Genomic DNA, 56,315 nt, shown 5'->3' with positions numbered 1-56,315 from the left:
TACCGACACCCAGCAGATTCAGGAAACGATCTTCGATCCGGAATCGCGCGTCGAACGCTCGGTGCGCACCACCAAGGAGGCGCAGAAATCGCAGCAGCGCCAGGCCGACACCGCCGCCACCGTCGAGCAGAACATTCCCCAGGCGGCCCCCCAGGCTGGCGGCGCCGGCCCGGAATCCTCCGACCAGTCGGACAAGAAGGAAGAGCAGACCAACTACGAGATCAACCAGAAGACGGTCGCCACGACACGCAACAGCTACAAGCTGGAAAAGCTCTCCGTCGCCGTCGTCGTCAACAGGGCGCGTGTCGCCAAGATGGTCGGCGAGCCGGCCGATCAGGCCAAGGTCGACGCCTATCTCGCCGAAATGCAGAAGATCGTCAGCTCGGCCGCCGGCCTGGATACGGCGCGCGGCGATGTCGTGACCGTCACCGCCATGGATTTCATGGAAAACCAGCTTCTCGAGGAAGCCGCGAGCGGCCCCGGCGTGATCGATATCCTCAGCCGCAACATGCCGGGCATCATCAATTCGCTCGCCTTCCTCGGTGTCGCCTTCGTCATCGTCTGGCTCGGCGTGCGTCCGCTGCTGCGCACCGTCAATGCCGATGCGACCGCCACCCAGCTTGCCGCCCAGGAAGAAGCAGCGCTCGAATTGCCGGATTTCGCCCCTGCCGCCGGCGGCACCGGCCTCATGGAAGGCTTCGGTTCCGACTTCGGCTTCGACAGCGCCGACGACATGCTGGGCATGGGCGACGACGAATCCGGCTTCAACCGCCGGGTGCGCGAAGGGCCGGAACGCCGCCTCACGCGGATGGTGGAGATCAGCGAAGAGCGCGCCGCCAAGATCCTCCGCAAATGGGCCGTCGAACAGGCAGCCTGAGACAGAAGCGCAAGACCCAGCGAAACCGGCCGCCATGGCCGGTTTTTTGCGCGCGCGGATCGCCGGTTCGCGCAGACGGCGATTCATCGTAACCGCCAGCCGGACGGCTTTGAAAACGCGCACGATTCTCGATTGAATTTGACATATATCAGGTAGGCTCGCGCGCCTGTGCCTTAGATGGAGCATGGTTTCGGCTCGGGACCGTTCCTGCGGCGATCGATGCCAGGCTGCTTTTAAAGCCGACGCCCTCCTGGTTTGCGGACCCGGATCCGCAGGGGAGGCGGCGGGCCGCGAAGGGCCTTCTCTTTGAAACGCGTTGCCGATTCGGGGGATTTGAACTACTGTCGATTCGGGGAAATGATTGTGTATTCGAGGGTTTTGATGGTTCCAACCATATAGGCGGGGTTGTGTTGGTCCCCGGTTTGTATGGGCGTTTCGGCTCAATGGATTATTGTGGTCTGGCTCGACCCGGCATGATCGCCGGGCTTGCCGCGAAAGGCATTTCCTGCGTGGCGCGCCATGGCGGAACACGGCTTTCCGGCCCGGACGAGTGGTTTCAGTGCGACTGGAGAGTGCAGCATGAAGGCGGAAATGTTGCAATCCGGCGCAGGCGTTAAGAGGCAATCTCTTGTGGCTGCGACCCCGGCTTACAAGACTCTCGGCAGAGAGCAACTGATCTCGCGGCTGGCCATGATGGCCGGGGCGAACCATCTGCCGGCGGGCATGGCGGCGTTGGCCGACTATGTCGGCGCCTCGCATTACCTGCTGGCGCGCTACGACCTGATCCAGGAGCAGGGCCTCGATTTCGTCGTCTCGTCGAACTGGCCGTTCGACCTGGTGCGACGCCTCAGCAGCGACCTCGCCAACCAGCACGCCCGTTCCACCGAACTCGAAAAATGCCTTGCCGTCCTGCAGCCCAATTTCGCGCTGCTGCCCGACGATATCGACCTGCCGCCCGGCACGAGCCGGCAATATTGCTCGCTGATGTTCAATGTCGGGCGCTCGCGGCTTTCGCTCCTCTTCCTCTTCGATGACGGCATCATCCTGTCGCAGGATCGCCTGCGCGACGTCGGGCTGCTCGCCGGCTACTATTCCAGCTTCACCCGCGCCCGCGACCAGAGGGCCGAGCGCGACTTCGAGTTGACCGAGCGCGAACTCGAATGCCTTTTCTGGATTGCCGAGGGCAAGACCAGCGACGAGATCGCCATGATCCTTGGCATCTCGCGCAACACCATCAACAACTACATCACCAGCGTCATGCGCAAGACGGCGACCAAGACCCGGTCGGAAGCCATTGCCTACGCGGTGCGCAACAATCTGGTGTGACGATGGCCTATTCGCAGGATCGAGTACGGGAGACAGCGGCGGACAGCAGGTCGGCGCTGCGCATGCAGCGGGCAACGAGCCGCTCGGATCTGTTTCCGCGACTGGTCACCATGCAGAAGGCGATCAATGCCCGCCATTTCGGCGTGCTCCGCGTCTCCGGCTCCGGGCTGCCGAGCAAGCGCAAGCTGCAATGCGAGCTGGAGAATTTCGGCACCGGCAACGGCGAGGCGGCGCTGTCGATCATCGACGCCTATGGCGAGGCGATGATCGAGCATATCGAGAAATCCATGCTGCCGCTGATGTGGAACGGTCGCGAGGAAAGCCATCTCGCCGAAGCGCCGGATTTCAGCCTGTTCACGGTGCGGCTGAAGGGTCGCGTCCTGCCGTTTTCGGGCGTCGCCTTTCCGGTGCGTCTCGGCGCCATCGGCAACGGCTACATCCTGTTCACCGCCAACTATATCGATCTGTCGAGCGATGCCGTCGTCGACCTGCACGGCAAGAGCTGCGCGGTCATGATGGACCTGCTGGCGCTCGACGAGCGCAAGAGCGGCCCGGCCGAAACCTTGAGCGAACGCGAGATCGCCTGCCTGCAACTGGCCGGCGACGGTCGCATCAGCGAAGAGATCGCCGACAAGCTCGGCCTGTCGGTGCATACCGTCAACGCCTATCTCGGCTCGGCCACCATCAAGCTGGATTCGGTCAACCGCATCCAGGCGATCGCCAAGGCGATCCGGCTCGGCTATATTAGTTAGAGCATAGTCCGACCGGAGTGAAACGAGGATCGACAAGATTATGCTTCAAGCAGATCGAACAGCGCTCTAAGCCCGCATTCGATTTTCATGGGAAACCTCCCGCGCGCCATCGACGCGGAAGGCTGCCTGTCGTGGTCTTGGAGTCAGGCGCTCTCGCCCTGCTTGACGAAGCGGGCGGTTTCCAGGCTTTTCGCCAGGAAAGCGGTGTTCTCGTCGGGATCGCCCGAAGGATCGACGAAGGCGATGTGGTTGATCTCGATGCCGGCATGGATGTCGCTCAGCACGAGCTGGGCATAGACGGTGACGCCGTGCGGCTTGATTTCGAGATCGAGCGTCACTTCCGGCGTGCCGCCCCATTCAAGCTTGTAGGAGCCCCCGGCGCCGAAATTGACCGTGCCGGGATGGAAGAACATTTCGGCGGCGGACGCCACCAGGTCGGCAATATTGGCGTAATATTCGAAACGCAATAGGGAAATCAGGTCCGCGGCATCCAGCAGCCGCAGTTCCGTCGCGACCGGACTGATGGCATCCGCAACGATCTTTTCACGCTGGGTGGAGTAGGGGCATTTTTTCATCAGTCTTATTGGACCCGTCTGTTTTGTGGCTGGGACGCGTAAACCCGATGGATGAGTTCGGCCACTGCCTTGTAAAATACTGACGGGATGACACTATCCACCGAGACTTGCGCAAACATGGTGCGTGCGAGCGGCGGATCCTCGAAAACCGGAATTCCGTTGCTCTCGGCGATCTCGCGGATTTTCAGTGCGATCAGATCCTGGCCCTTGGCGACCACCACCGGCGCGTCGTTTTCCTCGCGCACGTAACGCAGCGCCACGGCGAAGTGGGTCGGGTTGGCGATGACCAGCGTGGCGCGCGGCACGTTGCCCATCATGCGCCGGCGGGCGCGGTCGCGGGCGATGGAGCGCTGGCGCGACTTGATGATCGGGTCGCCCTGCGACTGCTTGAATTCGTCCTTGACCTCCTGCTTGGTCATCCTCAACTCGGTGAACCAGTGATGTCGGGTCCAGAAAAAGTCGGCAATGGCGACGAATGCCGTCGACAGGAGAATCACCATCATGATTCGCTTCATGATCGCCGCCAGCTTGACGAAAATCACCTGCGGATCGGAAAACATCGCGTCGATGGCGCCGTAGAATTCCTTCTTCAGCGTGAAATACATGATGGCCGACACGATGACGATCTTGAACAGCGACTTGCCGAATTCGACCGCGCCGGTGGCGCTGAACATGCGGTTCCAGCCCTTGGCGGGCGAAATGCGCGAGGCCTGCGGTCTGATTCGCTCCAGCACGAAGGAGGGCAGGTTCTGGGCGACCGACGAGCCGATGCCGAAGGCGAAGAACAGCGCGAAGGCAGGCAGCAGCAGCGTCCCCATTTCCCAGCCGAGATGGGTGATCAGCGAAAACACGTCCGGCCCGGTCTCGATCTGCCACTGGTCGGGTTGCTCGAACAGATCCTTCAGCGTCTCAGTGATTCGGGCAATGCCGGAGGGCACGAAGAAGACGAGATAGATGTAGAAGGCGACCGAGGAGGCGAAGACGGTGACTTCGCGTGAAAAGGGGATATTGCCCTTCTCGGCCGCGTCGCGAATCTTTTTCTCTGACGGGTCTTCTGTTTTACTTTCCTTGTCCTCGCCTTCGGCCATGGACGTCGCCCTTCAGGGTTTGCCGGGGACAAGCGGAAACCGCCTTTCCCGAAAGGGCAAACGAATTCAAAGAAAAAGCCCGCGACGAATCGCGGGGCCATCGTTTTCCTGAAAATATCGGGCGGGAAGGGGCGTGGCAACCGTCGTGCCACGCCGTTAAGGCCGCGGTCGCGGCGGACCGCAGCTTATGCCGCGGCCGCGGGGTCGGCGTCTTCTTTTTCCTTGAGTTCGATCTGGCCGGCATTGGCCAGGCGAATCGCTTCCTGGGCCACCGCGCGGCGCGCGATGGCGATTTCGCGCGGATTGATGCCGGCGGTGCCGGTCTGCAGATCCGATTCGATCATGCGGCGCTGGCGCGGGCTGATGCAGGCCAGCACGCCGTCGCGGATTTCCGCCGAGGCGCCGCGCAGCGCCATGGTGAGGATGTCGCCGGCGATGTCGTTGAGCAGCACGACGCGGCTGCGCTGCGGCATGTAGAGCAGGTCTTCGAAGAGGAAGATCTTCGGGCGGACCTTGCCGGCGGAGTCCCTGTTGATCGACTCCAGCGAGTTGAGCAGGGTATCGACGGCAGGCTTGTCCAGCTCGTTCATGAGGTCGGCGACCTTGGTCGTGCCGACCGAGTTGCGTTCCGCATCGATTTCCATGACCAGTTCCTGGACACGGTTCTCGATGATCTGCGCCGCTTTCGGGCTGACGTCGCGCAGGTTGACGGTGCGGTTCATGATGTCGGCGCGCCGTCCCTCCGGCAACTGCATCAAGACCTTGGCGCCGAAGGAGGCGGGGATCATCGACAGGATGTAGGCGATGGTCTGCGGATGTTCCCGCAGCAGGAACTGGGCGATGAAGAGCGGCTCGCCATCCTGCAGGCGATCCCAGATCGAGGCTTCGTAACCCTGGAAGGCGGCGCGGCGGCCGAGCAGGCCGTCGACCTCCTCCGGCGTCAGGCCGGCTTCGAGGATGTCCTCGATCGCCTTGGCATTATCCATGAGGCCGGCGCCCTCGGTGAAGAGATCCTCGAATTCCGATACGATCGAGGCCAGTTCGTCCGGCGGGATGGCGCGCAGGGTCTGCGCCGAGGCGATGATCACCTGGAGCTCATGCTGGGTGAAGTATTTCAGCAGCCTGCCGGCCACCTGCTTGCCCATGGCCAGCAGCACGGCTGCGGCCTTGTCGGGCTGCGACAGGGGCCTGCCGGGTAGCGATCCGCCGAAATCATCGAAATCCATCATGGTTTCCTACCTTCACATCCCGGCCGGGATTACGCTTTCTTCGTACTCATCACTTCGATCAGCTTGACGCCGAATCGCGTATCGTCACCTTCTAGCACGGTAATTTCACCGCGTGCGATCTTTCGCCCGTTGACGATGATGTCGACCGGCTCGCCGATCTTCTTGTCGAGCGCGATGGTCGCGCCTTCCTGGAGGTTCATCAGCCCCGAAACCTGCATGCGGCTGGTGCCGAGGATGATCTGGACCTCGATCGGGATATCCATGATCAGGTCGAGATTGGCGGTGAGCGCGCTGCCCGGCGCCTGTATCGGCGTGAAGCCGCGCTCGGCTGTGGGAGCCGCGCTGGCGCCGAAGTCGCCCCCGAAGCCGCCGCCGAAATCCGCGCCGGCCGCGCCGCCGAGATCATCGCCGAAACCGCCCGGCAGGGCGCCGTCGGCATCGTTCTTCAAGACGCCGCGCAGGTCGTCGATGGCCTGCTCCAGATCGGCGTCGTTGCCGGGAGCATCCATTGAAAAATCGGAATCCAAGGGTGTCTTATTGGTAGCCATGAAATCACTATTCCAGTTGAAACTTGCCTCAAACTGCCTTTGTCGCGCTTGAGTGGAAAAAGTCGTCAGCCGATCAGATGCTGCAGCAGCTCGTCATCCGTGCTGACATTGTCCTTGACGCGCACCATGTAGTTGGCGCCGGCCCGGCCGAACTCGCAGCTATACATGTCGCGGCCGTTGGCACTGACGTCGACCTTGACGTCGCCCTTGTCATGAAACGGAATGACGTCGCCGACCGCCAGGCGCGAGATGGTGCGCAGGGTCAGGGTGTCCAGGCGGATGCGGGCTTCCAGCGTCACATGGCTGCGGCGCACCTGCTCGTTGATCTGCTCGGTCCATTCCTTATGGGTCTTGCCGCCCTGGTTGCTGGACTTGGGGAAGGATACGGTGGTCTTCAAAAGCGCGGCCTGCGGCACCACCAGGGCGAATTCGGCCGTGACGGCGCCGATGCCGATGGTCATGCGGATGACGGCGGCATATTCGTCGTCCTCGCCGGCCGGGCGGTTGCGGTCTTCGGCGTTGCGCGGGCGCTCGATCGCCGGCTCGAAGCCGCCGGGCGCGTTGACGCCGGAGCGCAGCACGTTGCCGATCTTGTCGAAGACCATGACCGCCAGATCCAGCTCGATCTTGGACAGCGGCCGTTCGACCGGTTCGCCGACCGTGTCCGGCATGGCGCCGAGCAGGTTTTCCATCAGCGTGATGACGAAGCCGTTGCCGCAGGCGATGACGAAATGCGGGCACCAGTTGCGCAGCGAGACGTTGGAAATCGCCACGTCCTCGCCGAGACCGGCGATCAGGTCGCCCATCAGGCCCATTTCGCAGCCGACATAGCCGACCTTGACGTTGAGATTGGTCTCGCTGTGAAAGACGTCCGGCAGGAAGGCGGCATAGAGCTGGCCGAAGTCGTTGCAGAGGCGGGTGACGGTCTTCCTGTCGCCGAGATTGCCGGTCAGGCGGGCCAGCAGGGCGCGGTTCATGGCATTTCTTGTCTGTGCGGGTGCTACTGTCATAGGAGTCACGCTGCCTTGTTTTCGCCGCCAGGATTCATCATTTCCTGTTCAACGGCATCGATGGAGGGACGTTCGTAAGCGGAGATCGTCTTGCGGCCGTATTCGAGCGCGACCTGCGGGACCGAGCCGTTCATGTAGGCCAGCAGCGTCTGCTTGACGATGATGTAGAGGCGGTGCTGCTTGTTGCGCACGTTCTTGATCTGCGAGGTGATCGGATTGCACACCGAATAGGACAGCAGAATGCCGAGGAAGGTGCCGACGAGCGCGGCGCCGATCAGGTGACCGAGAACATCCGGCGGATCGTTGATATGCGCCATGGCCTTGATGACGCCGAGAACGGCGGCGACGATACCGATGGCCGGAAACGAATCGCCCATGGCGGTGATGGAGTGATACGGCTTCATCTTGTCGTGCAGCAGCGTGTTCAGCTCCTCGTCCATCAGCGCCTCGATTTCGTGGCTGCGGGCATTGCCGATGATGATGAGGCGCACATAGTCACAGATGAACGCCGTCAGTTCCTTGTTCTTCAGCACGGTGGGCGCGGTCTGGAAGATCGAGGATTCCTGCGGATTGTCGATATGCGCTTCGATTTCGTTGCGCGACTTGGTGCGCAGATCCCGCATCAGCGAATAGAGGACGCCGAGCGTATCGAGATACTGGCGTTCCTTCGGCACGGAATATTTGAACGCTTCGCCGAGCGCCTTGCCGGTATCCTTCAGCACCTTCATCGGATTGGCCATGATGAAGCCGCCCAGACCCGCGCCGCCGATGATGACGAATTCGAAGGGCTGGAAAAGCGTCTCGACATGGCCGCCCATGGCCATGAAGCTGCCGATGATGCAGCCGCAGGTGATCACGAATCCGATGATGATATTCATTTTGAGCCTGTGCCTGAACGTTGTCTTGTCCGGCAGGAATAGTTTTTCTGGCTTGCGTGAAGCTGGCCCGGAAGTCCCTGGAATCCGGGCAAACCCGACAGGTTCGCGCAAGGGTGCATCGGCTAGGGTGTCTGCATGAAGATGGCCCGCGAAGGGTCGAAACCACCCGGTGGACAAGACGTGACGACGACCTATACCAGCTACAGGCTCATCACCCAGGACCTGACCAAGTCGCTCGAACGCGTGTCGGCGAAGTCAGACGTCAAGCGCGAGACCGACTATTATCTTTCGAAGATCGGCTCGATCAAATCGGTCGACGATTTCATGGCCGACAGCCGGCTCTATACCTACGCGCTGAAGGCGCATGGCCTCGAAGACATGGCCTATGCGAAAGCCTTCATCCGCAAGGTGCTGACCGAAGGCATCGACAGCAAGGACGATTTCGCCAACAAGCTGTCGGACAGCCGCTATTCCGACCTCGTCAAGTCGCTGAATTTTGCTGCCCAAGGCAGCGCCGCGACCTCGTTCGACGCCGCTCAGAAGGGCGTCGTCGACAAATACAACCGGCAGACGCTCGAACAGGATGCCGGCGTGGAAAACACCGGCGTGCGCCTGGCGCTCTATTTCCAGCGGCAGGCGCCGGGCATCACCTCGCCGATGGCCATTCTCGCCGACGACGCGCTGTCGCAGGTGGTCCGTACCGTGCTGCAGATTCCCGACGAAGCCATGGGCGGCGACATCGACAAGCTCGCCGACCACATCGGCAAGAAGATCGACGTCAAGGATTTCCAGGATCCGGAAAAGGTCGGCAAGTTCCTGGAGCGCTTCACCGCGCTGTGGGAACTGTCCAATCCTTCGGAAAACTACGATCCCGTTTCGGTGCTCGGCAGCGGCAGCGGCTACGGAATTTCGACCGATCTCCTGCTCTCGATCAACAATCTCAAACTTGGAGGGCGCTGATGCAATCCGGACTGTACGTAGCCCTGTCGTCCCAGATGGCATTGGAGCGCCGCCTGACGACGCTCGCCGACAACATGGCGAACATCAACACGGTGGGTTTCCGCTCGACGGACGTGAAGTTCGACGAGGTGATGAGCTCGACCCAGAACGACCTCAACGCCAAGGTCGCCTTCGTCTCGCAGGGCAATGACTATCTCTCGACCCGCCTGGGACAGCTCGACAATACCGGCAACCCGCTGGATTTCGCCATCAAGGGCGACGCCTGGTTCGCCATCGACACGCCGGCCGGGCAGGTTCTGACCCGGGACGGCCGCTTCAGCATGACCGAGACCGGCGCGCTGGTCTCCACCCGCGGCTTTCCGGTGCTCGATCCGGGCGGCGCGCCCATCCAGCTCGACCGCACCGCCGGCCCGCCCGCGGTCGGCGCCGATGGCGTCATCCACCAGGACGGCCGTCAGGTCGGCACGATCGGGATTTTCTCCTCCGATATCAAGAAGGGCTTCGTCCGCTATGAAAACAGCGGCGTGATCGCTTCCGACCCGCCGCGCGCCGTGGTCGATGATCCGACCGTCGGCGTCGTCCAGGGCTATATCGAGCAGTCCAATGTCAATGGCATTCGCGAGATGACCCAGCTCATCCAGATCAACCGCGCCTTCGAGAGCGTCTCCTCGTTGATGCGCGACAGCGAATCCTCGCTGGACGAAGCCATCAAGACGCTCGGGGGAAGCCGGTAAACGTCGGCGATGGACATCATGCTGGAAGAATTGCCCGTCACTGTCCCGGCCTCGCCGATGCTGGCCCATCTCGCCGGCCTCGTCACGCGCTATGCCGATCCGGATTTTTCCGTCGCCCATGGCGGCCATGTGCAGGCGATCGCCGCCGGCCATTATACGGTCAGCGGCATGTCTCTGCAGGTGCGGCTCGGCGAATTCGTCGCCCATCGCAGCGCCACCGGCATCCATCTCGGCGAAGTCGTCCGTGTCGAGCCGGACCTGATCTATGTCTGCCCCATCGAACCCGGCGAACCGATCGGTATCCACGATGTCGTCATCCGCAAGGGCGCCTTTCGTGTCGCCCCCGACGACAGCTGGTGCGGCCGCACGATCAACTCTCTGGGCGATCCGATCGACGGCCTCGGCCCGATCTCGCCGGGCGCGGTGCGCCGGCCGATTTCCAACACCGCCCCGCCCTCGATGACGCGCCAGCGTGTCGAGACCGGCTTCAAGACCGGTGTGCGCGCCATCGATATCTTCTCGCCGCTCTGCCTCGGCCAGCGCCTCGGCATCTTCGCCGGCTCCGGCGTCGGCAAGTCCACGCTTCTGTCGATGCTGGCGCGGGCCGATGCCTTCGATCGCGTGGTGATCGCGCTCGTTGGCGAGCGCGGCCGCGAGGTGCGCGAATTCATCGAGGACACGCTCGGCGACAACATGTCGAAGACGGTCGTGGTCGTCGCCACCAGCGACGAAAGCCCGATGCTGCGCAAGATGGCGCCGCTGTCTGCCGTCACCATCGCCGAGCATTTTCGCGACCAGGGCGACAACGTGCTGCTGATCGTCGACAGCGTTACCCGTTTTGCCCATGCGATCCGCGAGGTGGCGACCGCTGCCGGCGAGCCGCCGATCGCCCGCGGCTATCCGGCCTCGGTCTTCACCGAGCTGCCGAAGCTGCTGGAGCGCACCGGCCCCGGCGTCGAGGGCACCGGCACGATCACCGCCATCATCTCGATCCTGGTGGACGGCGACAACCACAACGACCCGATCGCCGATTCGACGCGCGGCATTCTCGACGGCCATATCGTCATGGACCGCAGCCTTGCGGAGGAGGGGCGTTATCCTCCGGTCAATCCGCTGGCCTCTATCTCCCGTCTCGCCCGCAAGGCCTGGACGCCGGATCAGGAAAAACTGGTGGCGCGCCTCAAGGCGCTGATCCACCGCTACGAGGAAACCCGCGACCTGCGCCTGATCGGCGGCTACCGCCCCGGGGCCGATGCCGATCTCGACATGGCGATCAAGCAGGTGCCGATCATCTACGACGTTCTCAAGCAATCTCCGGCCGACCGTTCCTCGGCCGATGCCTTCGCCGATCTGGCGACCGGTCTGCGCACCGGCAACGGCAATGTCAACCAGCCGGCCATCAACCCGCGTCAGAGGGCTTAAACCATGCGTAAACCGAGGAAAATCAGGCCCGTTCCCGAACCGGTCGTCGCCAGCGACGACGCCAGGCCCGCGGTGGGCACCGATCGCGTGCTGGCGCTGTCGGGCCTAGTGCTGGCCGCTGCCGCCGCTTTCTTTCCATGGTACGTATTCTTCAACGCCGACAAGTTCGGCATCCGCTCGGCCAACTGGGACGGCACGCGCGATCTGCCGGACCTGCCGCCGCGCAACGTCTTCAGCGTCTCGCCGATGGCGATGACCGACAATTCCGCAAACACCGCCCAGCCGCTCGACAACCTGACGACCGCGACGGTGGGCAACGAGGGCAAGAAGAAGCACCGCGAGATGGAGGAGGCCCAGCCATTCCCCGGCCGCACCGACTTCCGTCTGCTGCATGTCGCCAACGGCCGGGCGCTGATCGAGGATTCCAGCGGCATGTACATGGTCAAGGTCGGCTCGATCCTTCCCGACGAAAGCCGCGTCGCGACGCTGGAACAGCGCAGCGGCAAATGGGTGATCGTCACCTCCAACGGCAAGGTCTACCAGGCCAACTGAGCCCTTCGTCGGCGAATGCCGAACGAACCGGGCGCCGCGTCCCGCGGCGCCCGGTTTTTCGTCGTGATTCGCCTGGGGGCGATCGGCTGGCGAGGCCGGGCGGAGGCCCGGAATTCAAGGCTTTTTCTCCGTAAGTCTGACGCAAGTTTACCGGCTTAGGGTCACCACAGTAAAAGTCGGAGTGACGCATATGCAGCCCATCCAATTGTTCGATCTCGCATCCCGCCAGGCGTCGTGGCTTTCCGTGCGCCAGGAAGTCGTCTCGACCAATATCGCCAATGCGAATACGCCGAAATACGTTGCCAAGGACGTCACCCCGTTCTCGGCGGTGCTGGACCAGTCCGCGCCGGTGCGCATGGCGCGCACCAATCCCGGCCACATGACCGATGCCTCGCAGGTGAGCGACGACGTCGATGTGGTCAAGGCCAAGCTGGACCAGGAAATCGGCGTGCAGGAATCCGGCAATACGGTCGGGCTCGCCGAGGAACTGTCGAAGTCCGGCGAAATCAAGCGCCAGTACGAGCTGAACGCGGCGCTGGTGAAGTCCTTCCACCGCATGATGTTGCTCACAGTCAGGAAGTAAGTTTGATGGATCCGCTTTCCGCGTCTATGAAAATCGCCGGCAGCGGCCTGGAAACCCAGGCGACGCGTCTGCGTATCGTCTCCGAAAACATTGCCAACGCCCGTTCCACCGGCGACACGCCCGGCGCCGATCCCTATCGCCGCAAGACGCTGACCTTCGGCAGCGAGCTGGACCGCGCCACCGGCGTGACGCTCGCCACCGTCAAGAAGCTCGGCGTCGACAAGTCGAAATTCACCGAGGAATACGAGCCGGGCAACCCGGCCGCCGACGAACGCGGCATCGTCAAGGTGCCCAACGTCAACGTGCTCATCGAAATGGCCGACATGCGCGAGGCCAATCGCTCCTACGACGCAAACCTTCAAACCATCAAGCAGACGCGCGACCTGATCTCCGCCACGCTCGATCTTCTCAAGGCATCGCAATGATCAATGCTATCAACCAGGTAAGCTCCATCGGCATGACGCGCGGCATCGGATCGCTGACGCTCGATGGCATCGCCGGCACCGAAAAATCCAAGGAAAGCACGACGCCGGGCGCCGCCACGGGACTGAGCTTCGGCGACGTTCTCGGCGACGTGGCCACCAAGGCCATGACCGATCTGAAAGGCGCGGAAGCCGCCTCCTTCGCCGGCATCAAGGGCACGATGAGCACCCGCGAAGTCGTCGACAAGGTGATGCAGGGCGAGCAGGCGCTGCAGACCGCGACGGCCCTGCGCGACAAGATCGTCAGCGCCTTCCTCGACATCACCCGCATGCAGATCTGACAAGACCTGGGCATTTCCCGAAAAGTGTGACGCGGTTTTCCGTCCGGAAATGCTGCAGAGGTTAAAGGACAATAGGCTATGAGAGCTCTTGCTATCGCTGCGACCGGCATGGATGCCCAGCAGACCAATCTCGAAGTGATCGCCAACAACATCGCCAACATCAACACGACCGGTTACAAGCGCGCCCGCGCCGAGTTTTCCGACCTGTTGTACCAGGCCGAGCGCGTCCAGGGCGTGCCCAACCGCGCCAACCAGTCGATCGTGCCGGAAGGCGCCAATATCGGCCTCGGCGTGCAGACGGCGGCCGTGCGCAACATCCACCTGCAAGGCAACCTGACGCAGACGGAAAATCCCCTCGACGTCGCCATCGTCGGCCGCGGCTGGTTCCAGATCCAGGCCGCCGACGGCACCACGCTCTACACCCGCGCCGGCTCCTTCAACACCAACGGCACCGGCCAGTTGGTCACCATCGACGGCAACCAGGTGGTGCCCAACATCACCATCCCGACTGACGCCAGCGAAGTCCAGATCAACCGCTCCGGCCAGGTCAATGTCCGTATCGGCAATTCCTCGGAATTCCAGACGGTCGGCCAGCTGACCGTCGCCAACTTCGCCAACGAGGCCGGACTGCAGCCGCTCGGCGACAACCTGTTCCAGCAGACCGCCGCGTCGGGCGATCCGATCGTCGCGACCCCCGACGATCCGGGCTTCGGCTACCTCAAGCAAAACTACCTGGAAAGCTCCAACGTCGATCCGGTCAAGGAAATCACCGAACTGATCTCGGCGCAGCGCGCCTATGAAATGAACTCCAAGGTGATCAACACCGCCGACGAAATGGCGTCGATCGTCAGCAAGAACCTGAAGTAAACCGAAAGGTGAGGCAAACATGATGTTTCGCCGCGAGAATTCGATCAAGGCGGCCGTCTTCGGTCTGGCGGCGGCCCTTGCCGCCGTCGCCGGCCCGGCATGCGCCGAGATGGGCTTCGCCGTCGTGCCGACCTCGATCATCTATCCGGGCGAGGAAATCGCCGCTTCCCGCGTGCAGGAAGTCGAGGTCACCAATCCCAACCTGGCCGGCGGCTACGCGCGCAGTGTAGCGGAGGTTCAGGGCATGGTGTCGAAACGCACCCTGCTGCCAGGTCGCACCATCCAGCTCTCGTCGCTGCGCGAACCCTATGCGGTGACGCGCGGCTCGAATGTGCGCCTCACCTTCCAGCTCGGCACGCTGGTGATCTCTGCGGCCGGCAGTCCGCTCGCGGATGCCGCCATCGGCGATGTCATCCGTGTGCGCAATCTCGATTCCGGCGTCATCGTCAACGGCACGGTAATGCAGGACGGGACAATCCACGTGGTGGCCAAATGAAGAAATTCGGTTTCCTTTTGACGATCCTGTCGGTGGCGGGGGGCCTGCTCGTCGCGGCTCCCGCCGGCGCGGTCTCCTCGCGCATCAAGGACATCGCCGCATTGCAGGCCGGCCGCGACAACCAGTTGATCGGCTATGGCCTGATCGTTGGCCTGCAGGGCACCGGCGACAGCCTGCGCTCCTCGCCGTTCACCGAACAGTCCATGCGCGCCATGCTGCAGAATCTCGGCATTTCCACGCAGGGCGGCCAGTCGAGCGCGAAGAACACCGCCGCCGTCATGGTCACCGCCACGTTGCCGCCCTTTGCCAGCCCCGGCAGCCGCATCGACATTTCCGTCAGCTCGCTCGGCGACGCCACCTCGCTGCGCGGCGGCACGCTGGTCATGACCTCGCTCTCGGGCGCCGACGGCCAGATCTATGCCGTGGCCCAAGGCTCGGTCGTCGTTTCCGGCTTCTCGGCGCAGGGACAGGCGGCCAGCGTCCAGGAAGGCGTCACCACCGCCGGCCGGGTTGCCAACGGCGCCATCATCGAGCGCGAGCTGCCCTCGAAATTCAAGGATTCGGTCAATCTGGTGCTGCAGCTGCGCAACCCGGATTTCACCACCGCCGTCACCATCGCCGATGCCGTCAACGCCTATGGCCGCCGTCATTTCGGCAATGCCATCGCGGAAGCACGCGATTCCCAGGTGGTCGCGGTGATGAAGCCGGCCTCGGCCGATCTCACCCGCCTGATGGCCGACATCGAGAACCTGGTCGTCGAGACCGACACGCCGGCCAAGGTCGTGGTCAACGAACGCACCGGCACCATCGTCATCGGCGCCGACGTGCGTGTCTCCAAGGTCGCCGTCAGCTACGGTACGCTGACCGTTCAGGTCACCGAGACGCCGCAGATCATCCAGCCCGAGCCCTTTTCGCGCGGCGTGACCGCGGTGCAGCCGCAGACCGACATCGTCACCCAGAAGACCGGCGACAAGGTCGCGGTGCTCAACGGTCCCGACCTGCGCACGCTGGTCAACGGCCTCAACAGCATCGGCGTCAAGCCGGACGGCATCATCTCCATTCTTCAAGGCATCAAACAGGCCGGCGCATTGCAGGCGGAGCTGGTGGTCCAATGACATCCGTAATTTCCAGGAAGAAGACCACGCTGCGCTTCCGGTTGCTGCTCAGCGCCTGCCTGCTCGCCGGCGCCGCCATTCCCGGCGCCTTCGCGCAGGAACATATCAAGCCGCTGACCGAGATGAGCTCGCAGGACGAGATCAAGCAATATTGCTCCAACATCGCCGATGCCGCCCGCGACCAGCGCTACCTGCTGCAGAAGCAGGATCTGGAGAAGCTGCAGGCGGATGTCGATGCCCGCATGGCCGAGCTCGACAAGCGCCGCGCCGAATACGAGGACTGGCTGAAGCGCCGCAACGACTTCATGAAGCGGGCCGAAGCCAGCCTCGTCGACGTCTTCAAGACGATGAAGGCCGATGCCGCCGCGCCGCAGCTCGCCGAAATGAATCCCATCCTCGCCGCCGCCATCGTCATGCGCCTGCCGGCGCGCCAGTCAGGCCTGATCCTGGCCGAGATGGAGCCGCAAAAGGCCGCCATGGTCGCCTCGATCATGTCGCAGGCGGCAGACCCGACCACTTCGAAGGATCCGTCATGAACAAGCCCATTTTCGCCCTGCTGGCCGCCGGCCTGCTCGCCGGCTGCCAGAGCCAGACGGTGAAGGAAATCGGCAACGCGCCTTCGATGAGCCCGATCGGCAGCGGCTTGCAATATGGCCAGACCGCGCAGATGGCGATGTATCCGAAGCAGCCGGCGGCCATGTCCAGCGGCTATTCGTTGTGGCACGATTCGCAGGCCGCCCTGTTCAAGGACGCGCGCGCCATCAATGTCGGCGACATCATGACGGTCAACATCCAGATCAACGACAAGGCCGATTTCGACAACGAGACCCAGCGCAACCGCCAGAACAAGAGCAATATCGGCTGGAAGGTGGGCGCGCAGATCTTCGGCTGGACGCCGGAAAGCGATTCCAAGATCGGCTACAATTCCGATACCGACAGCCAGGGCAAGGGCTCGACCAAGCGCTCGGAAAAGCTGACCCTGCTGGTCGCGGCGGTCGTTACCGGCGTTCTCGAAAACGGCAATCTGGTGATCAGCGGCTCCCAGGAAGTGCGCGTCAACCACGAGATCCGCATTCTCAACGTCGCCGGCATCGTCCGGCCGCAGGATGTCGATGCCAAGAACATCATCTCCTACGACAAGATCGCCGAGGCGCGCATCTCCTATGGCGGCCGTGGCCGCCTGACCGAAGTGCAGCAGCCGCCGGTCGGCCAGCAGGCGGTCGACCTGTTCTCGCCGATCTGATCCCCAAGAAGACGGCGCGCCCGGGGGCCGGGCGCGCTTCCCCGAAGACGACAGCAGGTGATCCATGGCGGACGCGGAAAAAAAGGACGAAGCCCCCAAGAAGAAGGGCGGCGCAATGCCCGCGATCCTGGCGATCGTCGTCGTGACGGCGCTCGGCGCCGGCGGCGGCTGGTTCATCGGCGGCATGCTCGCCAACAAGCTGCAGCCGACGATCGCGGCGGAAAAAGCGGCCGAGCAAGCCAAGGCCGCCGCCGAAGGCAAGAAGGGCGAGAAGAAGGAAGGGGAGGGGCTGCCGCATATCTCGACCGCCGAGAACGGCGTCGTGCAGCTCGAACCGATCACCACCAACCTCTCCTATCCTTCCGAAAACTGGGTCCGCCTCGAAGTCGCCTTGATGTTCAAGGACAAGCCGGACGTGAAGGTTTCGGAGGACGTGCATCAGGACATCCTCTCCTATCTGCGCACCGTGTCGCTGCAGCAGATCGAGGGGCCTCGCGGCTTCCAGTATCTTCGGGATGACATTCAGGAGCGTGTTGACCTGCGCTCCCAGGGACGGGTAACCAAGGTCATGTTCAGGACCTTTGTGATCGAATGATTCGATTTCTATCCCTCTTCGGCGTCATGATGGCGTTGCCGGGCATCGCGCTTGCCCAGCAATTGCCGACCGACCTGTTGAACATCCCGGTCGACGGCTCGGCGGCGGCGTGGATCATCCGCACCTTCGGCCTCCTGACCGTGCTGTCGATCGCGCCGGGCATCCTGGTGATGGTCACGAGTTTCCCGCGTTTCGTCATCGCCTTCTCGATCCTGCGCTCCGGCATGGGTCTGGCGACGACGCCGTCGAACATGATCCTGCTCAGCCTGTCTTTGTTCATGACCTTCTACGTCATGGCCCCGACGCTTGACCGCTCCTGGCAGGAGGGCGTGCAGCCGCTGCTGCAGAACCAGTTGACCGAGGCGCAGGCGGTGGAACGCATCGCCGAACCCTTCCGCGCCTTCATGACCGCCAACACCCGCGAAAAGGACATGGCGTTGTTCATGGATATCGCCCGCGAGCGCGGCCAGAGCGTGGTCACCAACGAGAAGGTGGATTACCGCGTCCTCGTGCCCGCCTTCATGATTTCGGAAATCCGCCGCGGTTTCGAGATCGGCTTCCTGATCATCCTGCCTTTCCTGGTCATCGACCTGATCGTGGCGACGATCACCATGGCCATGGGCATGATGATGCTGCCGCCGACCTCCATTTCCCTGCCGTTCAAGATCCTGTTCTTCGTGCTGATCGACGGCTGGAACCTTCTGGTCGGCAGTCTGGTCCGCTCTTTTTCCTGATTTATTTCAAAGACTTGTTCTAAAGCGTTACGCTGGATTCCCGGCGTATACGTGTTGTTAACCATAAATCGGGGTGATTTTTGCGAGGTTGCGAAGTTAATTGATTTGCAAGATGTGAGGGCTAGTTTGATCCTCACATGACGGGTTTGGTTTCACGTAAAAAACGAAACCGAGTGGCATGAAGCCGAGCCGTCATCACCGGTAAATATTCAGTCCGGTATGTCCCTCATCTTTGTTTTTGCGTACTCAAAGGGACAATCCCATGACCAGCATCATCACCAACGCTTCTGCAATCGCCGCTCTTGACACGCTGCGTGGCATCAACAACAGCATGCAGAAAACCCAGGCGACGATTTCGTCGGGCCTGAAGGTCGGCTCTGCGCAGGATAACGCTGCCTATTGGTCGATCGCGACGACCATGCGTTCGGACAACAAAGCGCTCGGCGCCGTTCAGGATGCCATCGGTCTTGGCGCAGCAAAGGCCGACACCGCCTATACCGGCATGAACGCCGCCATCGACGTCGTGACCGCGATCAAGTCCAAGCTCGTTGCCGCCAAGGAGCCGGGCGTCGACAAGGACAAGATCAACAAGGAACTGACCGAACTCAAGAACCAGCTCAGCTCGGTTGCGCAGTCTTCTTCGTTCAACGGTGAAAACTGGTTGTACAACACGTCCGGCACGCCCGGCACCAAGCAGATGGTCGGTTCCTTCGTTCGTTCGTCGACCGGCACGGTCTCGATCAAGACCATCGACTACGATACCTCTAAGTCGGTTCTGATCGACTCCGGTACCGCAGCGAACGGCCTGCTGACCAAGACCTACACCGGCGTTGTTCAGCCGAGCGGCACGACCACGACGACCAAGAGCTGGAACCTGCTCTATGTCGGCACCGGTACGGCTCCGACCACGACGATCGCTCTGACATCGGCCACCTCCGGCGACGACGTCGAAGGCATGATGAGCGCCGTCGATTCGATGCTGAAGGACATGACGGACGCGGCCGCGACCCTCGGCGCGACCAGCAGCCGCCTCAACATGCAGAACGACTTCGTCAAGGATCTGAGCGACACCATCACCAAGGGTGTCGGTCGCCTGGTCGATGCCGACATGAACGAAGAGTCGACCCGCCTGAAGGCGCTCCAGACTCAGCAGCAGCTCGGCATCCAGGCCCTGTCGATCGCCAACTCGAACGCCGACAACATCCTGTCGCTGTTCCGTTAAGACTTAATCGCCTCGCGGCACGTCCGCAGCGAACCGTCTCGGGAAAACCGCACCTTCGGGTGCGGTTTTCTGCGTTTTTGGTCTGTGTCGATATTCCTTCGACGTCAATTTTTCATTTAGCGTTTTATTAACCATAATCGTGTCATCTAGCGCCATACGAACGGTGAATTAATCAATAAACAAAGCGAATTAATTGGCATGATGTCGCTCACCGTTGCCGGTAACAAGTCCGGAATGTCCCTCCATTAGCCGATCCGAAAAAGGGGCAAATTCTATGTCGAGCATTCTGACCAATACAGCCGCAATGGCAGCGCTGAACACCTTACGCTCAATCAACAACAACATGGAAATGACGCAGGCGCGCGTTTCCTCCGGCCTGCGCGTCCAGACCGCATCCGACAACGCCGCCTACTGGTCGATCGCGACCACCATGCGTTCTGACAACAAGGCTCTCTCCGCCGTCCAGGACGCCATCGGACTCGGCGCGGCCAAGACCGATACCGCCTACACGGCACTGGAATCCTCGGTCGATGTCATGACCGAAATCAAGAAGAAGCTGGTCGCGGCACGCGAACCGGGCGTCGACAAAACCAAGATCGACAAGGAACTGACCGAACTGAAGTCGCAATTGAAGTCGATTTCCCAGTCGGCTTCTTTCTCCGGTGAAAACTGGCTCTACAACGATCAGTCGGCTGCGCTCGGCATCAAGAAGATGGTCGGCTCGTTCGTTCGCAGCGCCAACGGTACCGTTTCGATCCAGACGTTGAGCTTCGATACTTCCAAGTCAGTCCTGATCGACACCAATACGGCCTCGCGTGGCCTGCTGACGAAGGATTACTCGGTTTTGGACCAGCCGAGTGGCACGACGACCACGACCGGCACCTGGTCGTTGATCTATACCGGCACCGGTACGACCCCGACCACGGTCATCGCCCTGACATCCTCGACGTCTTCCGACTCGCTCGATGGCATGATCAAGGCCGTGGAAATGATGCTGCAGGATCTGACGGACGGAGCCGCGACGCTCGGCGCGACCAAGACGCGCCTGGACATGCAGGGAGAATTCGTCACCGATCTGATCGGCACCATCGACAAGGGTGTCGGTCGCCTGGTCGATGCCGACATGAACGAAGAGTCGACCCGCCTGAAAGCGCTCCAGACTCAGCAGCAGCTCGGCATCCAATCGCTTTCGATCGCCAACAGCAACTCCGAAAATATCCTGCAGTTGTTCCGCCAGTAAGCCGGACACGCATAAAGTATCGCATGCAAACATGCCTCGCCGGCTCCAGTCGGCGAGGCATTTTCAATTTATTCTTCGATTGAAATATGTATTAAAGAATTTTCTAATAAGTATAAATAATGTTAACGAAATTTTATTGAAAAATATCAACCCTTTTATGCTTCGTTAACCTTAATAAGATTAGATGTAGACATCGAAACGGTGGGCTGACCAATAAGTATTGCGGTGGTTGGTGTGCATGAAGCTGGTGCCGTTTGCCGGTAGTTCAAGTCCGGTATGCCCTTAAGTTTTATCTAGTCCAGAAGGGGCAGTATCAATGACGAGTATTATTACGAATTCCGCTGCAATCGCCGCTCTTGACACGCTGCGTGGCATCAACAGCAGCATGGAAAAGACCCAGAGCAACATCTCTTCCGGTCTCCGCATCCAGTCGGCACAGGACAATGCCGCTTACTGGTCCATCGCAACGACCATGCGTTCGGACAACAAGGCGCTCGCCGCCGTTCAGGACGCCATCGGTCTTGGCGCCGCAAAGGCCGATACCGCTTATACCGGCATGAACGCCGCCATCGACGTCGTGACCGAAATCAAGAAGAAGCTTGTTGCCGCCAAGGAGCCGGGCGTCGACAAGGACAAGATCAACAAGGAATTGACCGAACTCAAGAACCAACTCGGCTCAATCGCGCAGTCCTCCGCTTTCTCGGGTGAAAACTGGTTGTACAACACGTCCGGCACGCCCGGCACCAAGCAGATGGTCGGTTCCTTCGTTCGTTCGTCGACCGGCACGGTCTCGATCAAGACCATCGACTACGATACCTCTAAGTCGGTTCTGATCGACTCCGGTACCGCAGCGAACGGCCTGCTGACCAAGACCTACACCGGCGTTGTTCAGCCGAGCGGCACGACCACGACGACCAAGAGCTGGAACCTGCTCTATGTCGGCACCGGTACGGCTCCGACCACGACGATCGCTCTGACATCGGCCACCTCCGGCGACGACGTCGAAGGCATGATGAGCGCCGTCGATGCAATGCTGAAGGACATGACGGACGCGGCCGCGACCCTCGGCGCGACCAACAGCCGCCTCAACCTGCAGAACAACTTCATCAAGGATTTGAGCGACACCATCACCAAGGGTGTCGGTCGCCTGGTCGATGCCGATATGAACGAAGAGTCGACCCGCCTGAAGGCGCTCCAGACTCAGCAGCAGCTCGGCATCCAGGCCCTGTCGATCGCTAACACCAGCGCCGACAACATCCTGTCGCTGTTCCGCTAAGCGCGCCATGGCGGCATAAAACCGCCGCCATCCGCCGATCTCGAAGGCCGCGCCTCCCTCGTGGGGGCGCGGTTTTCCGCGTTATTTCCAAGTGCAATGCGCAAAACCATCTGACGTTAACCATTTGTTAACCAAATCTTCCTTAAGACTTCGTTAACAGCGTCGGGCTGGCCGCCAGGGCAAACACGCGGCCAGCAAGCATGAGGCACTCCGCCGTTACCGGTCCCACCTTGAAATCCGGTATGTCCCGAAATCCAGATGGGGCATAAGATGACCAGCATTCTGACGAACACGGCCGCAATGGCGGCCCTGCAGACCCTCCGCGCGATCAACAAGAACATGGACACGACGCAGAACCGGATTTCCTCCGGCTACCGGGTCGAGACCGCTGCCGACAACGCCGCCTACTGGTCGATCGCCACGACGATGCGCTCCGACAACAGCGCGCTCTCCACCGTCCAGGATGCCCTCGGTCTCGGTGCGGCCAAGACCGACGTCTCCTATACCGGCCTGAAGTCAGCCGTCGATGTCGTCACCGAAATCAAGTCGAAACTCGTCGCCGCCCGCGAGCCGGGTGTCGACAAGACCAAGATCGACAAGGAAATCTCCGAGCTCAAGAACCAGATTCTCTCGATTGCGCAATCGGCCTCCTTCTCCGGCGAAAACTGGCTCTATAACGAGGCCGCCACCGCGCCCGGCACCAAGGAAATCGTCGCCTCGTTCAACCGTTCTGCCGATGGCAGCGTCTCGGTGACCACGCTTGCCTATGACACCGCGACCTCGGTCCTGGTTGACAAGCAGGATGTCAGCCGCGGCCTGCTGACCAAGGCCTATTCTATCACCTCCGGCACCGGCACGGCGACTACGACGAAAACCTGGTATCTGATGTTGCCCGCCGGCTCCACGGCTACCACCGGCGCCAACGAAGTCAAGCTTACGACCTCGACGACCGATGCCGATATCGACAACATGATCTCGGCCGTCGACAAGATGCTGGCGCAGCTTACCGACAGTGCCTCGACGCTTGGCGCGATCACGAAGCGCGTCGATCTGCAAGAAGGTTTCGTTGCCACGCTGATGGATGTGATCGAGAAGGGCGTGGGCCGGCTGGTCGATGCCGACATGAACGAGGAGTCGACCCGCCTCAAGGCGCTCCAGACCCAGCAGCAACTCGGCATCCAGGCCTTGTCGATCGCCAATACCAATGCCGAAAACATCCTCCAGCTCTTCAAGTAGCACGAGCCGCGGCTGACCGGAGCCGTGCCGGGCGCCACACGTTAAACGGTACGTGCGAGGGCTCTGGCGGAAACAAAGGCTTCTCCCATGTCACCGGTCATCGGCATGGGTGGAAAAGTTGGACCGCGCACTGCCCTGGCGCGGTCCAACGCGTTTATCCTCGCACAAGTTTGGCTGCCTAAGGTCACAAGGACCATATGGGACAAGACCCGGGCGATGAAGCGAAGCCCGGGAACGAGACAGGCCGGATGAGCGGATGGGAATGATTGCTGAAATGGGGCGAGACGCCGCTCTCGTTGCGGGAGCGAAGCGCAGCGACGGCCAGAGCAGGGGTGGTGGGGAAAGATGACGGTTTCTCTCGCTCATTATCTCAAGGACTTCAGTGCGCCGCAGGTGGCGGACATCCCGTCCGGCTTCGACGGCGGCCTCGATGACGACCTGTCGCTGTCGTTTCCCGAGCCGGCGGCGCCCGACCCGGAGACCATCCGGCGCGAGGCCCATGCCGAAGGCTACGAGGCGGCGGTGCGCGATCTGGAAGCCCGGTTTGCGAGGGAGCGCGAAGAGCTTGCCGAGGCGCATCGCCTTGAAATCGAGGCGCTGCGCGAGGCGCACGGCGCCGAGACCGCCGAAGTGATCGTCGTCAAGGTGAACGAGATGGCGGCCGCGGTGTCCAAGACCATCGCAGAGCAGACCGGTCTGATTGTCGCGCCGCTGCTGTCGGACGCGATCGCCGCCAAGGCGGTCGCCGATATCGCCGACGCGATCCGCAAGGCCCTGCTTGACGACGAGGTGGCGCAGATCGTCGTGCGCGGCCCGAGCGGACTTTTTGACATGCTCACGGCGCGGATGGGCGAAAAGGCCGCTCTCCTGCGTCACATCGACAGCGCCGATCTCGACCTGACGGTGGAGATCGATGGCAGCGTTCTGGTGACGCGTATCTCGGCCTGGGCCGCCAGTTTGAAGAAGGTGCTTGAATGAGCGACGGCGAGAACCATCACCACGGCAAGAACGAGATCATCATCGTCAAGAAGCATGGTGGCGACCACGACGGCGCCCATGGCGGCGCGTGGAAGATCGCCTATGCCGACTTCATGACCGCCATGATGGCCTTCTTCCTCGTGATGTGGCTGGTCAATGCCGCCAACGAGGAGACCAAGGCCTCGGTCGCCACCTATTTCAACCCGATCAAGCTGGCCGATGAAAAGCCGGCCCAGAAGGGATTGAAGAAGCCGACGGAGCAGTCCGATGGCGAGGAGAGCAACGAGCGCTCGAAGGTCAAGGCCGACGGCACGACGATCGGCGCGGCCGCCGCCACCGGCGAGGACCAGACGGCCGCTTCCGGCGAGCAGAAGAATTATTCCGAAGCCGATTATTTCGAAAACCCTTACGCGGTGCTCGCGGAAATCGCCCAGGAAGTCGGGCAGCAGGCCAATGTCAGCGCCAAGGGCGAGGGCGGAGCGTCCGATTCAGGCCCGTCCACCGGCGCGCAAGGCGGCGACGCCTATCGCGATCCCTTCGATCCGGACTTCTGGTCGAAGCAGGTCGAGGCGACGGATGCCAAGCAGAGCGACGCCAGGGAGCAGCAGACGGCGATGGCGGAGGTCAAGCCGGCCGATGTGAAACCCGAGGTTGCGGTCAAGCCCGAGGATCAGACGAAGTCTGAGGATCAAAAAGCGCAGCAGGACCAGACCGCCCAGCCGGCCGACAAGGACAAGGATAAAGATAAAGACAAGGACGCCGCAGCGGAGGCGGCGCCGGCGGACAAGACCGAGAAAGCCGACGCCAGGAAGAGCAAGATCTCCGACGAGCGCAAGCAGCAGGCGGCCGACCTGCGCAAGGACATCGAGGATGCCGTCGGCGGCACCGGCGGCAAGTTGGCTGAGGGCCTGCTGGTCACGCCGACCGAAGGCGGCCTGCTCCTGACCATTTCCGACCAGCAGAACACGCCGATGTTCAACATCGGCTCGGCGGTGCCGCGCAAAGAAATGGTGGTCGCTATGGAAAAGATCGGCAAGCTGCTCAACGAGCGCAAGGGCGCGGTGCTGATCCGCGGCCATACCGATGCGCGTCCCTTCAAGGGTGGCGCCATGGACAACTGGCAATTGTCGAGCAGCCGTGCGCAGAGTGCTTACTACATGCTGGTGCGTGGCGGACTGGAGGAGAAGCGCGTTCAGCAGATTTCCGGCTTCGCCGACCGTCGCCCGCAGGTTCCGGCCGATCCGTTGGCGGATGCCAACCGCCGCATCGAGATCCTGTTGCAGGCACCCCAGGGATGATGAGGATGCGGCGAACCCACACGCTTCGTTTGCTGGCCGCCACGCTTTTCGGTCTTGCTGGCGCGACGATGGCGCAGGCTCAGGCGCCGGAGGATCTGGCGCCCTACAAGATGCTGCGCTCGTTGCAATTCGTGCAGGATTCCGTCGTCGGCGGCGATCATGCTGCTGCCGAGATGCAGAAATTCATGCTCGCCTCGCTCGACAGGCGCTTGCGCACCGCTGGCTCGGATGTCTTCGAGGACCCGCGCAATGTCGACGCGGCACTGATCTATGCAATGAGCGGCGGCAATCCGGCGACGCTGGAATTCCTCGTCGGCAAGGATGTCGAGGGTTATTTCGACAATCGCGTTGCCGATGCCCTGCGCAAATATCTGGGCGGCAAGGCGGCGCTGGTCGCCAAACCGCTGGCCGAGATGATGCCCGAATATCGCGATAGCAGGATCGGTCCCTATTTGGCGCTGGTCAGCGCCAGTGCGGCGCTGCCCGGCGACCCCAAGGCGGCGCTTGGCTTTTACGATTTCGCGCGGCTGGCGGCGCCCGGTACCAATGTCGAGGAAGCGGCGCTGCGCCGCTCTCTGGCGATCGCTGCCGGCAGCGGCATGGTCGAGGCGGGTCTGGGCTATGCCAACCGTTATGCCCGCCGCTTCCTGCACTCGCCCTATGCCAGCCAGTTCGCCGACCTGTTCGTGATGCTGGCGGTGGACAATTACGGCGAGGTCGCCGACGCCGATATCGAGGGCATCCTCGCTTCGATGGACAATGACCGCAAGCGCGAAACCTATCTGCGTATCGCCCGCAAGGCGGCGATTGTCGGCAAGTCCGAGCTCGCCAGGATGGCGTCTGCGCGCGCCGAGGAGATTCCCCTGGCGCCAGGACTGAAGAGCATCGGCGAAGTCGATCTCTATAGCGGGCTTGCCAATCTCGCCAGCCCGGAGGTCGGGCGCATCGTCAATGATCTCGTCGGCATTTCCGACGAAAAGCTGTCGCAGCGCGACCAGGCGCTGCGGGCAGCCGCGAAATTCGTCGGCGACGAGGTTCTGCGCAAACCGGATCCGAATAGCCTCGCTCAAGTCGATGCTGCGACAACGCCGGGGGAGGGGCCGGCAACCGCCGATTCGCAAACGGCGCATGCCGGGCAGCCGAAGGTTGACGAAAAGTCTGTGGCGCAGGCCGAGGATGCCAATGCCGGCATCGATGAATTCGTCAGCAAGGGCCGATCGAAGCTCGCCCAGATCGACAGTCTTTTGCAAGAGGGCAAATAATATGGCTGATACGGGAATAGGCGCCGGGTTACCGGCAGTGGATGCATCGGCTGCGGCCCGCAGGGGTGGGCCCGCGGACAGGCAGGATGCAGCCGGCGACAAGGCCAGCTTCGGCAGCGCGCTGGAGCGCGCCCGCGATGGCAATGACCGGTCGCCCGCCGACGCCCGCCATGCCGACGACGCCCGCTCCCGCCCCACCGAGACCGACAAGCGCAAATCGGCGTCCGAGGACGATAGGGACGCCGCGATGCCCGGCCGCCGCCCGGCCATCGATATTCGCATGACCGGTCGCGCCAGCGCACAGACGGGCGCGGCCACCGCGACCGGCCAGCCGGAAACGTCGGAAAGCCTTGCCGCCGGTCAGGCGGGCATCGCCAGGCTGCCGAAGAGCCTGAGGCCGGCAGGTCAGGATGCGCCGCTGAGCGACGAGGCGGACAGCGTTTCCGATGACGCCGTCCAGACCCGGCCACATGCTGCCGGCGACGAAAAGACCAGCCGTGCCCGCAAGGGCCAGAAGACTGCGGGCGCAGACCCGGCACATGGAAAAGCCGCCGCCGGCAAGTCTGCCGGCGCGCCGGGTTCCGCCGAGTCCGATGCCCTGACATTGCTACAAGCTGCCGATGGTGCCGAGGCCGCGCCGACGGACGACAAGGCCGCCGTTGTAGACAAGGCCCTGCAGTCGGCGGCGAAGTCCGATGTGCCGGTCGCCGCGCTTGCCGCCCACGTCATGCCGGACAAAGCCGAAGCGGGTACTGCCAAGCCGGACGACGGCATAGGGCATGTCGGCTCCCGCAAGGGAGGCGCGACGCCGCAAGCCGCCGAGGACGGGGAAGGCGAGGCGAAGACCGAGGCGCCCGCGCCGGGCGGACGCACCTTTCGTTTCAGCCGCGCCGATGGCCGTGGCCAGCGGCTCGACATGGTGATTGGCGACGGCGGCAAGGAGACCGGGCGCGAGCCGCGCAACAGCCCCGTGGAGGCCGTCACCGTGGTCGATTCCCGGCGTTATCTCGCCCTGTCCCAGAACAGCAATACCATCGTCAGCGCGCTTGGCGGCGATGCCGAATGGACCAGCGCCATGCAACCCAGCAGTGCGCTTTCCAACGCCGCGACCATGGCCAGCACCGGCAAGGTGGTGAATACCCTGAAGATCCAGATCCATCCGATGACGCTCGGCACGGTGACCGCCACCATGCGGCTGGCCGGCGACGAACTGAGCGTCGATCTGGCGGTCGAGACGGTGGCGGCCTATCGCCAGCTCACCGACGACCAGCGTGGTCTCGTGGATTCGCTGCGCGCCCAGGGTTTTGCCGTCGATCAGGTGACGGTGACGCTGGTTTCGCCCTCCGACAAGACCGATTCCTCCGGCACGCAGACCAACGGCCAGAATGCCGCTTTCGGCCAGCAGGCCGCTCAGGACGGCGGCGCCTCACCCCGCAGGGATGACAGACATGCAGCGCAACAGAACTGGCGTGGCGGCGACGCTATGGGCGATGACACGCAGACGCGTGCTGTCGCCGGCCCTGGCGGCGCTGGCACTGGCGCTCTCTACATCTGATCCGGCCAGCGCCGGCGGCAATGCCTGCGAGCGCGAAATCCAGGCCGCCGCCGCCCGCTACGGCATACCGGAAGGCATTCTCTATTCCGTCGGCCTGACCGAGACGGGCCGCCGCGGATCCCTCCAGCCCTACGCCCTCAATGTCGAGGGCAGGGCCTCCTTCCCGGCGTCGCGTAGCGAAGCACTCCGCCAGTTCGCGGCCGCGCAGGCGCAAGGCGCGACCCTGATCGATCTCGGATGCATGCAGATCAATCATCGCTATCACGGCGACCAGTTCGGCTCGGTCGACGCCATGCTCGATCCGCGCCGCAATGTCGACTATGCCGCCCGCTTCCTGCGGCAGCTTCACGACCGGCATGAAACCTGGACGATGGCGGTGGCGCGCTATCACGCAGGGCCGAACAACGATCCGGCGCAGAAGAAATATGTCTGCCGCGTCATCGCCAATCTGGTCGCCACGGGCTATGGCCAGTGGACGGGACCGGCGCGGCAATTCTGCAAGGCGTAACAATTTTAAGCTGTATTCCGGACGACTGGCCCGGTCCGCTACGGAGAGCCGTTTACGATGTTGCTTTTTCGTTCCAAAAAGGGACAATTAACCGCACGTTAACCTTTCCGATAAAAATTTGTGTGCATAACTTCCTGCTCCCACTAGATATAGGGCAAATCGCAGCGATAGGGTTAATCTACTATTAATTTCCGCCACTCAATTCCTAGAATTGTTGGTGAGTCTCCCGCTCCGTACGGTCTTCCTCATCGAGGTACCACAATGATTCGGAGGCGGACGAATGATCGTAGTGGTTGATGAGCGTGAGCTCGTAAAAGACGGTTACATTTCCCTTTTTGGCAGAGAAGGCATTCCTTCGACGGGCTTCGATCCCCGTGAATTCGGCGAGTGGGTCAACACCGCCGCCGACTCCGATATCGCGGCTGTCGAAGCCTTCCTGATCGGCCAGGGCGAACGCGCGCTGGAACTGCCGCGCGCCATTCGCGACCGGTCCATGGCGCCGGTCATCGCGGTCAGCGATCATCCGTCGCTGGAAGCGACGCTGGCGCTGTTCGATTGCGGCGTCGACGACGTCGTGCGCAAGCCGGTACATCCGCGTGAGATCCTGGCCCGCGCTGCGGCCATCCGCCGTCGCCTGAAGGCGATCACCAGCTTCACCGATATCGGCCCGATCCGCGTCTTTTCGGACGGGCGCGATCCCGAAATCAAGGGCGATGTCTTCCCCCTGCCGCGCCGTGAGCGCCGAATCCTGGAATATCTGGTCGCCAATCGCGGCCGCCGCGTCTCGAAGACCCAGATCTTCAACGCCATCTACGGCATCTTCGACGAGGAAGTCGAAGAGAACGTCGTCGAAAGCCATATCAGCAAGCTGCGCAAGAAGCTGCGCAAGAAGCTCGACTTCGATCCCATCGATTCCAAGCGGTTCCTTGGCTACTGCATCGACTGGGAATGAAATGTGCGCCGGTTTCCCCCGGCGCAGCGCGTTTTCCGAGATGTTGCGAATTGCGGATAACAGACAGCTTCACGCAAGGCCCGCTCCTTACACTCGAAAATCATAAGGAAACGAGGATCCCAAATGAGCATATTCGGCACGATGAAGACCGCCGTCTCGGGCATGAACGCCCAGGCCAACCGTCTCGGCACTGTCGGCGACAACATCGCCAACTCGAACACCACGGCCTACAAGAAGGTCACCACCGCGTTTTCCTCGTTCGTCCTCCCCTCGACCGATGGCGTCTACAATTCCGGCGGCGTGCAAACCAGCGTCGTCAATTCGATCAGTCAGCAGGGCGCGCTCGTTTCCACCAGCTCGACGACCGATCTGGCCATCAGCGGCGATGGCTTCTTCTACGTCCAGGATCCGACCGGCGCAAAGTACTACACCCGTAACGGTTCGTTCAGCATCCAGCAGACCGCGGACAACAAGTCGACGCTGATCAATTCGGCCGGCTTCACGCTGCTGGCCGCTCCGGATGCCGCCGCCGCCGGCGATCCCGGCCAATACCAGCCGATCATCGTCGAGGCCGACAAGCTGACCAAGGTCGCGTCCTCCTCGGCCACGATGAACGCCAACTTCGATTCGCGTCTGAAGACAGCCGACAACCCCGAATTTACCTCCACCGTCAGCTTCTACGAAGGCAACTATGGTGAGAAGGGTATCTATACCATCACTTACAAGAAGACCGCTGACGCGACCGGCACGACCGGCAGCACGTGGACCGCGGAGATCAAGACCGATATCGATCTCAAGAAGCCGGCTTACGATCCGGAAGTCACCGCCGGCAGCACGGTCGATACGCTGACGATCGAATTCGACCCGTCGACCAACAAGATCAAGACCATCACGAACGCGGCCGGCACGGTCAGCAACGATCAGAAGATCGGCGTCGGCGGCATTGCCGCAACCGGTGAAAACGCCATCGAGTTCGACATGACCAAGGTCACCGAGCTCGCCTCCGACAGCTTCTCGAAGATCGCCGCCAACGGCAGCGCTTCCAGCTCGCTGCAGGATGTGCGCGTCGACAAGGACGGCACGGTCTACGCCGTCTATGCCAACGGCACCAAGAAATCGCTCGGCGTCGTCGGTCTTGCCACCTTCGCCAGCCCGGACGAACTGGAAGTCTCGACCGGCAACGTTTATTCGGCGACGTCGGGCTCGGGCAACGCCACCTTCGGCATCCCGCAGCAGGCTGGCGTCGGCACGATCGTCTCCGGTTCGCTGGAGGCGTCGAACGTCGACCTCGCCAACGAACTGACCGAGATGATCGAGGCCCAGCGCACCTACACGGCAAACTCCAAGGTTTTCCAGACCGGCGCCGATATTCTCGACGTTCTCGTGAACCTGAAGCGTTAATCGGATCGATTGGTAGGTAGATTATGTCGCTCACTTCGGCCATGAATACGGCCCAGGCCATCTTCAACAATACGGGCAAGCAGACGCAGACCGTTTCGAAGAACATGGCCAATGCCCAGAACCCGGACTATGTGCGACGTTCGTCTGTCACCACCACGTCGCTCTACGGCGCCCAGATCATGTCGACGACACGGGCGCAGAACGATATGCTTCTGCGCCAGATCCTGTCGTCGACCTCGCAGAACAGCGCACAGCAGGCCCTGCTGAAGGGCCTGTCCGACATCAAATCGGTGCTTGGCGGCAACGACAACGAATCGGCGCCGTCGGCCTATCTCGGCAAGTTCCAGACCGCACTGCATGATTATGCCAACAAGCCGAACGACCAGATTCTCGGCGCGGCGGCGATCAACGCCGCCAAGGATGTCGCCAACTCCCTGAACACCGCCTCCAAGGCGGTGCAGGCGGTGCGCACAGATGCCGATTCGCAGATCGCCACCCAGGTCGACAAGCTGAACGGCCTGCTGGCCCAGTTCCAGGTCGCCAACGAGGCGGTGACGCGAGCGACGGCGCTCGGCGACGACCCGAGCGACGGCCTCGACGTGCGCGAGGGCCTGCTCAAGCAGATTTCCGAAATCGTCGGCGTCTCCACCATGGCGGTGGAGAACAACGGCCAGGCGCTCTACACCACCAGCGGCATCGCCCTGTTCGACAAGACGCCGCGTAAGGTCGAATTCACGCCCAGGCCCGCCTATGACGCGAATACGGCTGGCAACGCCATCAAGATCGATGGCGTGACGCTGACCGCGGGAGGCGGGTCCAGCACCTCTGCCATGGGTTCGCTTCAGGCGCTGCTGCAGGTGCGCGACGAAATCGCGCCGACCTTCCAGAAACAGCTCGACGAAGTGGCGCGCGGCCTGATCACCAGCTTTGCCGAACTGAATGCCGGCAGCACAAAGGTGCCGGGGCTGTTCACCTGGTCGGGCGGCACGGTTCCGGCTGCCGGCACCATCGTTCCCGGCATCGCGGCCTCGATCCAGGTGGCGCAGCGCGCCATCGACGATCCGACACGGTTGCGCGACGGCACGGTGAATGCGGCGGCCGTCAGCCAGAACACCGGCAACAACGCCGGCTTCTCGACGCTGCTCGACAAATATGAAACCGGCCTCGACGCCGACCAGAGCTTCGATACCACGAGCGGCCTCGACGGCACGACCAGCATCATGAAGTTCTCGACCCGGTCGGTGAGCTGGCTCGAGGCCTATCGCAGCGGCGCGGATGCTGCGGCAGAAAGCAAATCGGCCCTGCTGTCACGCACGACCGAAGCCTATTCCAGTGTCACCGGCGTCAGTCTCGACGAAGAAATGTCGCTGATGCTCGACATCGAACAATCCTACAAGGCGTCGGCGAAGCTGGTGAATGCCGTCGACGAAATGCTGAAGGCACTCCTATCCATCGCGAGTTAAGTCATGAAGACTTCTACAATTTCGAACCTGTCGATAACCAATGCGCTGCGAATGACGATGACGCAGACGCAGAAGGAACTGGTGGTTGCCCAGGCGGAATCCGTTTCCGGCAAGCATTACGACATGGGCATTTCGCTCGGCGCCAAGACGGCCCAGAGCCTCGATCTCAATCGTGAGGTCGACCGCCTGAAGGCGTTGAACACCTCCAACAGCCTGGTGACGACGCGCCTCGGCGCCTCCCAGGCGGCGTTGAAGGACATGGCGGCTTCGGGACAGGAAATTCTCAACACCGTTCTCGCCTTTGGCGGCAACGAAGACAGCCAGAGCCTCGCGACGTCGAAGACGTCCATTCAGAATTACCTGAATTCCATCGTTGAGAAGGCCAATTTTTCGAGCAACGGTGAGTATCTTTTTTCCGGCATCAACACCGATGTGAAGCCTCTCAAGGATACCGCCCTTTCCAGCACCTCGTCCTTCTTGCAGAGTGAGCTGGCCAGTTTCATGACGGCGAACGGCATCGCCAGCAAGTCGCAGATCACGGAAAGCCAGATGTCGACCTTCCTGTCGCAGGTCGAGGCGACGTTCACCAGCGACGCGTACTGGAAAGCGAATATCTCCAACGCCAGCGATACGAACACGCAAAGCCGCATCACGCAGGGCGAAGTGGTTCAGACCTCCGTCAACACCAATGAGCAATCGATGCGCAAGCTGGTGCTTGGATCGGCTGTCGCGCTGGAATTCATGGATGCATCCCTGCCTCCGAGCGCGCGGAACGCGGTTCAGAAATTTTCCCAGGACAAGCTTTATCAGGGCACCAATGGCATCACCGCCATGCAGGGCAAGCTCGGCCTGTCCGAGGAGCGGGTCAAGAAGGCCAGCGATTCGCTCGAATCCCAGCAGACGATCATCACCAAATATCTCGGCGATCTCGAAGGCGTCGATACGGTCGAGGTGGCCTCGCGCCTGAAGAGCCTTCTGTCGCTGGTCGATGCCTCCTACACGCTGACAGCGAGAATACAGCAGTTGAGCCTGGTCAATTTCCTTTGATGCAAAAGGAAAGAACGTGAAAATGAAGGATGCATGAATGTACCAGTTTTCATATGCCGAGATCATGGAGGACGGCGTCGCCGACGCCAAGGACCGTGAACGGCAGGTCCTGAACCGCTCGATTGAACTGCTGGGCGCCGCGCGCGACAAGCGGGAATATTCGCGGGAAGCGATCGAGGCCCTGTTCTATACGCGCCGCATCTGGATTCGTTTTATTGAAGACTTGAAACAGCCTGAAAACCAGCTCGATACCGAGCTTCGGGCCAACCTGATATCCATCGCCATCTGGATTCTCAAGGAATGCGACCGGATCAGGAAACGCCAGTCCGACAATTTTCAAGGCATTATCGACGTAACCACCATCATCAGGGATGGACTTAAATGAAAAGTACCCTACGCATTTCGCTCAAATCCGGCGAGCGCATTTTCATCAATGGAGCGGTGTTGCGGGTCGACCGCAAGGTTGCGTTGGAATTCCTGAACGATGTCACCTTCCTTCTGGAAAACCACGTGCTCCAGCCCGAGGACGCGACGACGCCGCTGCGTCAGCTCTACTTCATCGCCCAGATGATGCTGATCAATCCGGAAGGCGCCGAGCAGTCGCTCGCCATGTTCCGCAAGTCGGTCATCATGCTGCTCAACTGCTTCAAGGACGAGGAAGTGCTGGCCGAGCTGAAGCGTATCGACGGCCTCGTCTCCTCCGGCCGCGCCTTCGACGCCCTCAAGGCGATCCGCTCGCTTTATCCGACCGAGGATCGCATCCTCAACAATCACGAGATGGCGCCGGCGACCATCGAGCAGATCCGCAAGGAGATCGCACCATGGCGGTAGGCGGCGTCACCAACAATACGACGACACCGACGACGACGGGCAGCAAGGCGACGCAGGCGGCATCGGCCGCTTCGCTGAACTACAACAGCTTCCTGCAATTGCTGATCGCCCAGATGAAGAATCAGGATCCGACCAGCCCGATGGACGCAACGCAGCAGGTGACGCAGCTCGCCACCTTCTCGCAGGTCGAGCAATCGGTGCAGCAGAACAAGAACCTGGAAAGCCTGATCCGCTCCCAGTCGCTGACCCAGGCCTCCAGCTATATCGGCAAGACCATGATGAGCGCCGACGAAAAGGTCGTCGGCGTCGTCCAGGAAGTGCAGGTCTATTCGGACGGTCTCGTCGCCCTGACCAAGGAAGGCGGCAAGATCCTGATCCAGCCCGGCATCACCATTACCGATGGTTCGAAGCCGACCCCGCTCGGCGGCTCCAGCGATTCCAAGAGCGATTCCGCCTCGGCCGCCGACGCGACGTCCGGCGCGGGCTCGTCGACGAATACCGGCTCGGGCAATACCGGCGATAGCGACACCACGGGCTGACGCCGTCCCCGGCGGACTGGCAGGCCGGCCCGCCATGCGGTAGAATGATGGTATGAAACGATCCGCGCCGGCGATTCGGCGCGGATGCGGCCCGCAAAGCGATGGGCCCGCAAACCGATGGGAATGACTCCTGATGAATGAAGCCGACGCCCTCGATATCGTGCAGGCGGCTATTTGGACGGTGCTCGTCGCGGCCGGCCCCGCGGTTCTCGTGGCCATGGTCGTCGGCCTGGTCATCGCGCTGATCCAGGCGCTGACCCAGATCCAGGAAATCACGCTCACCTTCGTGCCGAAGATCGTCGCGATCTTCATCACCGTCGGGATCACGGCGCCGTTCATCGGCGGCCAGATTTCGCTGTTCACCAATTTGGTGTTCTCCCGCGTCCAGTCGGGCTTCTGACCGCGCGCCAATTCCTTCGATGTTTTTGAATACGGCCTCACGTTCCCGTGCGGGCCGTTTGTCGTCGTAATCCGGTCATGCCCACTTTCGCGCAAGCTTCGATCTTTATGGGTCGGGTTCGAATTGGGTGAACCCGGCGTTTTCGCGCCGGTATCGTCCGCCTCTCATGAGGAGATGGAAAAAGACATGGCGCAATCAAATGCACTCTCGATGCCGAAATTCGCCGGCGGCGCCCGCGACATCGGCTTCGCGCTCGGCATCGTCGTAATTCTCTGCATCCTGTTCCTGCCCATTCCGGCTTTCCTGATCGATCTGGGGCTGGCCTTCTCGATCGCCTTCTCGGTGCTGATCCTGATGGTGGCCCTGTGGATCCAGAAGCCGCTGGATTTCTCGTCCTTCCCGACCATTCTCCTGATCGCGACGATGACGCGTCTGGCGCTCAACATCGCCACGACCCGCGTGATTCTCTCGCACGGAAACGAGGGCCACGACGCCGCCGGCCATGTCATCGCCGGCTTTTCGGCGCTGGTCATGTCCGGTGACTTCGTCATCGGTGTCATCGTCTTCCTGATCCTGGTGACGGTGAACTTCATCGTCATCACCAAGGGCGCGACGCGTATCGCCGAAGTTGGCGCCCGCTTCACCCTCGACGCCATCCCCGGCAAGCAGATGTCGATCGACGCCGACCTTTCGGCCGGCATCATCGACGAGAAGGAGGCGCAGCGCCGCCGCCGCGAACTGGAGGAGGAAAGTTCCTTCTTCGGTTCGATGGACGGTGCCTCGAAATTCGTGCGCGGCGATGCCGTCGCCGGTCTGCTGATCACCGCCATCAACATTTTCGGCGGCATCATCATCGGCTATTTCCGCCACGGCATGCCGATCGGCGAGGCGGCAGACGTCTTCGTCAAGCTTTCGGTCGGCGACGGTATCGTCTCGCAGGTTCCCGCCCTTATCGTTTCGCTCGCCGCCGGCCTGCTGGTGTCGCGCGGCGGCACCGCCGGCTCCACCGACCAGGCGGTCGTCAACCAGCTCAGCGGCTATCCGCGCGCCCTGTCCGTGGCGGCGGCGCTGATGGTGCTGCTGGCGCTCATCCCCGGCCTGCCGATGCTGCCCTTCATGGCGCTTGGCGGGATCATGGCCTTCGGCAGCTGGTACATCCCGCGCCGCCAGGCGCAGGAAGATCAACTCATCCGCGAGCAGGCGGAGACCGAGGCGGTCCAGACCAAGGAACAAGAAAAGGATTCGGTCAAGTCGGTGCTCAAGACGGCGGAGATCGAGCTGGCGCTCGGCAAGCTGGTCTCCACCCGCCTGCTCGGCGCCCATCAGGAACTGGCCTTCCGCGTCGGTAAGATGCGCCGCAAGTTCGCCAGCCAGTACGGCTTCGTCGTCCCGGAAATCAAGGTCAGCGACGACATCGCCATTCCGGAAAAATCCTACCAGATCCGCATCCATGGCACGACGGTCGCTTCCAATACGCTGCGCGTCGGCGAAGTTCTGGTCGTCACCGGCTCCGGCCGCAAGCCTTCGGTGCCGGGCGACGAGATTCGCGAACCCGCCTTCGGCATGCCGGCGGTCTCGGTGCTCGAAGCCTTCGCCGAAGATCTCCGGCGCGAGGGCTTCCACCCGATCGACAACGTGTCGGTGGTGCTGACCCATGTCAGCGAAGTCATCCGCAACAACCTGCCGCAGCTTCTGTCCTACAAGGACGTCAAGGTGCTGATCGACCGGCTCGACCCGGAATACAAGAAGCTGGCGGACGAGATCTGCTCGTCGCACATGTCCTATTCCGGCCTGCAGGCGGTGCTGAAGCTGCTGCTGGCCGAGCGCGTCTCGATCCGCAACCTGCATCTCATCCTCGAAGCGGTGGCCGAGCTCGCGCCGCATGTGCGCAAGACCGAGCAGATCGTCGAGCATGTGCGCGTGCGCATGGCCCAGCAGCTCTGCGGCGATCTCGCCGATAACGGCACGCTGCGCGTGCTGCGCCTCGGCAGCAAGTGGGATCTGGTGTTCCACCAGGCGCTCAAGCGCGACAACAAGGGCGAAGTGGTCGAATTCGATATCGATCCGCGCAGCCTTGAGGAGTTCAGCGAACAGGCAAGCCGTGTTATTCGTGAATTCATGGATCGCGGCCTGCCGTTCGTGCTTGTCACTTCGCCCGAAACGCGCTCCTATGTGCGGATGATCATCGAGCGCCTGTTCGCTACCCTTCCGGTGCTGTCGCATGTGGAATTGGCAAAGGGCATCGAGATCAAGATTTTGGGCTCCATTTCATGATCGACGATCCCCAGGGGACTGTGCTTGCCTTCTTCGTGGTCCTGTGCCGCATCGGAGGCTGCATCATGGTCCTGCCGGGGTTTTCGTCGGCGCGCCTGCCGGTGACGGTTCGCATGATGACGGCGCTGGCGATGTCGATGGCGCTGCTGCCGCTGCTCTGGGATGCTGTCTATCCGAAAGTGTCCGGCGATCAGGCGACCTTCGTCGCCCTGGTCGTCTCGGAAATGGCGATCGGTGTGATGTACGGCATGATCGCCCGTTTCTTTACGCTCGGCGTGCAGTTCGTCGGCACGGTCGTGACGATGATGATCGGCTTCAACGCGCCGCCCGCCAGCGATGTGCTTGAAGACACTGCCGAAAACCAGCTCACCAACATGCTGAGCTTCGCGGCGCTGATGGTGCTGTTCTCGCTCGATTTCCACCACGTCGTCTTTCGCGCGGTGATGGAATCATACGATACCATGCCGGCCGGCGTGATGTTCAATGCCCAGAAATCCTTGATCACGCTCACCGATACGCTGGTGGAGACGACGCGCATCATGCTGCGCCTCTCCAGCCCCTTCATTCTCTACGGATTGATGTTCAACGTCTCCATCGGCCTGATCAACAAGCTGGCGCAGCAAGTGCCGGTCTACTTCATTTCGGCGCCCTATCTGATCACCGGCGGCCTGTTCATGCTGTATCTGTCGGTGGCGGCGATGCTTCGGCAGTTCGCCGACGCGTTCCCGACCGTTTTCATCGGACATTAATCTCCAGCAACGGGAAACGGACCCATGGGCCCCGAAAGCCGATCCAAGAAACTGAAGCGCCTCGTCAACGTGCAGCGCCAGCTCGAAAAGATAGCCGAGAGCGATCTTGCCGCCACTGCCCGCCAGCGTCGGGAGGTTGCCGAATCGATGGAGGTCGTCATCGAGGCGATCGGGGCGATGGACGGGGTGCACCGGCTGTTCGCGCAGAATTATGCGGAGCGATTCGGCCGGCTGACATTGCGCGACCAGCAGTTGACCGGCGTCCAGCGCATGCAGGAGATCCGCGTGCTGCGCGAACGCACCAAGGGCGACCGCCTGGAGGGCCATATGAAGGAGGCGCGCATGGATGAAGATCGCCTGCAAGCCGATGAATCCATTTATGATCTTATCGACATGCAGAACATGTTGGCCACGCCAGCCTCCAGCAAGCTTGAGGAGCCATAACTGTGTTCATCTTATCGAGAGGACATGAGACGTGGCAATTTCACCCCCGAGCGATCTCGTTCTGGATGTCGTCAAGGCAGCCGATCCGGCGAGCGTCCAGGCGGCTCAGGACAAGCTGAGGGCCTCGCGCGCGGCAACGGCGGCGCGCAGCCTGACGGAACAGGGCGCAGGTTTCGACACCACGCTCGACCGGCTCGACGGCACCGCCTCGGGTCTCGGCAATGCCCAGTCGAAAAAATCGAAATCCATTCCGGAAGCCTATCACAAGTTCGAGGCCATGGTGCTGCAGAACTTCGTGAGCTCCATGCTTCCGGAAAATGAGGAAGTCTACGGCAAAGGAAATGCCGGCGAAATGTGGAAGAGCATGATGGCGGAACAGTTCGCCGGTGCGATCGCCAAGAGTGGCGGTGTCGGCATCGCCGATCAGATGTATTCGCAAGCCCTCGCTCGGGCACAGAACAAAGAGGTCAGCAATCTGTCCACCGATGAAAACAGCCGGAAAATGGCCCTGAGCGCGATCGACGAGTTCCAGCGCAAGACCTTCGGCACGGTGACAGCAGATATTGAAAGGTCCGATAACTCATGAGCGGCGCAGTGAATGTGGAAACGGTTTCCAGCGATTACCGGATCAAATCGGTGCTCGGCCGGCTTGAAATGATCATCGACAACGAGAACACCCGGATCGGCGCCGATCCAGAGTTCGATCTCAAGGTGTCGAATGCCCATAAGAGCCGCTGCCTGTACGAGCTGACCATGCTGATCCGCGACACGGATCCGCGCGAGATGTCGAGCCGCTACATCGACCAGCTTCATGGCCTGAAGGGCAAGCTCGCCGTCAACGCCCAGCGCGTCGAGGCGCATCTGGAAGCCGTGCGCGCCGTCGCCGACATTCTCAAGAGTGCCGTCCAGGAAGCGGACGCCGACGGCACCTATTCCCAGGAACAGTTCCGCTACAGCGAGATCTGATGGTCAAGCTCATCCTCACCGGCGCCTGGGTCTGCATTGTCACGCTGGCGACGGTCTATTTCTCCGTCGTCATGGCGACGGCCCCGGCCGATCATGCCGAGGCCGACAAGCCGGCGCTCGAACTGTCCAAGGGCGAGACGATCACCGTGCCCGTCATCACCAAGGGCAAGGTGGCCGGCTATTTCCTCAGCAAGATCTCCTTCATGCTCGACCAGAAGAAGGCGAAAGAGCTGAAGGTGCCGATGACGGAATATCTGACCGACGCGCTCTATACGATGCTGGTCGGCAACAGGATGGTCGACATCGCCGACACCGCGTCCTTCAACCTCGACGATTTCCGCGCCAAGGTGAAGGAGGACATGAACAAGCGCCTCGGCGACGAGGTCGTTCATGACGTGCTGGTCGAGCAGCTCGATTTCCTCGCCAAGTCCGACACCCGTGTCGGCGGCGGCAACGACGAGATGAAGAAACCGGTCAAGATCGTCGAGGGCACGCCCGCCGAAGGCGCCGAGGCCGCAGCACCCGCGCCGGCCGCCCATTGATCGGGCGATGCCGCCGGATGCTTTGATTTTCATGCGATCCGCCTCCCTCGGGGGCGGATTTTGCGTTGCGGTGCGGGGCCGGCATTAACCCTTTGTTTGCCATGTCTGCTTAGGCTGTCTTAAGGAATCCGAATCCTCGTATCGACTTCGGATCGGGCATCGGGCGGACAGGGCCATGGCGTTTCAACAGACTGCATCGCGAAAGACGGGGTATGCCGATGCCGATCCGGCCTGGTGGCAGGAGCGGGCAGGCGGCCGGGTGGACGTCGTCCAGCCGCGTGAACCGCGCCTGACCGATCGCATCGGCGCTATCCTCACCCGGCATGACGGCTATGAAGCCACGCTGCCGCGCATCGAGATGGCCGCTTATGACGACGAACCGGCTGATTTCGAGGAAGAGCGGCCGCCCCGCGCCGCGCGTCGCGCCAGGCCGGCGCGCCGCTTCGCCTGGGGGCTGGTCGCTCTCGGCGCGGCGCTGAGCGCCTGCGCCGCGATCGGCCTGTGGGCGATGCTGTCGCGTGAGGAGGGCGTGCCCGCCCAGGCGAAGATCGCCTTGTCGCTCGACGGCATCACCGATATCGCCGAAAAACGGGCTATCCTCGGCGACCAGGCCCGTGTCCTCGTCGCCCCGACCAATCTCGCTCGCGTCGTTGAGCGCGCCCATCTCGACCGAGACCCCGAATTTTCCGGCGCATCCGGCGGTGTGCTGGGCATGCTCGGTGATCTCGTTTCCGGCAATGGCGATCCCGGCCGCAGCGCCGAGGACCGCTTGCGCCGTGTCGTCGCCACCGAAATCGATGCCCGCGACAATGCCATCCTGCTGACCGTGCGCTCCAGCGATGCGGCGAAATCCGATGCCATCGCCCAGGAAATCGCCGCCTCCTATGCGGAAGCCGCAAGCGGCCCGGTGCGCAATGTCGATCCGCCCAAGCCGGCCGTCTATGCCGAGGCGCCGCGGGTGGCCGCGCCGGCGCTCGACAAGGCCGAGGCCGAGCTTGCCGCCTTCACCGCCGCCGGCGGCGACAAACTGGCCGAAGCCACCCGCCTCAAGACCGAGCTGGACCGCCTGCACGCCGAAAACGCCGCCGCACAAAAACGCCTGTTGGAAGAAAGCGGCAAGAGCGATGCCGGCACGCTGGCAAGCCTGCTCGACGGCAGCTTTCCGTCGGAACTGCTGACGCCCACGCTCGACGACCTGCGTGGCCGTTATGTCAGCGCCAAGCTCGCGGTGGAGCAGATGGCGCAGGCGCTCGGCCCCCGCCATCCGCGTCTGCAGACGGCGCAGGGGCAGGCGGACGCCCTGAAATCCGACCTCGAACGGGAAATCCGCGGCGTGCTTGCCGATGCCCGCGCCGCGCTGCAGCAGGCCCAGGACAAGGCGCAGGCTCTGGCCGTCAAATCCGCCGACACCGCCAAAAAGCTGCGCGCCACCGGCGTCGATGTCGATAAGCTGCAGCAATTGCAGGCCGCAGTCGATGCCGCCCGCGAGGCCCGGCAGGACTCGATCACCACCGCCTCCATTCCCGCCGCCGCCGCCAAGCCGGTGACCGGCATGGTCGAGCGCATCGAGCGGCCGGCCATGCCGCCGCTTTCAGGCGAAACAGGCGCGGAAACCACAGTGACCGGCCTGATGGCCATCCTGGCGCTGGCCGTCGCCACCGGCGCCGGCGTCATCGGGCTGGCACGCTTCGCCCGCCGCAAGCTGGCCGGCACGACCGTCGACGACCATGAGGATATGGCCGAGGAGAGCCTTGCGATGGGCTGGCGGGCTCCCGTCCACACCCGCGCCGAGCCGGATTCTTTCACGCAGGAGGATTGGCATCCGGAACCGGCCGTCGAGGATCTCATGCAATTGCGTCGTCAGGTCGCAGCGCTGAAGCAACGGGTGCAGGATTTTTCGCAAACGCGTTATCGCCACGATGGATAAAAACGACTAAGAACGCTTCCGCAAATGCCGCATTCGGACAGTTCGGGACGCTCGCAGGCAAATCCTCGCGACGCACTCGCCTTAAACTGCCCGGCAGGATCGGCAGGCCACAGCATTTCCAGGAAACGTGAGAAACGGTTTTCCGTGCGGAAATGTGGCGAGATACATGAGCGGGAGCGACACAGGTGACAGTGATTTTGGATGGGAAGCAGGTCGCCGCCTCGGTGATCGATGCGGTCAAGACAGCCACGGCATCGCTGGAAACGGAAACCGGCGTCAGGACCGGGCTGGCGGTGGTCATTGTCGGCGACGACCCGGCCAGCCACGCCTATGTCGGCGCCAAGAGCCGCATGGCCAAGGAATGCGGCTTCAACTCCGTCCAGCACACCCTGCCGGAAGAAACGACACAGGAAGATCTGGCGGCGCTGGTCGCCAGCCTCAACGCCGATCCCTCCGTCCATGGCATCCTCGTGCAGCTGCCGCTGCCGAAACACCTGAAATCCGATCCGATCATCCAGTCGATCCTGCCGGAAAAGGACGTCGACGGCCTGCATGTGGTCAATGCCGGCAAGCTCGCGACCGGCGATCTCGAAACCGGCCTGATCTCCTGCACCCCGGCGGGTTCGATGCTCCTGGTGCGCCAGGCGCATGGCACTGATCTTTCCGGCCTTAACGCCGTCGTCATCGGCCGCTCCAACCTGTTCGGCAAGCCGATGGGCCAGTTGCTGCTGAATGCCAACGCCACCGTCACCATGGCCCATTCGAAGACGAAGAACCTCGCGGAGGTCTGCGCCCGCGCCGATATCCTCGTCGCCGCCGTCGGCCGCCCGGAAATGGTCAAGGCAAGCTGGGTCAAGCCCGGCGCCACCGTCATCGATGTCGGCATCAACCGCATCCCGGCCCCGGAGCGCGGCGAGGGCAAGTTCCGCCTCGTCGGCGACGTCGCCTTTGCCGAATGCGCCGAGATCGCCTCGGTGATCTCGCCGGTCCCCGGCGGCGTCGGTCCGATGACCATCGCCATGCTGATGGCCAATACCGTCATCGCCGCCCACCGCGCCGCCGGCCAGCCGGCCCCGAAATTCTGAACACGCGGCTTGAGCGCCGGTTGTTCGGCCATACATCCCTCTGTGGATTGACCGTCTAGAGGAGGATCGCAGGCATGGCGCTCAAGCGGATGGACAATATTGGAATCGTCGTCGAAGATCTCGACGCGACAATCGATTTCTTTCGCGAACTCGGCCTCGACCTCGAGGGACGGGCCACGATCGAAGGCGAATGGGCGGGACGCGTCACGGGGCTTGGCGACCAGCATGTCGAGATCGCCATGATGCGCACGCCTGATGGACACAGCCGGATCGAACTCTCGCGCTTCCTCAGGCCGGCCGTCGTGGCGGATCACCGGACCGCCCCGGTCAACGCCCTCGGCTACCTCCGCGCCATGTTCACGGTCGATGACATTGCCGATACGCTTGAAAGGCTTCGCAGGCGCGGTGCCGAACTCGTGGGCGAAGTCGTCGATTACAAGGACGTTTACCGGCTCTGCTATATCCGTGGCCCCGAAGGGCTTCTTATCGGGCTCGCGCAGGAGCTCGGCCATCCCGCCGGGAAGGACGGCTAGAGCATTTCCAGCCGAATCGTGATCGTTTCGGCGTCGGACAATGCGAAAAAACAAAAGGATAGCGCATTTGAGCCGGAGCGAAATCGCTTCCGTCAGCCCGGCGCTGGGCCGGTGGAGGCCCGCACGATCAGTTCCGCCTTCCACAATTCCTGCAGCGGATAGTCGGCAAACGGCCGGTCGCGGTTGATCAGCCGTTCGGCGATGCGCATGCCTGCGGCGCGCAGCGACGAGCGGGTCGTTGTCAGCGGTACCGAAAAATTCTCCGGCCGCAGCACCGGCAGCACGTCGTCATGGGCGATCAGCGACATATCCTCACCGAGCTTCAGCCCCGCGACGTTCAGCGCCCTGACGACGCCGAGCGCCAGCACGGTGCTGGCGCAGAGCAGGGCGGTCGGCCGCGCGGCAAGGGCGAGAAAGCGCTCGGTGGCGATCAGGCCGTTGTCGTCGGTCATCGGCGAATGGCTTGCCAGCGCCGGATCGAGCGTCAGCCCCCATTCGCCCAGCGCCCGTTCGACGCCCGCCTTGCGGCGCACGGCGAAATCGTAATGCGCCTGGCCGTTGATCAGCGCGATGCGCCGGTGGCCGAGTTGCAGCAGCAGCTTCGTCGCATCGTAGAACGCCGCCTCGTTGTCGATATCGACGTAAGGATAGTCTTCGAGCGCGTGCAGCGACCGGCCATGGACGATATAGGGCAGCGACAGGCTGCGCAGCATGTCGAGACGGGCGTCATTCGGCCGCATATAGGCAATCATCAGCGCGTCGACATTGCCGCTGACCGCAAGACGCCGCAGCGCTCCGACCTCGTCCTCGGGGTCTGCCGGCATCATCACCAGATGGTGATCGTGGCGTAGCGCCGTCTCGCCGATGCCGCTCAAAAATTCGCCGAAATGGATATCGGATTCGTGCCCCGGCGCGGTCGGCATGACCATGCCGATGGAGCCGGCCTTGCCGGTCGCCAGCCGCTGCGCCGCCTTGTTGGGGCGGTAGCCGGTTTCCTTGACCGCCCGCAGCACGCGTTCGCGGGTCTGGGCGTTCACCTCCGGATAGCCGTTCAGGGCGCGGCTCACCGTCGTCTGCGACAGGCCGAGCAGCTTTGACAGTTCTTTCAAGTTCATTCCGGCATTCCCCGCAAGCTTCCGCGACGCTTCAACCCGTTGATCCGCGAGGGGATCGCACATGCGGTTCATCGGGTCGAGGCTGCGACCGAATGTTCAGTCGCCTGTCTCAAAGCGCTTGCGGAGGATGTAACAGTCATGGGAAAAGTGTCAAACCGAAAAATGTGTCGCTGCGCAGCAAAACCTTGATGCATCTGCGAAAACAAAAGTTTTTCGCGGTCTGCGGGAAATTCGCTTGACTCGCTTTCGCCGACAATGAGATGAAAGAAAAACCAAAGCGCTTTGAAGAATGCCGGCAATCTTGCCGTCATCGCAAGTATTCGGGCTCGCTGTGGGTTTGGGAGGTTTACATCATGACGAAGTCTTTCTGGCTCGGCGTCGCCGCGGCCGCTCTTCTGGCGTCTGCGGCAAATGGCGCCGATCTGAAATTCAAGCCGGGCGAGGATTCGCGGTTCAACTGGGCGAGCTATGACGCCTTCAAGGCGGCGCATTCCGACCTCAAGGGCGAAAGCGTCAGCATCTTCGGCCCCTGGCGCGGCGACGACGAAACGCTGTTCACGAGCGTTCTCGCCTATTTCATCGAGGCTACCGGCATCGACGTCAAATATTCGTCCTCGGAAAATTACGAGCAGCAGATCGTCATCGACACGCAGGCCGGCTCGCCGCCGAACATCGCCATCCTGCCGCAGCCCGGCCTTCTCGCCGATCTCGCCGCCAAGGGTTTTCTGACGCCGCTCGGCGAAAAGGAAGCCGGCTGGGTGAAGGAGAATTATGGCGCAGGCCAGTCTTGGGTCGATCTCGGCACATACAAGGGCAAGGACGGCAAGGCTGATTTCTTCGCCTTCCCCTACAAGGCCGACGTGAAGTCGCTGGTCTGGTACGTGCCCGAAAACTTCGAGGAAGCCGGCTACGAAGTGCCCAAGACCATGGAAGATCTGATCGCGCTCAGCGACAAGATCGTTGCCGATGGCGGCACGCCCTGGTGCATCGGCCTCGGTTCCGGCGGCGCCACCGGCTGGCCGGCCACCGACTGGGTCGAGGACATGATGCTGCGCACCCAGCAGCCCGATGTCTACGACAAGTGGGTCACCAACGAGATCAAGTTCAACGATCCCGCCGTTGTCGGCGCCATCGAGGAATTCGGCAAGTTCGCGTTGACGCCCAAATATGCCGATGGCGGCCCGGCCGGCGTCGCCTCCACCGATTTCCGCGATAGCCCCAAGGGCCTGTTCGGCGTGCCGCCGAAGTGCTACCTGCACCATCAGGCCTCGTTCATCCCGTCCTTCTTCCCCGAGGGCACCAAGCTCGGCCAGGATGCGGACTTCTTCTACATGCCGCCCTATGCCTCCAAGCCCGATCTCGGTCGTCCGGTGCTGGGCGCCGGCACGCTGGTCACCGTCACCAAGGATTCCAAGACGGCGCGCGCCTTCCTCGACTTCCTGAAGACGCCGATCGCCCATGAAATCTGGATGGCCCAGTCCGGCTTCCTGACGCCCTACAAGGCGGTGAACGTCAAGGCCTATGGCAACGACACGCTGCGCAAGGAAGGCGAAATCCTGACGACCGCCACCACCTTCCGCTTCGACGGTTCCGACCTGATGCCCGGCAAGATCGGCGCCGGCGCCTTCTGGACCGGCATGATCGACTATGTCGGCGGCAAGCCGGCCGCAGACGTCGCAGCCGACATCCAGAAGGCCTGGGACGCGATCAAGTAACGTAGAGGCCGTTTCTCCTCTGCCGTTTGCCGCGAAAACACCTTCTCCCCTCGGGGGAGAAGGTGGCCCGAAGGATCGGCTGAGGAGGGACGCGGACCACATGGAAACGCTTGGCTTTCTGCCTTCGGCATCCCCCTCATCCGCTGCCGCGCCCTCCTCCCCGAGGGGAGAAGGGGTGTTCGGGACGGCTTCGTTTCACATGGGCATGCCTTGCCTGCGGGCGGGGAAGGGCATCAAAAAATATCAGGGAGGGGCGCATGTTTGAGCAGATCGCGTCTGCTGTCGGGGTCATGGTGGCGGGCGTTCTCGCCTGCATTGCTTATTTCTGGTTGTCGAACAAGATGCTCGACATGGCTTTCCCCGTGCGGGACGGCGATGTGATGGCTGCGTCGCAGAGCCTGCGCCGCCGCGCCATGGTACGGCCCTGGCTGTTCGTCGGCCCGGCACTGTTCCTGCTGGTCGTCTATCTGGTCTATCCGGTCGTTGCCACCCTGATCCTGTCCTTCTACGATCGCGGCGGCCAGAATTATATCGGTTTGTCCAACTATCAATGGGCGCTCGGCGACCGCGATTTCCGTCAGTCGATCTTCAACAACATCCTCTGGCTCGCCGTCGTGCCGGCGGCCTGCACCTTCTTCGGTCTGATCGTCGCCGTTCTGACCGACCGCATCTGGTGGGGCAACATCGCGAAAAGCCTAGTATTCATGCCGATGGCGATCTCCTTCGTCGGCGCCTCGGTCATCTGGAAATTCGTCTACGACTACCGCGCCGAAGGCGAGACGCAGATCGGCATCCTCAATGCCGTCGTGCAGGCGCTGGGCGGCAATCCGCAGGTGTGGATCGCGCTGCCCTTCTGGAACAATTTCTTCCTGATGGCGATCCTGATCTGGATCCAGACGGGTTTCGCCATGGTCATCCTTTCCGCCGCGCTGCGCGGCATCCCGGAAGAGACCATCGAGGCTGCCGTCATTGACGGCGCCAATGGCTGGCAGATCTTCTGGAAGATCATGGTGCCGCAGATCTGGGGCACGATCGCCGTCGTCTGGACGACGATCACCATCCTGGTCTTGAAGGTGTTCGACATCGTGCTGACCATGACCAACGGCCAGTGGAGCACCACGGTTCTCGCCAACCTGATGTTCGATTGGATGTTCCGCGGCGGCGGCGACAGCGGCCGAAGTGCGGCGATTGCCGTCATCATCATGCTGGCGGTGACGCCGATCATGGTCTGGAATATCCGCCGCGCCAATCGCGAGATGGGAGGGCACTGACATGGCCGCCGCAATGATGCAAATCCGCCGTATCGGCTTGCCGCGCCTCTTCGTCCATGTCAGCGTGCTCGTCATCGTGCTGCTCTGGCTGTTCCCGACGCTCGGCATCTTCGTCAGCGCCCTGCGCGACAAGGATCAACTGGCCGTTTCCGGCTGGTGGACGGCGTTTTCCACCTCCAAGCGCACCGAGGTGGCGCGCCTTGCCGATGCCACGGCGCAGAAGCAGGAGGGCACGCTCTACGTGATCTCCGGCAATGTCTGGGAGGGCGCCACGCCCCGCACCATCGAAAGCTTCGGCACCCGCATCCAGGAGCCGGCCGCCTACAAGGCCGGCGACACCGCCGATCTCGGCGACGGGGAGCAGTTGCAGGTCAATGCCGATGGCAGCTACCGCTACACCAAGGCGGCCGCCTTCGACGGCGCGCGCGGCAAGCGCATCTATCTCACGGTCTCGACGCCGCCGGAATTCACCACAGACAATTACAACACAGTGCTGAATTCGGAAGGCATCGGCCGCTCCTTCATCAATTCGCTGACGGTCGCCATCCCCGCGACGATCATCCCGATCCTGATCGCCGCCTTCGCCGCCTATGCCCTGTCGTGGATGCATTTCCCGGGGCGCAATTTCATGATCGCCATGGTGGTCGGCCTCATCGTCGTGCCGCTGCAAATGTCGCTGATCCCGCTGTTGAGGATGTATAACGAGATCGGCACCATCTTCGGCGTGCCCTCAAAGACCTATGCCGGGATCTGGCTGGCGCACACCGCCTTCGGCATGCCGCTCGCTATCTACCTGCTGCGCAACTACATGGTCGGCCTGCCCAGGGAGATCATCGAATCCGCCCGCGTCGACGGCGCCAGCGATTTCGAGATTTTCGTCAAGATCATCCTGCCGCTCTCCTTCCCGGCGCTGGCCTCCTTCGCCATTTTCCAGTTCCTCTGGGTCTGGAACGACCTGCTGGTCGCCATGGTCTTCCTCGGCACTGCCAAGGAGCAGCTCGTGCTGACCGGCCATCTCAACGCGCTGCTCGGCTCGCGCGGCGGCAATTGGGAAATCCTGACGGCGTCGGCTTTCATCACCATCATCGTTCCCCTGATTGTCTTCTTCGCCCTGCAGCGCTATCTCGTGCGCGGTCTGCTGGCGGGATCGGTCAAGGGCGGCTGATTCTCTCCTCCCACGACTCATTGGATTCGATAGGCATGAACATTTCCCCGGATTCTCCCCTGACGCCGGACAAGGACTGGTGGCGCGGCGCGGTCATCTACCAGATCTACCCGCGCTCCTTCCAGGATTCGAACGGCGACGGCGTCGGCGACCTCAAGGGCATCACCGCACGGCTCGGCCATGTCGCGTCCCTCGGCGCCGATGCCATCTGGATCTCGCCCTTCTTCACCTCGCCGATGAAGGATTATGGCTACGACGTCGCCAATTACGAGGATATCGATCCGATCTTCGGCACGCTTGCCGATTTCGACGCGCTGATCGCCGAGGCCCATCGTCTCGGCATCCGGGTGATGATCGACCTGGTGATCTCCCACACCTCCGACCAGCACCCGTGGTTCGTCGAAAGCCGCTCCAGCCGCTTCAACCCCAAGGCGGATTGGTATGTCTGGGCCGACGCCAAGCCGGACGGCTCGCCGCCCAACAACTGGCTGTCGATCTTCGGCGGCTCGGCCTGGCAGTGGCATTCGACCCGCATGCAATATTACATGCACAATTTTTTGACCTCGCAGCCGGATCTCAACCTGCACAATCCGCAGGTCCAGGACGCGCTGCTCGCCATTGCCCGCTTCTGGCTGCAGCGCGGCGTCGATGGCTTCCGGCTGGACACGATCAACTTCTATTTCCACGATCTGGAACTGCGCGACAATCCGGCGCTGGCTCCGGAAGCCCGCAACGCCAACACGGCGCCGGCCGTGAACCCCTATAATTTCCAGGAGCATCTCTACGACAAGAACCGGCCGGAAAACCTCGCCTTCCTCAAGCGTTTCCGCGCCGTCATGGAGGAATTTCCGGCGATCGCCGCCGTCGGCGAGGTCGGCGACAGCCAGCGCGGACTGGAAATCGTCGGGGAATACACCTCCGACAACGACAAGATGCATATGTGTTATGCCTTCGAATTCCTGGCGCCCGATCCGTTGATCCCCCGGCGCGTCGCCGAGGTGCAGCGCGCCTTCGAGGCGGCCGCGCCGCAGGGCTGGGCCTGCTGGGCCTTCTCCAACCATGACGTCGTGCGCCATGTCAGCCGCTGGGGCGGTCAGGTGGAAGACAAGGACGGTTTCGCCAAGATGCTCGCCGGCCTGCTTCTGTCGCTGCGCGGCTCGGTCTGCCTTTATGAGGGCGAGGAACTCGGCCTGACCGAGGCCGATCTTTCCTATGAGGATTTGCGCGATCCCTACGGCATCGAGTTCTGGCCGGAATTCAAGGGCCGCGACGGTTGCCGCACGCCGATGGTCTGGGAAGCCGATGCCACCCATGGCGGCTTCACCGTCGCCGGCCGTTCCTGGCTACCGACGCCGGTCGAACATTTGCCGAAGGCGGTGGATCGCCAGACCGGCAATCCGCGCTCGGTGCTGGAGCTCTATCGCCGCTTCCTCGCGTTCCGCAAACGCCATGCGGCCTTTGCCAAGGGAACGATTGCGTTTTTCGAACCGGAAAACTCGATTCTCGCCTTTACCCGGCATTACGAGGGTGAAACATTGCTCTGCCTGTTCAACATGAGCGGCGAACCGGGCGCCATCGCCTTGCCGGCCGGCAACTGGCAGGCGCTTGCCGATCACGGTTTCGAAAGCCGGCAGAGCGTCGAGGCCATCGAATTGCCGGCATGGGGCGCGTTCTTTGCACGGCTGGCCGGATAGACTATTCAGAACCGAATCCGGGAGGGCTTGGCGCTTTCCCGGAATGCGAACGGGATATGAGTTAGGGAGGGGAAAATGACCGGAGTCGTTCTCAAGGACATCCGCAAGTCTTATGGGCAGGTGCATGTTCTGCACGGCATCGATCTCGAAGTCGCCCAAGGCGAATTCGTGGTGTTCGTCGGTCCGTCCGGCTGCGGCAAGTCGACGCTTCTGCGCATGATCGCCGGGCTGGAGGAAATCACCTCCGGCGACATGCAGATCGCCGGCCAGCGGGTGAACGAGGTGCCGCCTTCCAAGCGCGGCATCGCCATGGTCTTCCAGTCCTATGCGCTCTATCCGCACATGACGGTCTACGACAACATGGCCTTCGGCATGCGCATCGCCGGCGAGAGCAAGGAAGAGATCGATCGCCGCGTGCGTGCCGCCGCCGACATCCTGCAACTCACCAATTATCTGGAACGCCTGCCGAAGGCGCTTTCTGGCGGCCAGCGCCAGCGCGTCGCTATCGGCCGCGCCATCTGCCGCGATCCGAAAGTCTTCCTGTTCGACGAGCCGCTGTCGAACCTCGACGCGGCCCTGCGCGTCGCCACCCGCATCGAGATCGCCAAGCTCAAGCAGTCGATGCCGGATACGACGATGATCTACGTCACCCATGACCAGGTGGAGGCGATGACGCTCGCAGACCGCATCGTCGTGCTTTCGGCCGGCCATATCGAGCAGGTCGGGGCGCCGCTCACGCTTTACGAGCGTCCCGCCAACCTGTTCGTCGCCCGCTTCATCGGCTCGCCGGCGATGAACATCATCCCGGCGACCATCCGCGAGACCGGCGAGACGACCGAGGTGACGCTGGCCGGGGGCAAATCGGTGCGCGTCGGCATCGCCACGCCCGCGTCGGAGAAGGGCAGGAACGCCAGCTTCGGTATTCGCCCGGAAGACCTGCAGATCGCCAGCGGCGAGAACTACCTGTTCGAGGGCGAGATCGCCATCGTCGAGGCGCTGGGCGAAGTGACCCTGCTCTATATCGAGGGGCTGGTGCCGGGCGAGCCGATCATCGTCAAGATCCCCGGCATTGTCCAGGCGGAGAAGGGCGAGAGGCTGCGCTTCTCCGCGCCGGCCGAAAAGATGCATCTCTTCGACGGCGAGGGCCGCAGCTATCGCCGTTAAAAATCCCGGCTCGGGCGGGCGCTAACACACTCTGTTAAGCGCTTGCCGCTACCCTGAACCGACATCGGAGTCGGGAGTATATGTCGTGTCTTTGTCTGCGGGTCGTGGTCATTTTCTGAACAAGGAAGAGTCGTTCATGTATGATCGCGAAACGCGATTCACCATGGAAGACACGATGAACGCGGCGCGTATCGAATATACGGAAAAGGGCGTCATGAACATGGCGTCGCGCCGCTGCGACATCATCCGCATCTCGCGCAGCCAGGCGGTGCTCGGATTGCTGACCCAGTATAGCCTGCCGCAGCAGTTCTATCTCGACATTCCCGACGCGCGCATCACCAAAGTCGGCTGCCTTCTGATGCGCGTCAACGCCAACAACACCATCGAGGTCCGTTTCCTGCGCGTTCTCAGCGAAAAGGAAATGAACCGCATCTTCGTCTATTCCACCCATCCTGCTCATCGCGACCGGGTGTTGGATGTGCGCGCCTGGTAAGGCGCAACACTTTCAGCTTCGCATAAAAAAACCCGGCGTTTCCGCCGGGTTTTTTGTCGGACGTTAGAACAGGACGCTGGCGCCCATGTCGGCGGTGCCGGCGGCGCGGCGGAAGGGGGCGAAGAGCTCGCGGCCCATGCCGTATTCATTGCCGTCGAGGTCGACGACCGCAGGCGCGCGGGCGCCGAATTCGGCGGCGTCGACCAGCACTTCCAGCGTGCCGGAAACGGCATCGAGGCGGATCATGTCGCCGTCGCGGATGCGGGCGATCGGACCGCCTTCACTTGCTTCCGGCGTCAGGTGGATGGCGGCCGGCACCTTGCCGGAAGCGCCGGACATGCGCCCGTCGGTGACCAGCGCCACGGTGAACCCGCGATCCTGGAGGACACCGAGGGGAGGGGTCAGCCGGTGCAGTTCCGGCATGCCGTTCGATTTCGGTCCCTGGAAGCGGACGACGGCGACGAAATCGCGGTTCAGCTTGCCGGCCTTGAAGGCTTCCTGCAGCTCCTGCTGGTCGTTGAAGACGATGGCCGGGGCCTCGATCACATGCCGCTCCGGCTTGACCGCCGAGATCTTGATGACGGCGCGGCCGATATTGCCGGCCAGCATCTTCAATCCGCCGGTCGCTTGGAAGGGCTGCTCGATGGTGGCGAGCACCTTCGGATCGGCGCTGACCTCGGGGGCCGGCTCGCGGGCGACCGTGCCGTTTTCGCCGAGCTTGACGTCGATGGCATAGGCGTCGAGCCCCTGGCCATAAACGGTGCGCACGTCGTCATGCAACAAACCGCGCTTGAGAAGCTGCTTAATCAGGAAACCCATGCCGCCGGCGGCATGGAAATGGTTCACGTCGGCGAGCCCGTTCGGATAGACGCGGGCAAGCAGCGGCACCACGTCGGAGAGATCGGAAATATCCTGCCAGGTGAGCTGGATGCCGCCGGCGCGCGCCATGGCGACTAGATGCAAAGTGTGGTTGGTCGAGCCGCCGGTGGCGTGCAGGCCGACGACGCCGTTGACGATCGAGCGCTCGTCGATCATCTCGCCGGCCGGCGTGAATTCGTTGCCCATGGCGGTGATCGCCAGGGCCCGCTTGGTCGCCTCGCGGGTCAGCGCCTCGCGCAGCGGCGTGCCGGGATTGATGAACGAGGCGCCGGGCATGTGGAAACCCATGATTTCCATCAGCATCTGGTTGGAATTGGCCGTGCCGTAGAAGGTGCAGGTGCCGGGGCCGTGATAGGATTTCGATTCCGCTTCGAGAAGCTCGGCGCGGCCGACCTTGCCTTCGGCATAGAGCTGGCGGATGCGCGATTTCTCGTCGTTCGGCAGGCCGGTGGTCATCGGACCGGCCGGAACGAAGACGGAGGGCAGGTGGCCGAAGGTCAGCGCCGCGATCATCAGGCCGGGCACGATCTTGTCGCAGACGCCGAGATAGACGGCGGCGTCGAACATGTTGTGCGACAGGCCGACGCCGGCGGACATGGCGATCAGGTCGCGTGAAAACAGCGACAGCTCCATGCCCGGCTGTCCCTGCGTGACGCCGTCGCACATGGCGGGTACGCCGCCGGCGACCTGGGCGATGCCGCCGGCCTCCTGCGCCGCCTGGCGAATGATCGCCGGATAGGTCTCGAACGGCTGGTGGGCCGAGAGCATGTCGTTATAGGCGGTGATGATGCCGAGATTGGGCACGCGGTCGCCCGAAAGCGCCTGCTTCTCGGCGGGGGAACAGACGGCGAAGCCGTGGGCAAGATTGCCGCAGGACAGGACCGAGCGGGCGACGCCCTGGTTGGCGGCGGCGCGCACCCTCTCCAGATAGCGCTCGCGGGTTGGCCTGGATCGTTCGACAATGCGTGCGGTTATCGCAGCGATTCGGGAATCTGCGCTCATCGTTCTCATCCTATCGTCATGGGATCGCGAGCCCGGACGGATGGGAGTCCCGGTCAGGCAAGGATCGGTTCGGGCGTCCTGGCTGTCAAGGCGCCCAGTAAATATCGACGGGCGTCGAGGCCCGGCGCAGCATCGCGCGGATCGGCATGTCGCGTTCGTCGCCATCGGCAAGCGCCTGGTCGAGAACCGTCTTCTTGGCCTCGCCCTCGATATGCAGCACCAGCAGGCGGGCGTCTTCGAGGCTGGCGAAGGTGAAGGTCAGGCGCGGTTCGCCCGCATCCTGCGCTTCCATCGTCACGATACCGCGCGGCGTTTTCGGATCGATGGCGCGCTCGAGGTTGTTGCCGCCGGGAAAGAAGGAGGCGGTATGGCCGTCATTGCCCATGCCGAGGATGACGACGTCGAAAGGCGGCTCGATTTCGGCGACTTCCTTGCTGGCTATGGCGGCGGCGATCTCCACATCGTCCACCGGCTGGTAGAGCGGCAGGAAGACCGCATCGGCGGCGGCATCGCGCAGCAGGTTTTCGGCGACCAGAAGATGGTTCGAGCGCGGATTGTCGGCGGGCACGAAACGCTCGTCGACGAGCGTTACGATCACCTTCGTCCAGTCGAGCGGCCGCGTCGACAGCGTCCTGAAGAAGGTTTTCGGCGTCGAGCCGCCGGAGACGGCAAGGCTTGCCTTGCCGCGGGCGGCGATGCCGGCGGCCAGCGCCACCGCCACCGCATCGGCGAGGTTTTCGGCAAGTTCCGCTCCGTTGGCGAAGGTGTGCAGGCGTGAGGTCATGGCGTCAGCTTTCATGCCAGGTGCGGCCGTCACGCTCGATCAGCGCGATGGCCTGGCTCGGTCCCCAGGTTCCGGCGGTATAGCCCTGCGCCGGCTGTCCGGTTTCGTCCCAGGCTTTCAGGATCGGATCGACCCAGCGCCATGCGGCCTCGACCTCGTCGCGGCGCATGAACAGCGTCTGGTTGGAGCGAATGACGTCGAGAAGCAGCCGCTCATAGGCATCGGCGCTGCGGGCGTTGAAGGCCTCGGCAAAACTCATGTCGAGCGAGACGTTGCGCAGGCGCATGCCGCCGGGGCCGGGATCCTTGATCATCAGCGACTGCTTGACGCCTTCGTTCGGTTGCAGACGGATGACAAGTTGGTTCTGCGAGATGCGGCCGGCGGCGTCGTCGAAGATCGAATGCGGGATCGGCTTGAAGGTGATGACGATTTCCGACATGCGCTCGGCCATGCGTTTGCCGGTGCGGATGTAGAAGGGCACGCCGGCCCAGCGCCAGTTGTCGATCTCGGCCTTGATGCCGACGAAGGTCTCGGTGTTGGAAACGCCGCCTTCCAGCTCTTCGAGATAGCCCTTGACCGGGCCGCCGGCGGAAGCGCCGGCCTTGTACTGGCCGCGCACGGTCAGCTTCTCAACATTGGAGGCGTCGATGCGCTTCAGCGCCCGCAGCACCTTCAGCTTTTCGTCGCGCACGGATTCGGCGTTCATCGACGGCGGCACTTCCATGGCCACCAGGCATAGGAGCTGCAGGATATGGTTCTGCACCATGTCGCGCAGCGCGCCCGCCTTGTCGTAATAGCCGGCGCGGCTTTCGAGGCCGACCGATTCGGCGACGGTGATCTGCACATGGTCGATATGGGCGGAGTTCCACAGCGGCTCGTAGAGCGCATTGGCGAAACGCAGCGCCATCAGGTTCTGCACCGTCTCCTTGCCGAGATAGTGGTCGATGCGGAAGATCTG

Annotated in this window: 59 protein-coding genes (2 of these 59 cut by a window edge); 49 read left to right on the top strand and 10 right to left on the bottom strand. The window is 62.5% G+C overall.

The window, feature by feature from the left end; all coding sequences use genetic code 11:
- From fliF to P7F60_RS02400, 3 genes are all read left to right on the top strand, one after another.
- Positions 1–877, top strand: partial view of a flagellar basal-body MS-ring/collar protein FliF gene (fliF, locus tag P7F60_RS02410; RefSeq protein ID WP_277916100.1) — the 3' portion only. 800 nt of this gene lie to the left of the window's left edge; the window shows 877 of its 1,677 coding nt (coding positions 801–1,677); its start codon lies off the left edge, out of view; it ends in the stop codon at positions 875–877.
- Between the two features lie 630 nt (positions 878–1,507).
- Positions 1,508–2,203: a helix-turn-helix transcriptional regulator gene (locus tag P7F60_RS02405; protein WP_277916099.1), complete on the top strand. Its 696-nt coding sequence runs from the start codon at positions 1,508–1,510 to the stop codon at positions 2,201–2,203.
- 62 nt (positions 2,204–2,265) lie between these two features.
- Complete coding sequence (locus P7F60_RS02400) at positions 2,266–2,955, top strand: helix-turn-helix transcriptional regulator (protein WP_277916098.1); 690 nt, start codon at positions 2,266–2,268, stop codon at positions 2,953–2,955.
- A 143-nt stretch (positions 2,956–3,098) separates the two neighbouring features.
- Here the strand turns inward: P7F60_RS02400 and P7F60_RS02395 are convergent, their stop codons facing one another.
- The 6 genes from P7F60_RS02395 to motA all read right to left on the bottom strand — a co-directional run bounded on the left by P7F60_RS02395 (position 3,099) and on the right by motA (position 8,283).
- Positions 3,099–3,530 (bottom strand): hypothetical protein, encoded by a 432-nt coding sequence (locus P7F60_RS02395; RefSeq protein ID WP_277916097.1) that lies wholly within the window; start codon positions 3,528–3,530, stop codon positions 3,099–3,101.
- A gap of 5 nt (positions 3,531–3,535) precedes the next feature.
- A complete protein-coding gene (flhB, locus tag P7F60_RS02390) occupies positions 3,536–4,618 on the bottom strand; it encodes a flagellar biosynthesis protein FlhB (RefSeq protein ID WP_277916096.1) in 1,083 nt (360 codons plus the stop codon).
- A gap of 185 nt (positions 4,619–4,803) precedes the next feature.
- The gene (gene fliG, locus P7F60_RS02385; RefSeq protein ID WP_277916095.1) at positions 4,804–5,847 is read right to left on the bottom strand and encodes a flagellar motor switch protein FliG; all 1,044 of its coding nucleotides are present in this window, start codon (positions 5,845–5,847) and stop codon (positions 4,804–4,806) included.
- A gap of 29 nt (positions 5,848–5,876) precedes the next feature.
- Positions 5,877–6,395, bottom strand: a complete 519-nt coding sequence (fliN, locus tag P7F60_RS02380) for a flagellar motor switch protein FliN (protein ID WP_277916094.1) — start codon at positions 6,393–6,395, stop codon at positions 5,877–5,879.
- Positions 6,396–6,460: 65 nt separating this feature from the next.
- Positions 6,461–7,405 (bottom strand): FliM/FliN family flagellar motor switch protein, encoded by a 945-nt coding sequence (locus P7F60_RS02375; protein ID WP_277916093.1) that lies wholly within the window; start codon positions 7,403–7,405, stop codon positions 6,461–6,463.
- A 5-nt stretch (positions 7,406–7,410) separates the two neighbouring features.
- Positions 7,411–8,283, bottom strand: a complete 873-nt coding sequence (gene motA, locus P7F60_RS02370; protein WP_277916092.1) for a flagellar motor stator protein MotA — start codon at positions 8,281–8,283, stop codon at positions 7,411–7,413.
- A gap of 180 nt (positions 8,284–8,463) precedes the next feature.
- Between motA and P7F60_RS02365 the strand changes: the two genes are divergently transcribed.
- The 40 genes from P7F60_RS02365 to P7F60_RS02170 all read left to right on the top strand — a co-directional run bounded on the left by P7F60_RS02365 (position 8,464) and on the right by P7F60_RS02170 (position 44,075).
- Complete coding sequence (locus P7F60_RS02365; protein ID WP_277916496.1) at positions 8,464–9,243, top strand: DUF1217 domain-containing protein; 780 nt, start codon at positions 8,464–8,466, stop codon at positions 9,241–9,243.
- Positions 9,243–9,977: a flagellar basal-body rod protein FlgF gene (flgF, locus tag P7F60_RS02360; protein ID WP_277916091.1), complete on the top strand. Its 735-nt coding sequence runs from the start codon at positions 9,243–9,245 to the stop codon at positions 9,975–9,977. The genes P7F60_RS02365 and flgF overlap by 1 nt, the downstream gene beginning before the upstream one ends.
- Before the next feature lie 9 nt (positions 9,978–9,986).
- Complete coding sequence (gene fliI / locus P7F60_RS02355; protein WP_277916090.1) at positions 9,987–11,399, top strand: flagellar protein export ATPase FliI; 1,413 nt, start codon at positions 9,987–9,989, stop codon at positions 11,397–11,399.
- Positions 11,400–11,402: 3 nt separating this feature from the next.
- The gene (locus P7F60_RS02350) at positions 11,403–11,951 is read left to right on the top strand and encodes a flagellar protein (RefSeq protein ID WP_277916089.1); all 549 of its coding nucleotides are present in this window, start codon (positions 11,403–11,405) and stop codon (positions 11,949–11,951) included.
- A gap of 190 nt (positions 11,952–12,141) precedes the next feature.
- A complete protein-coding gene (gene flgB / locus P7F60_RS02345; RefSeq protein WP_277916088.1) occupies positions 12,142–12,534 on the top strand; it encodes a flagellar basal body rod protein FlgB in 393 nt (130 codons plus the stop codon).
- Positions 12,535–12,539: 5 nt separating this feature from the next.
- Complete coding sequence (gene flgC, locus P7F60_RS02340) at positions 12,540–12,959, top strand: flagellar basal body rod protein FlgC (RefSeq protein ID WP_277916087.1); 420 nt, start codon at positions 12,540–12,542, stop codon at positions 12,957–12,959.
- On the top strand, positions 12,956–13,297 hold the full coding sequence (locus tag P7F60_RS02335; RefSeq protein ID WP_277916086.1) for a flagellar hook-basal body complex protein FliE: 342 nt from the start codon (positions 12,956–12,958) through the stop codon (positions 13,295–13,297). The genes flgC and P7F60_RS02335 overlap by 4 nt, the downstream gene beginning before the upstream one ends.
- Positions 13,298–13,375: 78 nt before the next feature.
- Positions 13,376–14,164 carry a flagellar basal-body rod protein FlgG gene (gene flgG, locus P7F60_RS02330; RefSeq protein WP_277916085.1) on the top strand — a complete coding sequence of 263 codons (789 nt, stop codon included), beginning with the start codon at positions 13,376–13,378 and terminating at the stop codon, positions 14,162–14,164.
- A 19-nt stretch (positions 14,165–14,183) separates the two neighbouring features.
- On the top strand, positions 14,184–14,660 hold the full coding sequence (flgA, locus tag P7F60_RS02325; RefSeq protein WP_277916084.1) for a flagellar basal body P-ring formation chaperone FlgA: 477 nt from the start codon (positions 14,184–14,186) through the stop codon (positions 14,658–14,660).
- A complete protein-coding gene (locus P7F60_RS02320; RefSeq protein ID WP_277916083.1) occupies positions 14,657–15,775 on the top strand; it encodes a flagellar basal body P-ring protein FlgI in 1,119 nt (372 codons plus the stop codon). The genes flgA and P7F60_RS02320 overlap by 4 nt, the downstream gene beginning before the upstream one ends.
- On the top strand, positions 15,772–16,311 hold the full coding sequence (locus tag P7F60_RS02315) for a MotE family protein (RefSeq protein ID WP_277916082.1): 540 nt from the start codon (positions 15,772–15,774) through the stop codon (positions 16,309–16,311). The genes P7F60_RS02320 and P7F60_RS02315 overlap by 4 nt, the downstream gene beginning before the upstream one ends.
- Complete coding sequence (gene flgH / locus P7F60_RS02310) at positions 16,308–17,018, top strand: flagellar basal body L-ring protein FlgH (protein WP_277916081.1); 711 nt, start codon at positions 16,308–16,310, stop codon at positions 17,016–17,018. The genes P7F60_RS02315 and flgH overlap by 4 nt, the downstream gene beginning before the upstream one ends.
- A 64-nt stretch (positions 17,019–17,082) precedes the next feature.
- A complete protein-coding gene (locus P7F60_RS02305) occupies positions 17,083–17,613 on the top strand; it encodes a flagellar basal body-associated FliL family protein (protein WP_277916080.1) in 531 nt (176 codons plus the stop codon).
- On the top strand, positions 17,610–18,347 hold the full coding sequence (gene fliP, locus P7F60_RS02300) for a flagellar type III secretion system pore protein FliP (RefSeq protein WP_277916079.1): 738 nt from the start codon (positions 17,610–17,612) through the stop codon (positions 18,345–18,347). Before P7F60_RS02305 ends, fliP begins: the two co-directional genes overlap by 4 nt.
- Before the next feature lie 262 nt (positions 18,348–18,609).
- A complete protein-coding gene (locus P7F60_RS02295; protein WP_277916078.1) occupies positions 18,610–19,569 on the top strand; it encodes a flagellin in 960 nt (319 codons plus the stop codon).
- A 274-nt stretch (positions 19,570–19,843) separates the two neighbouring features.
- Positions 19,844–20,809 carry a flagellin gene (locus tag P7F60_RS02290; protein ID WP_277916077.1) on the top strand — a complete coding sequence of 322 codons (966 nt, stop codon included), beginning with the start codon at positions 19,844–19,846 and terminating at the stop codon, positions 20,807–20,809.
- Positions 20,810–21,125: 316 nt separating this feature from the next.
- Entirely contained in the window at positions 21,126–22,085 is a 960-nt protein-coding gene (locus tag P7F60_RS02285) for a flagellin (RefSeq protein ID WP_277916076.1), read from the top strand.
- Between the two features lie 270 nt (positions 22,086–22,355).
- Positions 22,356–23,321: a flagellin gene (locus P7F60_RS02280; RefSeq protein ID WP_277916075.1), complete on the top strand. Its 966-nt coding sequence runs from the start codon at positions 22,356–22,358 to the stop codon at positions 23,319–23,321.
- Between the two features lie 345 nt (positions 23,322–23,666).
- Complete coding sequence (locus P7F60_RS02275) at positions 23,667–24,299, top strand: hypothetical protein (protein ID WP_277916074.1); 633 nt, start codon at positions 23,667–23,669, stop codon at positions 24,297–24,299.
- Positions 24,296–25,597: a MotB family protein gene (locus P7F60_RS02270; RefSeq protein WP_277916073.1), complete on the top strand. Its 1,302-nt coding sequence runs from the start codon at positions 24,296–24,298 to the stop codon at positions 25,595–25,597. The genes P7F60_RS02275 and P7F60_RS02270 overlap by 4 nt, the downstream gene beginning before the upstream one ends.
- 5 nt (positions 25,598–25,602) lie before the next feature.
- Positions 25,603–26,859, top strand: coding sequence for a chemotaxis protein MotC (gene motC / locus P7F60_RS02265; RefSeq protein WP_277916072.1), 1,257 nt, complete (start codon positions 25,603–25,605; stop codon positions 26,857–26,859).
- A 37-nt stretch (positions 26,860–26,896) separates the two neighbouring features.
- Complete coding sequence (locus P7F60_RS02260; RefSeq protein ID WP_277916071.1) at positions 26,897–28,414, top strand: flagellar hook-length control protein FliK; 1,518 nt, start codon at positions 26,897–26,899, stop codon at positions 28,412–28,414.
- On the top strand, positions 28,350–28,922 hold the full coding sequence (locus P7F60_RS02255; protein ID WP_277916070.1) for a transglycosylase SLT domain-containing protein: 573 nt from the start codon (positions 28,350–28,352) through the stop codon (positions 28,920–28,922). The genes P7F60_RS02260 and P7F60_RS02255 overlap by 65 nt, the downstream gene beginning before the upstream one ends.
- Positions 28,923–29,202: 280 nt before the next feature.
- Complete coding sequence (locus tag P7F60_RS02250; RefSeq protein WP_277916069.1) at positions 29,203–29,874, top strand: winged helix-turn-helix domain-containing protein; 672 nt, start codon at positions 29,203–29,205, stop codon at positions 29,872–29,874.
- A 123-nt stretch (positions 29,875–29,997) separates the two neighbouring features.
- Positions 29,998–31,275: a flagellar hook protein FlgE gene (locus tag P7F60_RS02245; protein WP_277916068.1), complete on the top strand. Its 1,278-nt coding sequence runs from the start codon at positions 29,998–30,000 to the stop codon at positions 31,273–31,275.
- A 23-nt stretch (positions 31,276–31,298) separates the two neighbouring features.
- The gene (flgK, locus tag P7F60_RS02240) at positions 31,299–32,738 is read left to right on the top strand and encodes a flagellar hook-associated protein FlgK (protein WP_277916067.1); all 1,440 of its coding nucleotides are present in this window, start codon (positions 31,299–31,301) and stop codon (positions 32,736–32,738) included.
- Positions 32,739–32,741: 3 nt separating this feature from the next.
- Positions 32,742–33,785, top strand: coding sequence for a flagellar hook-associated family protein (locus P7F60_RS02235; RefSeq protein ID WP_277916066.1), 1,044 nt, complete (start codon positions 32,742–32,744; stop codon positions 33,783–33,785).
- Positions 33,786–33,822: 37 nt separating this feature from the next.
- Positions 33,823–34,170: a flagellar biosynthesis regulator FlaF gene (flaF, locus tag P7F60_RS02230; protein WP_277916065.1), complete on the top strand. Its 348-nt coding sequence runs from the start codon at positions 33,823–33,825 to the stop codon at positions 34,168–34,170.
- Positions 34,167–34,616 carry a flagellar biosynthesis repressor FlbT gene (gene flbT / locus P7F60_RS02225; RefSeq protein ID WP_277916064.1) on the top strand — a complete coding sequence of 150 codons (450 nt, stop codon included), beginning with the start codon at positions 34,167–34,169 and terminating at the stop codon, positions 34,614–34,616. Before flaF ends, flbT begins: the two co-directional genes overlap by 4 nt.
- Positions 34,607–35,155 (top strand): flagellar hook assembly protein FlgD, encoded by a 549-nt coding sequence (flgD, locus tag P7F60_RS02220; RefSeq protein WP_277916063.1) that lies wholly within the window; start codon positions 34,607–34,609, stop codon positions 35,153–35,155. Before flbT ends, flgD begins: the two co-directional genes overlap by 10 nt.
- 133 nt (positions 35,156–35,288) lie before the next feature.
- Positions 35,289–35,555 (top strand): flagellar biosynthesis protein FliQ, encoded by a 267-nt coding sequence (gene fliQ / locus P7F60_RS02215; RefSeq protein ID WP_277916062.1) that lies wholly within the window; start codon positions 35,289–35,291, stop codon positions 35,553–35,555.
- A 186-nt stretch (positions 35,556–35,741) separates the two neighbouring features.
- A complete protein-coding gene (gene flhA, locus P7F60_RS02210) occupies positions 35,742–37,829 on the top strand; it encodes a flagellar biosynthesis protein FlhA (RefSeq protein ID WP_277916061.1) in 2,088 nt (695 codons plus the stop codon).
- On the top strand, positions 37,826–38,578 hold the full coding sequence (locus tag P7F60_RS02205; protein WP_277916060.1) for a flagellar biosynthetic protein FliR: 753 nt from the start codon (positions 37,826–37,828) through the stop codon (positions 38,576–38,578). The genes flhA and P7F60_RS02205 overlap by 4 nt, the downstream gene beginning before the upstream one ends.
- A gap of 24 nt (positions 38,579–38,602) precedes the next feature.
- Positions 38,603–39,022 (top strand): hypothetical protein, encoded by a 420-nt coding sequence (locus tag P7F60_RS02200; RefSeq protein ID WP_277916059.1) that lies wholly within the window; start codon positions 38,603–38,605, stop codon positions 39,020–39,022.
- A gap of 31 nt (positions 39,023–39,053) precedes the next feature.
- Positions 39,054–39,608, top strand: coding sequence for a rod-binding protein (locus P7F60_RS02195; RefSeq protein WP_277916058.1), 555 nt, complete (start codon positions 39,054–39,056; stop codon positions 39,606–39,608).
- 14 nt (positions 39,609–39,622) lie between these two features.
- A complete protein-coding gene (locus tag P7F60_RS02190; protein ID WP_277916495.1) occupies positions 39,623–39,988 on the top strand; it encodes a hypothetical protein in 366 nt (121 codons plus the stop codon).
- Positions 39,988–40,530 carry a hypothetical protein gene (locus P7F60_RS02185; protein ID WP_277916057.1) on the top strand — a complete coding sequence of 181 codons (543 nt, stop codon included), beginning with the start codon at positions 39,988–39,990 and terminating at the stop codon, positions 40,528–40,530. The genes P7F60_RS02190 and P7F60_RS02185 overlap by 1 nt, the downstream gene beginning before the upstream one ends.
- Positions 40,531–40,705: 175 nt before the next feature.
- Positions 40,706–42,457 (top strand): hypothetical protein, encoded by a 1,752-nt coding sequence (locus P7F60_RS02180; RefSeq protein WP_277916056.1) that lies wholly within the window; start codon positions 40,706–40,708, stop codon positions 42,455–42,457.
- Positions 42,458–42,642: 185 nt separating this feature from the next.
- Positions 42,643–43,542: a bifunctional methylenetetrahydrofolate dehydrogenase/methenyltetrahydrofolate cyclohydrolase FolD gene (gene folD / locus P7F60_RS02175; RefSeq protein WP_277916055.1), complete on the top strand. Its 900-nt coding sequence runs from the start codon at positions 42,643–42,645 to the stop codon at positions 43,540–43,542.
- 74 nt (positions 43,543–43,616) lie between these two features.
- Entirely contained in the window at positions 43,617–44,075 is a 459-nt protein-coding gene (locus P7F60_RS02170) for a VOC family protein (RefSeq protein ID WP_277916054.1), read from the top strand.
- A gap of 92 nt (positions 44,076–44,167) precedes the next feature.
- Here the strand turns inward: P7F60_RS02170 and P7F60_RS02165 are convergent, their stop codons facing one another.
- Positions 44,168–45,190 carry a substrate-binding domain-containing protein gene (locus P7F60_RS02165; RefSeq protein WP_277916053.1) on the bottom strand — a complete coding sequence of 341 codons (1,023 nt, stop codon included), beginning with the start codon at positions 45,188–45,190 and terminating at the stop codon, positions 44,168–44,170.
- 353 nt (positions 45,191–45,543) lie between these two features.
- On the opposite strand from P7F60_RS02165, the gene P7F60_RS02160 reads away from it, so the two are divergent.
- The 6 genes from P7F60_RS02160 to P7F60_RS02135 all read left to right on the top strand — a co-directional run bounded on the left by P7F60_RS02160 (position 45,544) and on the right by P7F60_RS02135 (position 52,692).
- Positions 45,544–46,905, top strand: coding sequence for an ABC transporter substrate-binding protein (locus tag P7F60_RS02160; RefSeq protein ID WP_277916052.1), 1,362 nt, complete (start codon positions 45,544–45,546; stop codon positions 46,903–46,905).
- Between the two features lie 257 nt (positions 46,906–47,162).
- Positions 47,163–48,176 carry a sugar ABC transporter permease gene (locus tag P7F60_RS02155; RefSeq protein WP_277916051.1) on the top strand — a complete coding sequence of 338 codons (1,014 nt, stop codon included), beginning with the start codon at positions 47,163–47,165 and terminating at the stop codon, positions 48,174–48,176.
- A 1-nt stretch (position 48,177) separates the two neighbouring features.
- Complete coding sequence (locus P7F60_RS02150; protein WP_277916050.1) at positions 48,178–49,341, top strand: carbohydrate ABC transporter permease; 1,164 nt, start codon at positions 48,178–48,180, stop codon at positions 49,339–49,341.
- 35 nt (positions 49,342–49,376) lie between these two features.
- Positions 49,377–51,035, top strand: a complete 1,659-nt coding sequence (locus P7F60_RS02145; RefSeq protein WP_277916049.1) for an alpha-glucosidase family protein — start codon at positions 49,377–49,379, stop codon at positions 51,033–51,035.
- A 75-nt stretch (positions 51,036–51,110) separates the two neighbouring features.
- Positions 51,111–52,199, top strand: a complete 1,089-nt coding sequence (gene ugpC / locus P7F60_RS02140; protein ID WP_277916048.1) for a sn-glycerol-3-phosphate ABC transporter ATP-binding protein UgpC — start codon at positions 51,111–51,113, stop codon at positions 52,197–52,199.
- 136 nt (positions 52,200–52,335) lie between these two features.
- A complete protein-coding gene (locus tag P7F60_RS02135) occupies positions 52,336–52,692 on the top strand; it encodes a hypothetical protein (RefSeq protein ID WP_277916047.1) in 357 nt (118 codons plus the stop codon).
- 63 nt (positions 52,693–52,755) lie between these two features.
- On the opposite strand, the gene edd is transcribed toward P7F60_RS02135, so the two are convergent.
- The 3 genes from edd to zwf form a co-directional block, all read right to left on the bottom strand.
- The gene (edd, locus tag P7F60_RS02130; RefSeq protein ID WP_277916046.1) at positions 52,756–54,573 is read right to left on the bottom strand and encodes a phosphogluconate dehydratase; all 1,818 of its coding nucleotides are present in this window, start codon (positions 54,571–54,573) and stop codon (positions 52,756–52,758) included.
- Positions 54,574–54,658: 85 nt separating this feature from the next.
- Positions 54,659–55,357: a 6-phosphogluconolactonase gene (pgl, locus tag P7F60_RS02125; RefSeq protein ID WP_277916045.1), complete on the bottom strand. Its 699-nt coding sequence runs from the start codon at positions 55,355–55,357 to the stop codon at positions 54,659–54,661.
- 4 nt (positions 55,358–55,361) lie between these two features.
- Positions 55,362–56,315, bottom strand: partial view of a glucose-6-phosphate dehydrogenase gene (gene zwf / locus P7F60_RS02120; protein WP_277916044.1) — the 3' portion only. 519 nt of this gene lie beyond the right edge of the window; 954 of the gene's 1,473 nt are visible here — the last part of the coding sequence; the start codon falls outside the window, past its right edge; the stop codon is at positions 55,362–55,364.

Origin of the sequence: Rhizobium sp. YJ-22, assembly GCF_029601685.1 — a bacterium.
Lineage (GTDB): Bacteria > Pseudomonadota > Alphaproteobacteria > Rhizobiales > Rhizobiaceae > Metarhizobium.
The sequence above is the reverse complement of the archived record's forward strand: the minus strand, read 5'-3'. Positions and strand labels throughout refer to the sequence as shown.

Coding starts and splice junctions, on each gene's coding strand:
- P7F60_RS02205 (WP_277916060.1), top strand. CDS start 37,826: ATGATCGACGATCCCCAGGGGACTGTGCTTGCCTTCTTCGTGGTCCTG.
- P7F60_RS02155 (WP_277916051.1), top strand. CDS start 47,163: ATGTTTGAGCAGATCGCGTCTGCTGTCGGGGTCATGGTGGCGGGCGTT.
- pgl (WP_277916045.1), bottom strand. CDS start 55,357: ATGACCTCACGCCTGCACACCTTCGCCAACGGAGCGGAACTTGCCGAA.
- flbT (WP_277916064.1), top strand. CDS start 34,167: ATGAAAAGTACCCTACGCATTTCGCTCAAATCCGGCGAGCGCATTTTC.
- flaF (WP_277916065.1), top strand. CDS start 33,823: ATGTACCAGTTTTCATATGCCGAGATCATGGAGGACGGCGTCGCCGAC.
- motA (WP_277916092.1), bottom strand. CDS start 8,283: ATGAATATCATCATCGGATTCGTGATCACCTGCGGCTGCATCATCGGC.
- P7F60_RS02280 (WP_277916075.1), top strand. CDS start 22,356: ATGACCAGCATTCTGACGAACACGGCCGCAATGGCGGCCCTGCAGACC.
- P7F60_RS02255 (WP_277916070.1), top strand. CDS start 28,350: ATGACACGCAGACGCGTGCTGTCGCCGGCCCTGGCGGCGCTGGCACTG.
- ugpC (WP_277916048.1), top strand. CDS start 51,111: ATGACCGGAGTCGTTCTCAAGGACATCCGCAAGTCTTATGGGCAGGTG.
- P7F60_RS02395 (WP_277916097.1), bottom strand. CDS start 3,530: ATGAAAAAATGCCCCTACTCCACCCAGCGTGAAAAGATCGTTGCGGAT.
- P7F60_RS02305 (WP_277916080.1), top strand. CDS start 17,083: ATGGCGGACGCGGAAAAAAAGGACGAAGCCCCCAAGAAGAAGGGCGGC.
- P7F60_RS02235 (WP_277916066.1), top strand. CDS start 32,742: ATGAAGACTTCTACAATTTCGAACCTGTCGATAACCAATGCGCTGCGA.
- flgD (WP_277916063.1), top strand. CDS start 34,607: ATGGCGGTAGGCGGCGTCACCAACAATACGACGACACCGACGACGACG.
- fliG (WP_277916095.1), bottom strand. CDS start 5,847: ATGATGGATTTCGATGATTTCGGCGGATCGCTACCCGGCAGGCCCCTG.
- P7F60_RS02185 (WP_277916057.1), top strand. CDS start 39,988: ATGGTCAAGCTCATCCTCACCGGCGCCTGGGTCTGCATTGTCACGCTG.
- flhB (WP_277916096.1), bottom strand. CDS start 4,618: ATGGCCGAAGGCGAGGACAAGGAAAGTAAAACAGAAGACCCGTCAGAG.
- P7F60_RS02165 (WP_277916053.1), bottom strand. CDS start 45,190: ATGAACTTGAAAGAACTGTCAAAGCTGCTCGGCCTGTCGCAGACGACG.
- P7F60_RS02200 (WP_277916059.1), top strand. CDS start 38,603: ATGGGCCCCGAAAGCCGATCCAAGAAACTGAAGCGCCTCGTCAACGTG.
- fliI (WP_277916090.1), top strand. CDS start 9,987: ATGGACATCATGCTGGAAGAATTGCCCGTCACTGTCCCGGCCTCGCCG.
- P7F60_RS02270 (WP_277916073.1), top strand. CDS start 24,296: ATGAGCGACGGCGAGAACCATCACCACGGCAAGAACGAGATCATCATC.
- P7F60_RS02145 (WP_277916049.1), top strand. CDS start 49,377: ATGAACATTTCCCCGGATTCTCCCCTGACGCCGGACAAGGACTGGTGG.
- P7F60_RS02180 (WP_277916056.1), top strand. CDS start 40,706: ATGGCGTTTCAACAGACTGCATCGCGAAAGACGGGGTATGCCGATGCC.
- P7F60_RS02335 (WP_277916086.1), top strand. CDS start 12,956: ATGATCAATGCTATCAACCAGGTAAGCTCCATCGGCATGACGCGCGGC.
- P7F60_RS02375 (WP_277916093.1), bottom strand. CDS start 7,405: ATGACAGTAGCACCCGCACAGACAAGAAATGCCATGAACCGCGCCCTG.
- P7F60_RS02285 (WP_277916076.1), top strand. CDS start 21,126: ATGACGAGTATTATTACGAATTCCGCTGCAATCGCCGCTCTTGACACG.
- flgH (WP_277916081.1), top strand. CDS start 16,308: ATGAACAAGCCCATTTTCGCCCTGCTGGCCGCCGGCCTGCTCGCCGGC.
- P7F60_RS02275 (WP_277916074.1), top strand. CDS start 23,667: ATGACGGTTTCTCTCGCTCATTATCTCAAGGACTTCAGTGCGCCGCAG.
- P7F60_RS02290 (WP_277916077.1), top strand. CDS start 19,844: ATGTCGAGCATTCTGACCAATACAGCCGCAATGGCAGCGCTGAACACC.
- fliN (WP_277916094.1), bottom strand. CDS start 6,395: ATGGCTACCAATAAGACACCCTTGGATTCCGATTTTTCAATGGATGCT.
- flgC (WP_277916087.1), top strand. CDS start 12,540: ATGGATCCGCTTTCCGCGTCTATGAAAATCGCCGGCAGCGGCCTGGAA.
- fliQ (WP_277916062.1), top strand. CDS start 35,289: ATGAATGAAGCCGACGCCCTCGATATCGTGCAGGCGGCTATTTGGACG.
- flgK (WP_277916067.1), top strand. CDS start 31,299: ATGTCGCTCACTTCGGCCATGAATACGGCCCAGGCCATCTTCAACAAT.
- motC (WP_277916072.1), top strand. CDS start 25,603: ATGCGGCGAACCCACACGCTTCGTTTGCTGGCCGCCACGCTTTTCGGT.
- flgB (WP_277916088.1), top strand. CDS start 12,142: ATGCAGCCCATCCAATTGTTCGATCTCGCATCCCGCCAGGCGTCGTGG.
- P7F60_RS02320 (WP_277916083.1), top strand. CDS start 14,657: ATGAAGAAATTCGGTTTCCTTTTGACGATCCTGTCGGTGGCGGGGGGC.
- edd (WP_277916046.1), bottom strand. CDS start 54,573: ATGAGCGCAGATTCCCGAATCGCTGCGATAACCGCACGCATTGTCGAA.
- P7F60_RS02245 (WP_277916068.1), top strand. CDS start 29,998: ATGAGCATATTCGGCACGATGAAGACCGCCGTCTCGGGCATGAACGCC.
- P7F60_RS02170 (WP_277916054.1), top strand. CDS start 43,617: ATGGCGCTCAAGCGGATGGACAATATTGGAATCGTCGTCGAAGATCTC.
- P7F60_RS02135 (WP_277916047.1), top strand. CDS start 52,336: ATGTATGATCGCGAAACGCGATTCACCATGGAAGACACGATGAACGCG.
- P7F60_RS02400 (WP_277916098.1), top strand. CDS start 2,266: ATGCAGCGGGCAACGAGCCGCTCGGATCTGTTTCCGCGACTGGTCACC.
- P7F60_RS02350 (WP_277916089.1), top strand. CDS start 11,403: ATGCGTAAACCGAGGAAAATCAGGCCCGTTCCCGAACCGGTCGTCGCC.
- P7F60_RS02250 (WP_277916069.1), top strand. CDS start 29,203: ATGATCGTAGTGGTTGATGAGCGTGAGCTCGTAAAAGACGGTTACATT.
- P7F60_RS02160 (WP_277916052.1), top strand. CDS start 45,544: ATGACGAAGTCTTTCTGGCTCGGCGTCGCCGCGGCCGCTCTTCTGGCG.
- flhA (WP_277916061.1), top strand. CDS start 35,742: ATGGCGCAATCAAATGCACTCTCGATGCCGAAATTCGCCGGCGGCGCC.
- P7F60_RS02295 (WP_277916078.1), top strand. CDS start 18,610: ATGACCAGCATCATCACCAACGCTTCTGCAATCGCCGCTCTTGACACG.
- flgA (WP_277916084.1), top strand. CDS start 14,184: ATGATGTTTCGCCGCGAGAATTCGATCAAGGCGGCCGTCTTCGGTCTG.
- fliP (WP_277916079.1), top strand. CDS start 17,610: ATGATTCGATTTCTATCCCTCTTCGGCGTCATGATGGCGTTGCCGGGC.
- P7F60_RS02315 (WP_277916082.1), top strand. CDS start 15,772: ATGACATCCGTAATTTCCAGGAAGAAGACCACGCTGCGCTTCCGGTTG.
- flgF (WP_277916091.1), top strand. CDS start 9,243: ATGCAATCCGGACTGTACGTAGCCCTGTCGTCCCAGATGGCATTGGAG.
- P7F60_RS02150 (WP_277916050.1), top strand. CDS start 48,178: ATGGCCGCCGCAATGATGCAAATCCGCCGTATCGGCTTGCCGCGCCTC.
- flgG (WP_277916085.1), top strand. CDS start 13,376: ATGAGAGCTCTTGCTATCGCTGCGACCGGCATGGATGCCCAGCAGACC.